Source organism: uncultured Prevotella sp., from assembly GCF_946407605.1.
Classification (GTDB): domain Bacteria; phylum Bacteroidota; class Bacteroidia; order Bacteroidales; family Bacteroidaceae; genus Prevotella.
Window position 1 is genome coordinate 57,672 of sequence record NZ_CAMJOS010000005.1, and the last position, 57,671, is coordinate 115,342.

General features: G+C 50.7%; 51 protein-coding genes (2 of these 51 cut by a window edge). 28 read left to right on the plus strand and 23 right to left on the minus strand.

What is annotated here, in order from left to right:
• The 3 genes in view from Q0R57_RS03840 to Q0R57_RS03850 are tightly spaced (at most 31 nt apart) and all read right to left on the minus strand, a layout consistent with a single transcriptional unit that may run on beyond the window.
• Positions 1–125, minus strand: partial view of a glycoside hydrolase N-terminal domain-containing protein gene (locus Q0R57_RS03840; protein WP_294744083.1) — the beginning only. 2,539 nt of this gene lie to the left of the window's left edge; 125 of the gene's 2,664 nt are visible here — the first part of the coding sequence; its start codon is at positions 123–125; the stop codon falls past the left edge of the window.
• Positions 122–1,627 carry a family 43 glycosylhydrolase gene (locus tag Q0R57_RS03845; protein ID WP_294744084.1) on the minus strand — a complete coding sequence of 502 codons (1,506 nt, stop codon included), beginning with the start codon at positions 1,625–1,627 and terminating at the stop codon, positions 122–124. The genes Q0R57_RS03840 and Q0R57_RS03845 overlap by 4 nt, the downstream gene beginning before the upstream one ends.
• Positions 1,628–1,658: 31 nt before the next feature.
• Positions 1,659–2,462 carry an alpha/beta hydrolase gene (locus Q0R57_RS03850; RefSeq protein WP_294744085.1) on the minus strand — a complete coding sequence of 268 codons (804 nt, stop codon included), beginning with the start codon at positions 2,460–2,462 and terminating at the stop codon, positions 1,659–1,661.
• Positions 2,463–2,680: 218 nt separating this feature from the next.
• On the opposite strand from Q0R57_RS03850, the gene Q0R57_RS03855 reads away from it, so the two are divergent.
• Both Q0R57_RS03855 and Q0R57_RS03860 read left to right on the plus strand, forming a co-directional pair.
• Positions 2,681–3,256: a PH domain-containing protein gene (locus tag Q0R57_RS03855; RefSeq protein WP_294744086.1), complete on the plus strand. Its 576-nt coding sequence runs from the start codon at positions 2,681–2,683 to the stop codon at positions 3,254–3,256.
• Positions 3,253–3,597 (plus strand): helix-turn-helix transcriptional regulator, encoded by a 345-nt coding sequence (locus tag Q0R57_RS03860; protein ID WP_294744087.1) that lies wholly within the window; start codon positions 3,253–3,255, stop codon positions 3,595–3,597. Before Q0R57_RS03855 ends, Q0R57_RS03860 begins: the two co-directional genes overlap by 4 nt.
• A gap of 358 nt (positions 3,598–3,955) precedes the next feature.
• On the opposite strand, the gene Q0R57_RS03865 is transcribed toward Q0R57_RS03860, so the two are convergent.
• Complete coding sequence (locus Q0R57_RS03865; RefSeq protein ID WP_294744088.1) at positions 3,956–5,146, minus strand: hypothetical protein; 1,191 nt, start codon at positions 5,144–5,146, stop codon at positions 3,956–3,958.
• Between the two features lie 106 nt (positions 5,147–5,252).
• On the opposite strand from Q0R57_RS03865, the gene Q0R57_RS03870 reads away from it, so the two are divergent.
• The 4 genes from Q0R57_RS03870 (at position 5,253) to Q0R57_RS03885 (ending at position 9,684) form a co-directional block, all read left to right on the plus strand.
• Complete coding sequence (locus Q0R57_RS03870; RefSeq protein WP_294744089.1) at positions 5,253–5,588, plus strand: hypothetical protein; 336 nt, start codon at positions 5,253–5,255, stop codon at positions 5,586–5,588.
• 48 nt (positions 5,589–5,636) lie between these two features.
• A complete protein-coding gene (locus Q0R57_RS03875) occupies positions 5,637–7,718 on the plus strand; it encodes a TonB-dependent receptor (protein WP_294744148.1) in 2,082 nt (693 codons plus the stop codon).
• Positions 7,719–7,739: 21 nt separating this feature from the next.
• Positions 7,740–8,273: a DUF4625 domain-containing protein gene (locus Q0R57_RS03880; RefSeq protein WP_294744090.1), complete on the plus strand. Its 534-nt coding sequence runs from the start codon at positions 7,740–7,742 to the stop codon at positions 8,271–8,273.
• A 97-nt stretch (positions 8,274–8,370) separates the two neighbouring features.
• Positions 8,371–9,684: a pyridoxal phosphate-dependent aminotransferase gene (locus Q0R57_RS03885; protein ID WP_294744091.1), complete on the plus strand. Its 1,314-nt coding sequence runs from the start codon at positions 8,371–8,373 to the stop codon at positions 9,682–9,684.
• A 5-nt stretch (positions 9,685–9,689) separates the two neighbouring features.
• Here the strand turns inward: Q0R57_RS03885 and Q0R57_RS03890 are convergent, their stop codons facing one another.
• From Q0R57_RS03890 to Q0R57_RS03905, 4 genes are all read right to left on the minus strand, one after another.
• Positions 9,690–9,992 carry an STAS domain-containing protein gene (locus tag Q0R57_RS03890; RefSeq protein ID WP_294744092.1) on the minus strand — a complete coding sequence of 101 codons (303 nt, stop codon included), beginning with the start codon at positions 9,990–9,992 and terminating at the stop codon, positions 9,690–9,692.
• A gap of 13 nt (positions 9,993–10,005) precedes the next feature.
• The gene (locus Q0R57_RS03895; protein ID WP_294744093.1) at positions 10,006–11,799 is read right to left on the minus strand and encodes an SLC13 family permease; all 1,794 of its coding nucleotides are present in this window, start codon (positions 11,797–11,799) and stop codon (positions 10,006–10,008) included.
• A gap of 12 nt (positions 11,800–11,811) precedes the next feature.
• Positions 11,812–12,231, minus strand: a complete 420-nt coding sequence (locus Q0R57_RS03900) for an ATP-binding protein (RefSeq protein ID WP_294744094.1) — start codon at positions 12,229–12,231, stop codon at positions 11,812–11,814.
• 76 nt (positions 12,232–12,307) lie between these two features.
• A complete protein-coding gene (locus Q0R57_RS03905) occupies positions 12,308–14,368 on the minus strand; it encodes an acetate--CoA ligase family protein (RefSeq protein WP_294744095.1) in 2,061 nt (686 codons plus the stop codon).
• 127 nt (positions 14,369–14,495) lie between these two features.
• Here Q0R57_RS03905 and Q0R57_RS03910 point away from each other — a divergent pair, with 127 nt between their 5' ends.
• From Q0R57_RS03910 to nadD, 6 genes are all read left to right on the plus strand, one after another.
• Positions 14,496–15,803, plus strand: coding sequence for a phenylacetate--CoA ligase (locus Q0R57_RS03910; RefSeq protein ID WP_294744096.1), 1,308 nt, complete (start codon positions 14,496–14,498; stop codon positions 15,801–15,803).
• 4 nt (positions 15,804–15,807) lie between these two features.
• Complete coding sequence (locus tag Q0R57_RS03915; protein WP_294744097.1) at positions 15,808–17,124, plus strand: phenylacetate--CoA ligase; 1,317 nt, start codon at positions 15,808–15,810, stop codon at positions 17,122–17,124.
• A gap of 62 nt (positions 17,125–17,186) precedes the next feature.
• On the plus strand, positions 17,187–17,615 hold the full coding sequence (locus Q0R57_RS03920; RefSeq protein ID WP_294744098.1) for an amino acid-binding protein: 429 nt from the start codon (positions 17,187–17,189) through the stop codon (positions 17,613–17,615).
• Positions 17,616–17,737: 122 nt separating this feature from the next.
• Entirely contained in the window at positions 17,738–20,209 is a 2,472-nt protein-coding gene (locus Q0R57_RS03925) for a glycosyl hydrolase 115 family protein (protein WP_294744099.1), read from the plus strand.
• Positions 20,210–20,215: 6 nt separating this feature from the next.
• Positions 20,216–20,803: a guanylate kinase gene (gene gmk, locus Q0R57_RS03930; RefSeq protein WP_294744100.1), complete on the plus strand. Its 588-nt coding sequence runs from the start codon at positions 20,216–20,218 to the stop codon at positions 20,801–20,803.
• A complete protein-coding gene (gene nadD / locus Q0R57_RS03935) occupies positions 20,800–21,339 on the plus strand; it encodes a nicotinate (nicotinamide) nucleotide adenylyltransferase (RefSeq protein ID WP_294744101.1) in 540 nt (179 codons plus the stop codon). Before gmk ends, nadD begins: the two co-directional genes overlap by 4 nt.
• Here the strand turns inward: nadD and Q0R57_RS03940 are convergent.
• From Q0R57_RS03940 to Q0R57_RS03950, 3 genes are read right to left on the minus strand one after another with little or no spacing between them, the layout of a single operon-like run.
• Positions 21,333–22,370 carry a hemolysin activation protein gene (locus Q0R57_RS03940; protein ID WP_294744102.1) on the minus strand — a complete coding sequence of 346 codons (1,038 nt, stop codon included), beginning with the start codon at positions 22,368–22,370 and terminating at the stop codon, positions 21,333–21,335. The two genes, nadD and Q0R57_RS03940, sit on opposite strands and share 7 nt — an antisense overlap.
• Positions 22,358–23,269, minus strand: coding sequence for a glycosyltransferase family 2 protein (locus Q0R57_RS03945; RefSeq protein WP_294744103.1), 912 nt, complete (start codon positions 23,267–23,269; stop codon positions 22,358–22,360). The genes Q0R57_RS03940 and Q0R57_RS03945 overlap by 13 nt, the downstream gene beginning before the upstream one ends.
• A gap of 9 nt (positions 23,270–23,278) precedes the next feature.
• On the minus strand, positions 23,279–24,721 hold the full coding sequence (locus Q0R57_RS03950) for a lipopolysaccharide biosynthesis protein (protein ID WP_294744104.1): 1,443 nt from the start codon (positions 24,719–24,721) through the stop codon (positions 23,279–23,281).
• Between the two features lie 66 nt (positions 24,722–24,787).
• Between Q0R57_RS03950 and Q0R57_RS03955 the strand changes: the two genes are divergently transcribed.
• Both Q0R57_RS03955 and Q0R57_RS03960 read left to right on the plus strand, forming a co-directional pair.
• Entirely contained in the window at positions 24,788–25,915 is a 1,128-nt protein-coding gene (locus Q0R57_RS03955; RefSeq protein ID WP_294744105.1) for an acyltransferase, read from the plus strand.
• Positions 25,916–25,950: 35 nt separating this feature from the next.
• Positions 25,951–26,733 (plus strand): LicD family protein, encoded by a 783-nt coding sequence (locus Q0R57_RS03960; protein ID WP_294744106.1) that lies wholly within the window; start codon positions 25,951–25,953, stop codon positions 26,731–26,733.
• A gap of 74 nt (positions 26,734–26,807) precedes the next feature.
• On the opposite strand, the gene Q0R57_RS03965 is transcribed toward Q0R57_RS03960, so the two are convergent.
• The 7 genes from Q0R57_RS03965 to metG all read right to left on the minus strand — a co-directional run bounded on the left by Q0R57_RS03965 (position 26,808) and on the right by metG (position 35,812).
• The gene (locus Q0R57_RS03965) at positions 26,808–27,179 is read right to left on the minus strand and encodes a hypothetical protein (RefSeq protein WP_294744107.1); all 372 of its coding nucleotides are present in this window, start codon (positions 27,177–27,179) and stop codon (positions 26,808–26,810) included.
• A gap of 101 nt (positions 27,180–27,280) precedes the next feature.
• Entirely contained in the window at positions 27,281–27,793 is a 513-nt protein-coding gene (locus Q0R57_RS03970; protein ID WP_294744108.1) for a glycerophosphodiester phosphodiesterase family protein, read from the minus strand.
• A gap of 18 nt (positions 27,794–27,811) precedes the next feature.
• Entirely contained in the window at positions 27,812–28,825 is a 1,014-nt protein-coding gene (locus Q0R57_RS03975) for an NAD/NADP octopine/nopaline dehydrogenase family protein (protein WP_294744109.1), read from the minus strand.
• Positions 28,822–30,651: an aminotransferase class I/II-fold pyridoxal phosphate-dependent enzyme gene (locus Q0R57_RS03980; protein WP_294744110.1), complete on the minus strand. Its 1,830-nt coding sequence runs from the start codon at positions 30,649–30,651 to the stop codon at positions 28,822–28,824. Before Q0R57_RS03980 ends, Q0R57_RS03975 begins: the two co-directional genes overlap by 4 nt.
• A 9-nt stretch (positions 30,652–30,660) precedes the next feature.
• The gene (locus tag Q0R57_RS03985) at positions 30,661–32,223 is read right to left on the minus strand and encodes a hypothetical protein (protein ID WP_294744111.1); all 1,563 of its coding nucleotides are present in this window, start codon (positions 32,221–32,223) and stop codon (positions 30,661–30,663) included.
• The gene (locus tag Q0R57_RS03990) at positions 32,220–33,725 is read right to left on the minus strand and encodes a DUF6057 family protein (protein ID WP_294744112.1); all 1,506 of its coding nucleotides are present in this window, start codon (positions 33,723–33,725) and stop codon (positions 32,220–32,222) included. Before Q0R57_RS03990 ends, Q0R57_RS03985 begins: the two co-directional genes overlap by 4 nt.
• 20 nt (positions 33,726–33,745) lie before the next feature.
• On the minus strand, positions 33,746–35,812 hold the full coding sequence (gene metG, locus Q0R57_RS03995) for a methionine--tRNA ligase (RefSeq protein WP_294744113.1): 2,067 nt from the start codon (positions 35,810–35,812) through the stop codon (positions 33,746–33,748).
• Between the two features lie 100 nt (positions 35,813–35,912).
• Here metG and Q0R57_RS04000 point away from each other — a divergent pair, with 100 nt between their 5' ends.
• The 7 genes from Q0R57_RS04000 to priA all read left to right on the plus strand — a co-directional run bounded on the left by Q0R57_RS04000 (position 35,913) and on the right by priA (position 44,938).
• Positions 35,913–36,851: a type IX secretion system membrane protein PorP/SprF gene (locus Q0R57_RS04000; protein ID WP_294744114.1), complete on the plus strand. Its 939-nt coding sequence runs from the start codon at positions 35,913–35,915 to the stop codon at positions 36,849–36,851.
• 134 nt (positions 36,852–36,985) lie between these two features.
• Positions 36,986–38,401, plus strand: coding sequence for an SUMF1/EgtB/PvdO family nonheme iron enzyme (locus tag Q0R57_RS04005; protein WP_294744149.1), 1,416 nt, complete (start codon positions 36,986–36,988; stop codon positions 38,399–38,401).
• A 45-nt stretch (positions 38,402–38,446) separates the two neighbouring features.
• Positions 38,447–39,304, plus strand: a complete 858-nt coding sequence (gene gldL, locus Q0R57_RS04010; RefSeq protein WP_294744115.1) for a gliding motility protein GldL — start codon at positions 38,447–38,449, stop codon at positions 39,302–39,304.
• Between the two features lie 48 nt (positions 39,305–39,352).
• Positions 39,353–40,912 carry a gliding motility protein GldM gene (gene gldM, locus Q0R57_RS04015; RefSeq protein WP_294744116.1) on the plus strand — a complete coding sequence of 520 codons (1,560 nt, stop codon included), beginning with the start codon at positions 39,353–39,355 and terminating at the stop codon, positions 40,910–40,912.
• Between the two features lie 16 nt (positions 40,913–40,928).
• Positions 40,929–42,011, plus strand: coding sequence for a gliding motility protein GldN (gene gldN, locus Q0R57_RS04020; protein ID WP_294744117.1), 1,083 nt, complete (start codon positions 40,929–40,931; stop codon positions 42,009–42,011).
• Positions 42,012–42,025: 14 nt separating this feature from the next.
• Positions 42,026–42,664 carry an outer membrane beta-barrel protein gene (locus Q0R57_RS04025; RefSeq protein WP_294744118.1) on the plus strand — a complete coding sequence of 213 codons (639 nt, stop codon included), beginning with the start codon at positions 42,026–42,028 and terminating at the stop codon, positions 42,662–42,664.
• 12 nt (positions 42,665–42,676) lie between these two features.
• A complete protein-coding gene (priA, locus tag Q0R57_RS04030; protein ID WP_294744119.1) occupies positions 42,677–44,938 on the plus strand; it encodes a primosomal protein N' in 2,262 nt (753 codons plus the stop codon).
• 9 nt (positions 44,939–44,947) lie between these two features.
• Here priA and Q0R57_RS04035 read toward each other — a convergent pair whose 3' ends face one another.
• Both Q0R57_RS04035 and Q0R57_RS04040 read right to left on the minus strand, forming a co-directional pair.
• Complete coding sequence (locus tag Q0R57_RS04035) at positions 44,948–46,510, minus strand: helicase HerA-like domain-containing protein (protein ID WP_294744120.1); 1,563 nt, start codon at positions 46,508–46,510, stop codon at positions 44,948–44,950.
• A gap of 17 nt (positions 46,511–46,527) precedes the next feature.
• Positions 46,528–47,526, minus strand: coding sequence for an ROK family protein (locus tag Q0R57_RS04040; protein WP_294744121.1), 999 nt, complete (start codon positions 47,524–47,526; stop codon positions 46,528–46,530).
• A 187-nt stretch (positions 47,527–47,713) separates the two neighbouring features.
• On the opposite strand from Q0R57_RS04040, the gene Q0R57_RS04045 reads away from it, so the two are divergent.
• Positions 47,714–48,700: a malate dehydrogenase gene (locus Q0R57_RS04045; protein ID WP_294744122.1), complete on the plus strand. Its 987-nt coding sequence runs from the start codon at positions 47,714–47,716 to the stop codon at positions 48,698–48,700.
• A 76-nt stretch (positions 48,701–48,776) separates the two neighbouring features.
• On the opposite strand, the gene Q0R57_RS04050 is transcribed toward Q0R57_RS04045, so the two are convergent.
• On the minus strand, positions 48,777–49,784 hold the full coding sequence (locus tag Q0R57_RS04050) for an FAD-dependent monooxygenase (protein ID WP_294744123.1): 1,008 nt from the start codon (positions 49,782–49,784) through the stop codon (positions 48,777–48,779).
• Positions 49,766–51,592: a glycoside hydrolase family 2 TIM barrel-domain containing protein gene (locus Q0R57_RS04055; protein WP_294744124.1), complete on the minus strand. Its 1,827-nt coding sequence runs from the start codon at positions 51,590–51,592 to the stop codon at positions 49,766–49,768. The genes Q0R57_RS04050 and Q0R57_RS04055 overlap by 19 nt, the downstream gene beginning before the upstream one ends.
• Positions 51,593–52,209: 617 nt before the next feature.
• On the opposite strand from Q0R57_RS04055, the gene Q0R57_RS04060 reads away from it, so the two are divergent.
• The 6 genes from Q0R57_RS04060 to Q0R57_RS04085 all read left to right on the plus strand — a co-directional run bounded on the left by Q0R57_RS04060 (position 52,210) and on the right by Q0R57_RS04085 (position 57,522).
• Entirely contained in the window at positions 52,210–52,719 is a 510-nt protein-coding gene (locus tag Q0R57_RS04060; RefSeq protein WP_294744125.1) for a sigma-70 family RNA polymerase sigma factor, read from the plus strand.
• The gene (locus Q0R57_RS04065; protein ID WP_294744126.1) at positions 52,716–53,399 is read left to right on the plus strand and encodes a hypothetical protein; all 684 of its coding nucleotides are present in this window, start codon (positions 52,716–52,718) and stop codon (positions 53,397–53,399) included. Before Q0R57_RS04060 ends, Q0R57_RS04065 begins: the two co-directional genes overlap by 4 nt.
• A gap of 50 nt (positions 53,400–53,449) precedes the next feature.
• The gene (locus Q0R57_RS04070; protein ID WP_294744127.1) at positions 53,450–54,601 is read left to right on the plus strand and encodes a hypothetical protein; all 1,152 of its coding nucleotides are present in this window, start codon (positions 53,450–53,452) and stop codon (positions 54,599–54,601) included.
• 154 nt (positions 54,602–54,755) lie between these two features.
• The gene (locus tag Q0R57_RS04075; RefSeq protein ID WP_294744128.1) at positions 54,756–55,280 is read left to right on the plus strand and encodes a gamma carbonic anhydrase family protein; all 525 of its coding nucleotides are present in this window, start codon (positions 54,756–54,758) and stop codon (positions 55,278–55,280) included.
• A gap of 9 nt (positions 55,281–55,289) precedes the next feature.
• The gene (locus tag Q0R57_RS04080) at positions 55,290–56,921 is read left to right on the plus strand and encodes a thiamine pyrophosphate-dependent enzyme (RefSeq protein WP_294744150.1); all 1,632 of its coding nucleotides are present in this window, start codon (positions 55,290–55,292) and stop codon (positions 56,919–56,921) included.
• A 28-nt stretch (positions 56,922–56,949) separates the two neighbouring features.
• On the plus strand, positions 56,950–57,522 hold the full coding sequence (locus Q0R57_RS04085; RefSeq protein WP_294744129.1) for an indolepyruvate oxidoreductase subunit beta: 573 nt from the start codon (positions 56,950–56,952) through the stop codon (positions 57,520–57,522).
• A 73-nt stretch (positions 57,523–57,595) separates the two neighbouring features.
• Here Q0R57_RS04085 and Q0R57_RS04090 read toward each other — a convergent pair whose 3' ends face one another.
• Positions 57,596–57,671 carry the final stretch of a TlpA disulfide reductase family protein gene (locus Q0R57_RS04090; protein WP_294744130.1) on the minus strand. The gene runs 1,811 nt beyond the window's last position, so only the last 76 of its 1,887 coding nucleotides appear in the window; its start codon lies off the right edge, out of view; it ends in the stop codon at positions 57,596–57,598.

The window sequence follows — 57,671 nt, forward strand, 5'->3', positions numbered from 1 at the left end:
GGGAGTGCCTCCAGCCAGATGGTGGCAGGTTTGTCGTACCACAGGCGTTCCGTATTGTCGCTGTCTTGCGCCTGCATGCCTATAGAAAGGAGTGCGGCGATAATGGTTAACGATAGTCTTTTCATTTGCCTGTCACTTTCTTTCCGTTTACAATCCTGATGCCCTTGCCCTGTTTCGTCTTACGGCCCAGCAGGTCGAAGATGCTGGATGTCTTAGGGGTGATGCTTTGAGTGTGGGTGGTGATGGCGCTGGGGTCTTCGTAGAACTGCCAGCAGTCGAAGTCGAAGAGTGAGGTGCCTGTGCCTGAGAAGGTGAAGAAGAGGTTCTGCACGCCGCTGATGGGCTGTGTAAGCTCGCAGGTCACGTCAGTCCATTCGCCATTGGTCGACTCGATGGCGATGCGGCCTTTGATGGCACCTGACTTGCTGGCTGTACGAATCATGAGGTTACCCTTGCCAGTGCTCTTCACACGAGCCCTGAACAGCTTGGCACCCGTCTCTCCAAAGTCCACGTTGCGCACCTTCAGGTAGTCGCCGGCGCTGATGTCGGTCACGTAGCAACCCGTATAGTCGCCCATGCATTTCACACCCTGGCTCTGGTTCAGCGTCTCAGCCTCCTGCTCTACGAAGGGGTTTAGCGTCTGCAGGGGCTCTACGCCCTTGGTGGTGAATTTAATATAAGGTATGCTATCGTTCTCGAAACGCGTAAACTCCTCCACGCAGGTGGCACGCTTATAGCCGCCGCCATTAGGCAGCTTGCCGTTGTGATAGAACATATAGTGGTGACCCTTGTATTCCACGCTACCGCCATGAATGGTGAAGCTGTTATCAGCCTGTCCCATCACCTTACCCTGATAGGTCCACGGTCCTGTAATCTTGTCGGCAGTAGAGTAGGCCCAATGCTCAGGCACACCACCAGCGGCATACTCCAGGTAGTACTTGCCGTTGCGCTTATAGAGCCATGTGGCCTCTTCTAAGTTGCTCTTGGGATTGTTGTTGTCGTCATAGCCCTTGAAGGGTCCGAAGGCGCTCTCATCCTTGATGTTGATCTCTTTCTCGCCACCAGAGATGGCTGTCATGCTCTTTGCCAATTTGGTGTACCACAGGCCGAAGTTACCGTTGCCATAGAAGAGGTAGGCCTGACCGTCATCGTCAATCATCACCGTGGGGTCGATCTTACCCCAGCCCTTCACCAGTGGCTTCTTGATTTTATCGACATAGGGTCCTGCAGGGCTGTCGGCCACAGCCACGCCAATGGCAGGATAGCCGCCGTTGGCATAGGTAGCGGTGACATACCAGTACCACTTGCCGTTGCGCTCAATACACTGGCTGGCCCAGCAGTCGTTGGTGGTCTTGGCCCACGTCTTGAAGGTCTCGCCAGTCAGGGGTGTGCCGCGATAGGTCCAGTTCACCATGTCCACGGTACTGTAGAGCAGCCAGTCCTTCATGGTGAAGTAACCATTCTCTGTCTCGTCCTCGTCGTGGTCCACAAACAGGTAGAGCGTGTCGCCATGCACATAGGGTGCTGGGTCTGGCGTATAACGATCACAAATTACAGGATTCTGAGCCTGCACGCCTGCTACTGTGAGCCAGGCCGTACAGACCAGTATTGCCTTAAAAATTTTCATAGTGTGTAGGTTCTTTTATTATGATAATCTCTTATTTTCTCAGTTCCAGCCAGTTGCTCAACTCTGTTAGCAGCTGATTGCGATACTTGAACCAGGGGCCGAAGCCGAAGCCATGGCCTCCGCTGGGGTAGATATACATGGTGCACTCAATGCCTGCCTCACGCATGGCGGTATAGTAGGCCACGCCGTTGGTGATGGGTGGCACCAGGTTGTCGTCGCTGGCTGTGAGGATGATGGCAGGAGGCGTCACGCCTTTCTTCACCACGTTCATCATCGAGTATTTCTTCACCAGTTCAGGGTCTTTCTGACCTTCCTCGCCCAGGAAGTTGACGCACGAATACTTGTGTGACACCTTCTCGTCCATCGAGATGACAGGATAGAACAGGATGGAGAAGTCAGGACGTACGGCATCGTCAGAATGGGTCGATACTACTGAGGCCAGATGACCACCTGCCGAGAATCCCATCACACCCACGCAATGGGGGTTGATGCCCCACACCTCTGCTGAGTCACGCACCATGCGGATGGTCTGCTGAACGTCGCTCATGGGCTTGGTACGATCGCCATTGGGCAGTCGGTAGTTAATCACGAAATAGGCGATGCCCTTCTCGTTGAGCCATTCTGATGCCATCGTACCCTCGTGGGTGTTCGACAAAACAGAATAACCACCTCCAGGCACTCCTACAATGGCCTTGCCACAGGGATTCTCTGGTAAGAAACATACCACGTTGGCTGAGCTGTCGGCGTGGAAATAGATTGTGAACTGTCTCGCAGTCTTGGCCTGCACGCCTAAGGCGCATAACAGAAGCAGGCAGAATAATACGCTTTTCTTCATCTTTAGGGTTTTATTGGTTGTTGTTTTTTTGTTTTGCAAAAGTACACTTTTCCCCTGACATCACCAAAGATTTCGAGTTTTATTTCTGTCAGCCTTCTTTTTCTCTTTTCTCTGTCGAAGCAAAATAATTTCCATTTTATCAGCAAAACTGATAAGAATAACGCGACATTATTCATAACTTTGCAGCAGAATTCAAAACAACAACAAAACAGATAAGTATGAAAACAATTTATGAATGTTCGCAAAGCAAAGGGATAAAGTGGCTGACGGCTATCTTCTTCCTGGTTATCATTATCGCCATCCTGGTGGAGGTTTATTTTGTCTCAAAGGGGATGAACTTGACAGTGGCTATGATTGTCATCGCATTGCTGCTTGTCGTTTCCATTTCGAGCGTCCTCATTTTCCCCATGTATATCATCTCTGACGATGAGGGCATCGGCATCCGCACGCTTGCCAGGACAATACATATACCGTACGAAAACATTGACCATATCGAGCGAATGGACGAAGAGCATAGGTTATTTAATGAAAAAGGTAAGGTCGGCAAGGCGTCAGGCTTTTCGTACCAATTGGGATTGTTTAGTGCTGGCAATACCATTCGCCTGCTGGGCGTTGGCGGCGTGTTTGGATATATTGGTTGGTTCCGCACCAAGGGTATCGGCACCTTCCGCTCTTATGTAACTGATGCCAAGAAGGTCTTCCTGATCTATCGTACCAAGGGCATGCCCATTGCCATCAGCGTCAGCGAACCAGACGAGTTTATGCCCTATTACCTGAAAGGAGGTGACAAATGAATCTTCTCTATGATTTCTCCTCTGCCCTCCTGCAGGCTCGACAGCGAAAGGGTGCGACGCAAGAACAGATTGCATTCTCGCTCGACATCTCACAGGCCACATACAATGCTTGGGAATGTGGACATCGCCTGTGTCCCTACAAGCATATCATTGCCCTCATCTCTTATTTCGATGATGACCAGTTCACTCGCCAGATGCTCCGCATCCTGCTGACCCTGCAACATAACATGGCTGGACTGAACAGGAAGTCGCCTGCCGAGCTGACCACCTACTATCAGAAACTCATCACCCTCCTCGCCGCTGAATGTGCCGAGTGGCTCAAGACATTAGATAAACGTTGACGCAGGATGCACTCCTAACGAATCACGGGGTCGGAGAAGACATCTTCTTCGACCCTAGTTTTTTACGCTCTAACTAGAAAAAAATATTTTCCCAACGAGGGAGAAAAAATTCTTCAGTTAAATGGCAAAAATGTAAGGCAAAAAAATAGAGAATCTACACGCGTAGGTTCTCTATTTCTTGATAATAAGATAATCGAGATTTTCGATATTACTGTTCTATACGACGGAAATCGTTACCACTTACGCCGCCATCAACAATCTTCAACTCCTCGTCGTTGAGCTGTTCTTTCTTAACTTTCTTAATGTCTGCCATAATTGTAAATTTTTAAAGGGTTAATATTAAGGAAAAAATCTCTCGTTATAATACTTTTATCAGTATGTCTTTTAAATGTCCTGGCAAGATGATGTGGTGGTTGCCAATGGGCTCTGTGAGAAAATACTCCGTCTGATGCGTATCGTTTAGCCTGATGACCATCTGGGTGCGACAGAGGTCTGCCTTCGCCTCGCATCTCAGTAGTTCACCCTCGGCAATGAAGTGGCGTGTCATGTCGCCAGAAACCTTGAATATCGTTACTGGCCCTGAAGCCATATAGCCCCTGATGCCTACGCCCATGCCCGACTCGTAGTGGGTGTCCAACTCATAGCGTTCCACCATGTTCAGCGCTATGGTACAATGGGCAAACACCATCTCGCCTGTTTCGTGGTCAATGTTCACGGGGTTGGCTTGGAATCCGCCCACACCTACCAGAGCCTTTGCTATCATCATCGACAGCAGGGCAGGCACATCACCCTCGCAGCCAGCCACGATGCCTTCGGCATTCAGTCGCGCCAATGCCCAGCATCCTGTGTTTTTTACGCTGGTCAGCAGGTCGAAGCAGCGTAGTGTCAGACCCTGTAGCTGGTGTCGTGTCACGATGATGCTTAGTGCTTCATAAATCTGCTGCGCCCCAGGCAATGCCTGTTTGATAGCCTCTGTCGGAGCTTTCTCGCTCACCTCGCGCTGAGGTGTGGCGCTGATGGTCATCAGCAGCTCGTCCATTGGAATCTTCACCAGCTCGATGCCTGTCTTCTGTCTGACGAGGTCAGCATCCGTATTGCTCGATATCAGCCAGTCTGACGGCTCGCCTATGATGCCCAGCCTGCAGACCTGCAGTTGCTGTTTGGCCGTCACTACTTGTTTGAGTAGCATGATGCGGCGACTGATGTAAGCAGCGTCGCCATGGATAATCTCCCCTTCCAATCCCTGCTGTCGCAGGAATGACAGGATCTCCATGGAGGCTGCCAGCGAATTGCTCTTGCCTGATGTCAGCAGGTAGATGGGTCTGCTCTTCTTGCGCTGCAGTTCAGGCAGCAGCTGTTTAAACAGCCCCTCCGTACCTCCTGTTCTCACATAGATCAGTTCCAGCGCATGGCTCCCATAGTCTGCAAAGTCGCTCCCTTTGAACATAAACGCCACGTTCAGGCCATTCAGAAACTCCTTGGTTGCAGCTTCCACCGCCTGCTCATCGTGCAGGCCAGAGGTCAGGGTGTATATCGCAATGTCAGCCACAAGCTTAAAGTTTTGTGCAAAGGTAATAAGAAGTGGTGAAAAAAACAAATAAAATTGATTTTATTTTGTGTTTCCCTCGATTTATACTATCTTTGCAGCCGTGAAGATGAAGAGATATATTTCAGCATGGGTGCTGTTGGCCGTGTTTGTGCCAATGGTGCTGCTGTCGTCGCTTCATACTCACGGCTTGGAATCAGTAGCACAAGATGACTGTAAGGAGTGCGTGGCTCACCATTGTCACGGCCACTTTGTAGAGCTGACCACGACGCTGCACGCCTGTGTGCTGTGTCAGTTTCAGACCTTCTCGTTTGTGGCTGCCGCCGTCTTTGCAGTCGTATTATTTCATCAGTTAACAAAAGAACTTATTGCCCAGCGTCAGCGTGATGTGCACCTTGATGTCTGTGGCATCCCCCTGCTCCGTGCCCCACCTTTCTTTTCTTGAGAAACGTATTTGTGTTTAATATAAGAAAAGGAAGAAAGTATGATAGATATGATGCTGGCAACGCTGCTATGGGCAACGGCGCCAGCCGACACGACCATCACGCTACGTGATGTCACCGTGACTGGACAACAGCGACGGGACTATCAGATGCGGACGTCGCAGTCGGAGATTCAGATAGGTCACGAGTACCTGCAAGAGCATTTCGCTGGCAGTCTGATGCAGACCTTAGAGGCCATACCAGGCGTGAAGGCGATGGCTATAGGCAGCGGACAGTCGAAACCCACCATCAGAGGGCTGGGCTTCAACAGACTGGCTGTGGCTGAAGACGGCGTGAAGCACGAGGGACAGCAGTGGGGCGACGATCACGGACTGGAGATAGACCAGTTCGCGATAGACCGTGCTGAGGTGATAAAAGGTCCTGCGGCTCTGCTCTATGGCAGCGATGCCATCGGTGGCGTGCTGAGCCTTTACACCAACCACGTGCCCACCACATCGTTTGGCGGCAGCGTGCAGTTGTTTGGTCGTACCAACAACGAGCAGGTGGGCGCCTCAGCGAAGGTTGAGGGCCGACAGGGCCGTTGGTTCTACAGGGCCAACGCCACCGTGATAGACTATGGCGACTATAAGGTGCCTACAGACAGCATACAGTATTACTCGTACTGGATACGTCTGAAGGACGGCAGGCTGCGCAATACGGCAGGCTGTGAGCGCGATGGCAGCGTGATGTTGGGCTATGCAGGCTATAACTTCCATACTGACGTGCGCATCAGCGATGCCTATGCCAAGAGCGGCTTCTTTGCCAACGCCCATGGACTGGAGGTGCGCCTGAGCGACATCGACTACGACCACTCGCGACGCGACATAGACTTGCCTTATCAGTGGGTGAACCATCTGAAGGTACTCAGTCACAGCACGTGGCGTACGGAGATGACGGCACTGGAACTGAACCTGGCCTACCAGAATAACCTGCGCGAGGAAAGGTCAGAGCCTGTGAGTCATGGTTATATGCCTACACCTGACGGCTCGCTGGAGCGTCGCTTCAACAAGAGCACCTATACGGCAGGGCTTCAGCTGCGACATACCCTAGGTCGCCATGAACTGCGAGGCGGCGTGAGCAGCGAGTATCAGCATAACCGCAGAGACGGCTGGGGCTTTATTATTCCTGACTTCGAGACGCTGAGCGCAGGACTGTTTGCGATGGATCGCTACACGCTGAGCGACCAGCTGATAGTGAATGCAGGCGTGCGCTATGACTATGGTGAGACGCATATTCACAGCTATCAGGATTGGTTCAAGACGCCTGTGGATGGTGTGATGGTCAATCAGCAACGTTCTGCAGACACACGACGTCACTTCAGCAGTATGACATGGTCGGCTGGGGTGAACTACGCCATAGGCCAGTGGGTGATGAAGGCGAACGTGGGCAAGAGCTTCCGCATGCCTATACCCAAGGAGCTGGGTGCCGATGGTGTGAACTACCACATCTTCCGCTACGAGCGTGGCAATGCGCAGCTGGACCCAGAGCAGTCGTACCAGATTGATGCCAGCATCAGTTGGGCCAACGAGGCGTGGGAGGTGCAGGTGGAGCCCTACCTGAACTACTTCCCCAACTATATCTATCTGAACCCCACGGCACAGTATGTGGAGGGCTTGCAGCTGTATCATTACACGCAAGCCGAGGTGCTGCGCTATGGATTGGAGGCACAGGTGAAATGGCAGATGGACGAACACTGGCAGGCCCATGTACAGGGAGAATACCTGTATGCTCGTCAGCAGTCTGGCGAGAAGAAGGGCTATACGCTGCCCTTCAGCACCCCATGGTCAACAGACCTGGGCGTGAAGTATTCTTCGTCTATCACCAATAGCCAGCCTTTGACTGTATCCCTGAACGCTCATATCGTGGGCGCTCAGCATGAGATTGTCCCCCCAGAAAAGCCCACTGACGGCTACTGGACGCTGAACATGGCTTGTGCTAAGGACTTTACTTGGGGTGGAAATACCCTTCACGTGGCGCTTCATGCAGATAACCTGCTGAATCGCCATTATTACGATCATACCAGCTACTACCGTCTGATTGATGTGCCAGAACCTGGGCGCAACTTCTCGCTGATGGTTGGTCTGGATTTTTAACATTACAAACAAAAAAAGAAAATGAAAAAGATGAAGTATTTGAGCCTGTTGATGGCTATAGTGAGTGTAATGACAATGAGTTTTGTTGCCTGTGGCGACGATGATGACGAGAAGGATATGACCTATCCAGTCATCTCGGCAGAGGGTATCACAGCCAATCCTGTGGATTGTCAGGTGTATCAGCGTGGCAGCGTCATTCCCTTCCATTATATCTTTACGGATAATGTGGAACTGGGTGCCTATAACATAGAGATACATACCAATGCCGACCACCACACCCACGGCACACAGTCGACTGACTGCGATGGTGACGCTGACCATGACCACGCTGCTGACCATGATCACGATGGCGACCATGAGCATGATCACGATGGCAATGCTTGGGTCTATAACCAGGACTTCACTATTCCTGCTGGACAGGTGAGGTTCGAGACTCGTCATGACATTGCCATACCTGACAGCATTGAGCCTGGCGACTATCACTTTATGATACGTCTGACTGATCGTGCAGGATGGCAGCAATTGCGTGCTGTGGGCATCAAGATTACGGAATAATCAAACTTTTAATAGGAAATGCAAAAGAAACATGGCTTTTTCTTTTGCATTTTCTTCTTTTTTCGTATCTTTGCAGAAGAAAAGAAATCACTAGGATATGAAACCAACACCGATTAAGAAAGAAATTGTGGACGGACTGATTGCCAAAATGGGTATTCAGGACTTCGCCAAAGCCACCATTCGCGAGGTGAAGCAGGTGGCTGCCACTGCTGAGAAAGAGAGCGGCGTGGAGTATATCAAGATGGAGATGGGTATACCAGGACTGCCTGCTGCACAGGTGGGCGTAGATGCGCAGATCAAGGCGCTGCAGGACGGCATTGCCCATAGCTATCCTGACATACAGGGTCTGCCTGAGCTGAAGCAGCAGGCCTCACGTTTCGTCAAGGCTTTCATCGACGTGGATATCGCCCCTGAGGGTTGCGTGCCTGTTTGTGGTTCGATGCAGGGCACGTTTGCCTCGTTCCTCACCTGTTCGCAGGCAACAAAGGGAAAAGACACGGTGTTGTTCATCGACCCAGGATTCCCTGTGCAGAAGATGCAGCTGCAGGTGCAGGGCGTGAAATACGAGACCTTTGACGTGTATGACTTCCGTGGTGACAAACTGAAGTCAAAGCTGGAGCGCTATCTGAAGGTGGGTAATATCTGCGCCATCGTCTATAGCAACCCCAACAACCCAGCATGGATATGTCTGACGGAAGACGAGCTGAAGACCATCGGCACGCTGGCTACGAAATATGATGTGGTGGTGATGGAAGACCTGGCATACTTCGCCATGGACTTCCGCAAGGACCTGAGCACACCCTTCGAGGCTCCCTATCAGCCCACGGTGGCTCGCTATACTGACAACTACATGCTGCTCATCAGTGGCTCGAAGGCTTTCAGCTATGCTGGCGAGCGTATCGGCGTGGTGTGCATTGGCGACAAGCTGTTCCATCGTCAGTTCCCTGACTTGGCAGCTCGCTATGAGGGTCTGCCCTTTGGCCTGGTATTCTCAACACGTATGCTCTACGCCCTGTCGAGTGGCACGAGTCATTCTGCCCAATATGCGCTGGCTGCCCTGTTCCGTGCTGCCTGCGACGGTGAGTATAACTTCCGCGACGACATCAAGGTTTATGGCGAAAGAGCCCATAAACTGAAGGAGATATTCTGCAAGCACAACTTCTACGTGGTCTATGACAAAGACCTGGATAAACCAATAGCCGACGGCTTTTATTTCACCATCGGCTATCCAGGTATGACTAGCGGTAAGCTGGCCCGCGAACTGATGTACTATGGTGTGTCGGCCATCTGCCTCATCACCACAGGAAGCCATCAGGAGGGACTGCGCGTCTGCACCTCGTTTATTGAGGACCACCAGTATGCGCAACTGGAAGAGCGCATGGCGGTGTTTGCAGAGAACAACCCCGTGTAAGCTGCTTATTTGAACTCAAAGAGATTGGTGAAGCCAGTCATGGCAAACACGCTGCGCAGCGAATCGCTGATGCCAGTGATGTAGACATGGCTGCCCTTGGGCTTTGCGTTCTTCAGCACGGCCAGGAACAGACGGAGACCACTTGAGGAGATGTACTCCAGATTGGTACAGTCGAGCACAATGTCATGGCCTGTACAGTCGTTCAGCGGCTGAAGAGCCTGTTCGGTCTCAGGAGCTGCAGCGGTGTCAAGACGGCCTTCGAATACGGCAACCAGGTTGCCATCTTTTTCAAGAATCGTTGTTTTCATTTGTCTGTTGTTTTTATATGTATAATGGATAAATTAAATTCACGATAACCAATGCTACTGCCAGCAGCACGATGTGCATCCAGATGCCCAGGCGCGCAAAGTCGGTAAACTTGAACGAGCCAGGACCATAGATGAGCATGTGACAGCTGGAGCCGATGGGTGAGGCAAAACTGATGGTAACACTCAACATCAGCGCCATGACGAAAGGCAGGGGGTTGCAGCCCATGAGCAGCGCCTGCTTGTACATGATGGGGAAGAACACGGCGCTGGAACCTACATCGCTGACAAACTCGCTGACAAACGAGGCCAACAGGCACATCACAGCCATGACCACATAGGGATTGCTGCCACAGAGGTCGAGCACGTCGTGGGCAATGATATCGGCAATACCCGTCTTGCTGATAGCGATGGAGAATACCACCGTTGAACCCAGCACAAGGAGCAGTTCCCACTCAATATATTTCACCACATTGTCCCAACGACAGCACTTAAGCACCATCATGGCACCTGCTGCCAGCATGGTGGTAGCCATCAGCGGCAGGAAATGGAATGATGACAGGAAGAACATCAGTATGAGGATGATGGCAGAGGTGATGGTCTTAGGACCTATCTGAGGCACGAAATGCGAGTCGAAGAACTTGAGGTTGCGACGATTGTCGTGCTCCAGCTTCTCATCATCCTTGGGTGGACACTCCAGCAATAGCGAGTCGCCAGCCTGCAAGCGGATTTCACGAGGCTGTCCCTCGACACGACGACCCTGACGGGCCACAGCCACCAGCACCACATCATTGCGCTGTTCAAAGTCACTCTCAGTCATAGAATGACCTATCAGCTCACTGCCAAAGGTGACATAGGCCGTACGCATCTTGCGCTTGGTGTCAATATCATTGATGCTCCACACGTGATGGTCGGCAGCAGCCAGACCATGGGTACGCTTCAGCTCCAGTATCTCGTTGATCTGACCAGCATAGATAAGACGGTCGCCACCCAGAATCCACTCATCCTTGGGTACTGGCATGATAATCTCACGATCGAAACGCACGATCTCGACCAACGAGCCACCTTTTACCTGCATCAGACCAGCCTCGCTGACTGACGAGCCTACGGCAGGATTATCAGTAGGAACCAGCAATTCGACGGTATAGTCGGAAGTGGTCTCGAACGACTGCTCTGCAGGGGCTCGCGAAGGGATGTACTTCTGCAGCATCACCACCATGAAGACACCAATGACGGTGAGAATGAAACCAGGCAGCAACGGCTCGAAGAGGTTCATAGACTGACCTGTCTCAGACATATAAAGACCAGCTACCACCAGGTTCGACGAGTTGCCCAGCAACGTACACATGCCACCAAGGGTGGCAGCATAGCTCAGGGGCAACAGCAGCTTAGAGGGTGCGATATTCAGCTTGCGCGACCATATCTTGACGGCATCGATAAACAATGCCACCACGTTGACGGAGTTGAGGAAAGCAGCCAGGATGCTGGTTGGCAGCATGAGGCGGAATACTGCATATCGATAGCTGCTTGGATCGCCCAACACATTTTTGGTGAGCCAGTAAAGCACACCAGACTGTATCAAGCCGCCAATGATGACGAAGAAGGCTGCATGGACAACAACGGGCTCAGAGCCGAAGCCTGCCATTCCCTCTTCCTCAGTCACAACACCTGTGACCAGCAGCACCGTCAGTGCCCCAAGGAATGCCACCTCAGCAGGGATACGCGTGCGAGCCATCACGAAGAAGATACTCAGCACGGTAACCATCGTTATCCAGGCATAGATATTGAATCCCAGCAGTTCGTATTCCATCTGTTCCTACTGTCAGAGTTTCTTACCAAGCGTCAGCACGTTGCGTCCGTCAACACGCTTGTAGTCAATACTATCCATGATTTGGCGAACAATATGGATGCCCAAGCCGCCAATGCCACGCTCCTCAGCAGACAGCGTGGTGTCGACCTCTGCCCTGGCGGTGGGGTCGAAGGGGGCGCCGCTGTCGCTAATCACAAACTGCAACACACCGTTGGACATCTGGGCATCGATGCATACAGTACCTTCCGTACCTGCAGGATAGGCGTAGTTCATCACATTGACCACAGCCTCTTCGATAGCCAGGTTGAGCTGCATAGTTAGCATCATATCGACTTCTGCCGCCTCGCAGATGCCGTCAATAAACTCGGCGAGGAGGGGAACTTGCTTCACATCGTTGGGCAATGTCAGCTGACGTTTAATCTCGGTTTCCATGTTCGCTTTTTAAAATTTGGGGGCAAAAATACAAAAAAAATCCCAAACTATACAACATTTGGGATTTTTTCTGACTTTATTTCTCAATTAATATACGTGCATCGACTGCAATGACATCATTATCATCGGCCAGCAGGGGGTTGATATCCATTTCCTTGATTTCTGTGGCAAAGCGCAGCAGGGTGCTCAGACGCACGATGATTTCGGCATATTTGCGCTCGTTGATGCCCTTCTTACCTCGCGTACCTTTTAATATATTATAGGCACGAAGCGAGTGAATCATGGAATAGGCCTCGCCATAGCCCAGTGGTGCCAAGCCTGACGACACGTCGCGCAACACCTCGACAAAGATGCCGCCTAGTCCGCAGAGCACCACATGACCAAAACGGGGTTCGTATTTCGCGCCAATGAAGAGCTCCGTACCCTTAATCATCTTCTGTACCATCACTGCTGATGCCTCTGGAATCTGCATCATACGGTCGAACTCGGCCTGCAGCACCTCCTTAGAACGGATGTTCAGCGCCACGCCGCCCACATCACTCTTGTGAACAGGACCTACAACCTTGGCCACCACAGGATAGCCCACCTTCTCTGCAAAGTCGGACAACTCGTCCTTGGAGGTGGAGACAAACTCTGGCACCAGTGGGATGCCAGCACAAGAGAGGATCTCGCGTACCAGGTCTGGTGACACGTAACCACTTTCCTTGATGCCGCTGATAATCTTATGCAGACGAGGGATGTCAGTGCCATAGAGCTCTACCTCGAAGGGTGCAGGATCTGGCGTCTTCATAATCTGCGTCAGCGCCGTGGCCAGCGTCACTTCATCGCTGAAGTTCACATGTCCACGCTTCAGGAACTCCTGCACCTCAGGGCCTGCCGTGCTCACGCTGGGTAAGATGGGGAAGATGGGTTTCTTGCACTCCTGAATCTTCTTGTGAAGCACGTCATAGACCTCGAAGATCTTTACCAGTCCAGGGGTTCCGAAAATCACCATGATGGCGTCGATATCATCGAAACGGTTCTCGCAATAGTCTATGGCGAGGCCTAAGTGCTCGGCAGTACCTGTTGCCAGGATGTCGATAGGGTTGGCCACGCTACTGCCTGGCAACAGCTTCTGCTTCAGCTCCTCGGCAGCAGGACCTGTGAGTGGAGGCACCTGCATGCCACCCTTGGACAGGGCATCGGTGAGCATGACGCCAGGACCACCAGCATGGGTCACAATGGCGAAGTTCTTGCCAGTGAAACGGGGTAGGGTGAAGATACACCCCACGGTGGTGAGCTCCTCACGACTGAAACAGCGTACGATGCCTGCCTTGCGGAACAGCGCCTCAACGGCAGAGTCGCTGCTGGCAATGGCACCTGTGTGACTGCTGGCAGCACGACTGCCACTTTCGGAAGAGCCTGCCTTGATGGCGGCTATCCTACAGCCCTTACGGATAAGCGAGGTGGCGTGATAGAGCAGCTTGTCGGGGTCGCCTATATTCTCGATATACAACAACTTCACCAACGAGTCATGCTCGGCATCGAAATGCTCGTCCATATATTCCAGCACCGTCTCAATGCCTATCTGCTTGCCATTGCCCACGCTCCACACACTATTGAAGGGCAAGCCCTTGGTCACAGCACTCTCAAGGATGAAGACTGCCGTAGCTCCAGAGCCACTGATGAAATCAACGCCCTTGGGATTGAGATGGGGGATGGGACGGGTGAAGACGCTGTGGTGCCAACGGGTGAGCAGACCTATACAGTTGGGACCTATCAGCGCACAGCCATAGCGCTCACAGGTGTCGAGGATGCGCTGCTCAAGGACAGCACCCTCTTGGGTCTCTTCGCTGAAACCTGCTGATATAATAATGAACGCGCGAACATTCTTTTCACTAGCCAGGAAATCGACATAGTCTGGACAGAAACGGGCTGCCACCACGAGGATGGCCAAATCCGTGGGTGGCAACTCCTTTACATCGTGGAAGGCCTTGATGCCCTGCACCTCGTCTTCCTTGGGATTCACAACACGTAGCGTTCCCTCGTAGCCACCATTCATCAGATTACGTACTACTGCCCCACCAGGCTTGTGCACATTGTTAGAGCCGCCAATGACGACAATACTTTCAGGTTGTAATAGTTGTTGGTTTATCATTCTCTTAGGTATTTTGATGCAAAAATAATACATTTTAGAGAAAAAGCAAAAAGTTTAGCAATGATTTTTTGGCTATACGCAAGATTTATTGTACTTTTGCACCTACACAAACCCTAAAACTTAGAACATGATTTGGAATCCCAACAAAGAGTGCATGAGTCGCGACGAGATGAGCGCACTACAAGGCAAACGTCTGCACAAGATTGTAGAGTATGTGTATCACAACGTTCCGTTCTATAGGAACAAACTACAGGAACTGGACATTCGTCCCGATGATATTCAGACCATCGAGGACATTAAGAAGCTGCCCTTTACCACGAAGCAAGACCTGCGTGATAACTACCCATTTGGGTTGCAGGCTGCACCACAGAGTGAGATCATACGTATACATGCCTCCAGTGGAACCACTGGAAAACCTACCATCGTAGGATATACACGCAAGGACATCGGCATCTGGAGTGAGACGATGGCCCGTTGTCTCACAGCCTTTGGCGTCACTCGCAACGATATCTTCTCTGTGGCCTATGGCTATGGACTGTTTACTGGTGGACTGGGTGCTCACTATGGTGTGGAGCACATGGGCGCCAGCGTCATCCCTGCTGGTACTGGCAACACGGAGAAACACCTGAAGCTGATTCGTGACCTGGGTATCACTGGTATTGCCTGCACGCCGTCGTATGCGCTCTATCTTGCTGAGACCATGACAAAGATTGGCATTAGGAAAGAGGACTTGCACCTGCGCATTGGTGCTTTTGGCGCAGAGCCTTGGACAGAACAGATGCGCCAGGAGATAGAAGAGCGACTGGGACTGAAAGGCTTTAACATCTATGGTCTGAGTGAGATCATGGGACCTAGCGTGAGCTATGAGTGTCAGCAGCAGAACGGCTCGCATATCAACGAGGATCATTTCTATCCTGAGATCATCAATCCTACCACACTGGAGCCGCTGCCTCTGGGACAGACTGGCGAGCTGGTTTTCACCACGCTGACCAAAGAGGGCATGCCGCTGCTGCGCTATCGCACCCGCGACCTGTGCTCACTAATACCAGGCACCTGCGACTGTGGCAGAACCAATGTGCGCATGGGACGTATCCAGGGTCGTAGCGACGATATGCTCATCATCCGAGGCATCAACGTATTCCCCTCACAGGTGGAGAGTGTCATCCTCTCGTTGCCTGAGTTTGCTCCTCATTATCTGCTGGTGGTAGACCGCGTGAATAACCTCGATACCCTGCAGGTACAGGCCGAGTTGCGTCAGGAGGTCTTTACCTCTACCTTCGATACACCTGCCGCTGTCGACGCCCTAGAGAAAAAACTTGCCTCTAAGCTGAAGAGCGTGCTCAGCATTGCCGCCAAGGTACAGTTGAAGGCTCCTGGTACTATTGAGCGTTCACAGGGCAAGAGTGCACATGTCATCGATAATCGAAAACTATAAATACATGGACAACCAATCACCCTATTTGCATCCTCAATACGAGACGATGTCTCGCGAGGAACTGAACAAACTGCAGTTGGAACGTCTGCAACAGACGGTGCGCCACTGCATGAACAATGCTATCTATCAAAAGAAATTCAAGGAAGCAGGCATTACACCTGACGACATCAAGACGTTGGATGACGTGAGGAAGCTGCCCTTCACTACGAAGAGCGACCTGCGTGACAACTATCCCTTTGGCATGGCCTGTGTGCCTCTGCGCGACTGTGTGCGTCTGCACTCGTCGAGTGGTACTACTGGTAATCCTACTGTCATCCTGCACACAAAGAAGGACCTTGACGAATGGGCTAACCAGGTGGCACGTAACTTGTGGATGGTAGGACTGCGTCCTGACGATGTGTTCCAGAACTCCAGCGGCTATGGTATGTTCACTGGTGGACTGGGCTTCCAGTATGGTGCTGAGAAGCTGGGTATGCTCACCGTGCCTGCCGCTGCTGGTAACTCGCTGCGACAGATTAAGTTCATCAAGGACTTTGGTACTACAGCTATCCACGCCGTTCCCTCATATGTTACCCGTCTCTACGAGGTGATGCAGGAACAAGGCGTTGACCCACGTCGCGATACCAAACTGAAGATGCTGGCCATTGGTGCTGAGCCTCATTCTGAGGAGCAGCGCAAGCGCATCGAGGAGATGCTGGGCGTGAAGGCCTACAACTCCTTTGGCATGAGTGAGATGTGCGGCCCTGGCGTAGGCTTCGAATGTAAGGAGCAGAATGGTCTGCATTTCTGGGAGGACTACTACATCGTAGAGATTGTTGACCCAGAGACGCTGGAACCCGTACCTGATGGTGAGATTGGCGAGCTGGTACTCACTACGCTGTGTCGCGAGGCTATGCCACTGTTGCGTTATCGCACCCGTGACCTCACCCGTGTGCTGGGTCGCAGCTGTCCTTGTGGACGCAACCATATCCGTCTGGACCGTATGCGTGGTCGCTCTGACGATATGATGGTGCTCAGAGGCGTAAATATCTTCCCCATCCAGATTGAGAAGATTCTGATGAACTTCAAGGAGCTGGGCAACAACTACCTCATCACCCTGACTACTGACGACGATAACGACAACATGACTGTTGAGGTAGAGCTGGCTGAGATGTTTACTGACGACTATGGTCGTCTGCAGCAGCTGAGCAAGGATATCACTCGTGCCTTGAAGGACGAGATTCTGATCACCCCACGTGTAAAGCTCGTGCCTCGTGGTACGCTGCCTGTCAGCGAAGGCAAGGCCGTGCGTGTGGTTGACAAGAGAAAGGTTTATCAATAACATCGTAATAACGTAATAACGAAATATCGTAATAACGACATAACGACAAAAATCGAAATATTATGACAATTCATCAATTATCAATCTTTATCGAGAACCGTTCAGGTACCCTGATTAAGGTTCTTGAAGTGCTGAAAGAGGCTAAGATTCAGATTGTGGCCTCAACCATTGCCGATACGGCAGAGTATGGTATCTACCGCCTTATCTGTTCGGAGCCCCTCCGTGCCTATGAGGAGTTGAAGAAGGCTGGTGTGGCAGTAGCCCTGAGTGATGTGCTTGCCCTTGAGCTCGACGACGAGCCGGGTCGCGCTGCCGATGCTGTGAAGATCTTCAGCGATGCAGGCATCAGCATTGCCTATATGTACACCTTCCTGCTGGGTGGTAAGGGTATTCTGGTGTTCCGTACTGACAATCGCGAGAAGGCTCGTGAGGCAATTATTCTCAATAATCTGAAGTTTATTGCCGAGCAAGATCTCAGTAAGTTGGTATAACAAAATAAGACATAGGGAAACGTCCCGTTTTCTTCCGAATATGTCTCAGGATGATGTTTGGAGGATATTGTTCCTTGCTGACTCATAAAAAATATGTATCTTTGCATCAAAATTCTAGAGTCATGAACAAACTTAAAACTATTCTGAGTGTACTGCTGATGACAATTGCCGCTATGGGGGCAAAAGCAGCAGAATCTTTTGTCGACTTCAAACAAGGCGACTGGGTACTTAACAACAACGGGAAGGTGAGCATCTATGTCAGTGCCAACGAACAGCGTGGCGTGATGTTGGCAGCCCAGAACCTGCAAAAGGACCTGAAGGCCGTTTGTGGTGCTGACGTGACATTTACTACTGAGGCCGAGGACGCTACCATCGTCATTGGCACAACGTCGACTACCAAAGCCTACAGCAAGGAGTTAAAGGGCAAGACTGAGATGTTTATCATCGAAGCAGCCAACGGAAAACTGAACATCGTGGGTAGCGACCGTCGTGGTGCTATCTATGGTATTTATGAATTGAGTCAACAAATAGGTGTGTCGCCTTGGTATTACTGGGCCGATGCACCTATCGACGTTCATGAGAGTCTTTATATCAAGAATGGTACCTATACCGATGGCGAGCCTGCTGTGAAGTGGCGCGGCTTGTTCCTCAACGATGAGGCTCCTTGCTTGACCTCTTGGGTTAAGAATACGTTTGGTACAGACTATGGCGATCATAACTTCTATGCCAAGGTCTTTGAGTTGATACTCCGTCTGAAGGGTAATTTCCTTTGGCCAGCCATGTGGGGATGGGCCTTCTATGCCGATGATCCTGAGAACTCGAAGGTGGCTGACGAGATGGGTATTATCATGAGCACCAGTCACCACGAGCCAATGGCACGCAACCACCAGGAGTATGCCCGAAAGCGCAATGAATGGGGTGCGTGGAACTATCAGACCAACAAGGAGAACCTGGACCGCTTCTTCCGTGAGGGTATCGAACGCATGAAGGGTACTGAGGATGTGGTCACTATCGCTATGCGTGGTGATGGCGACGAGGCCATGAGTGCTGATGCTGACACCAAACTGCTGGAAACTATCGTTGAGAACCAGCGTAAGATTATTGCTGAGGTGACAGGTCGTCCTGCCAAGGAGACACCACAGGTATGGGCCTTATATAAAGAGGTGTTGGATTACTACGATGCTGGCATGCGTGTGCCTGATGATGTGTGTATCCTGCTGTGCGACGACAACTGGGGCAACGTACGTCGTGTGCCCAACGAGAAGGAACGTCAGCACAAAGGTGGCTGGGGACTCTATTATCATGTGGACTACGTTGGTGCACCTCGTAATACGAAATGGCTCAACGTCACTCAGACGCAGCAGATGTTCGAACAGCTCTCACTGGCTTATGATTTCGGTATCCAGCAGTTGTGGGTGCTGAATGTGGGCGACCTGAAGCCTATGGAGTATCCCATCCAGCTGTTTATGGATATGGCGTGGAATCCCAAGACGCATACCCAGCAGAATGTCTTTGACCACACTCGCAGCTTCTTTGAAAGCGTGCTTGGCGCTTCATTCGCTGAGGAAGCCGCTTCAATTTATAATCAGAACTGTCAGTATATGGCTCGCGTGACGCCAGAGATGCTTGATGCCAGAACATATAATGTGGCTACTGGTGAGTGGAAGCAGGTGGCTGATGAGTATCAACGTTTGGAGACACGCGCCTTGCGTCTTTATCTCACATTGCCTGAGAGTCGTCGTGATGTGTATCAGCAGCTGATTCTCTTCCCTGTGCAGGCAGCGGCTAATCTCTATGACATGTACTATGCCCAGGCCATGAACCGCTATCTGGCAGAACGCAAGAACCCTGATGCCAACATCTGGGCCGAGAAGGTTAAGGCTTGCTTCAAACGCGACTCGTTGCTCTGTTTGGCATACAACAAAGAGATTGCTGGTGGCAAGTGGAACGGCATGATGACCCAGAAGCACATTGGCTACAGAAGCTGGAACGACAACTTCCGTCGTGATATGCTGCCCAGTACTGCGCTGGTCGATAACAACACACCTGGTGGCTACACCTTTGCCCATAGCAATGGCTTCGTGGCTATGGAGGCAGAACACTATTACGAGGCCAAGACTGCCGAAGGTACACAGTGGACTGTTTACCCTGACTTTGGTCGCACTCGTAGCGCTGTGGCCCTGACCCCTTATTCTCAGACTACTGGCGATGCCAGTCTGAGTTATCAGTTCACCTTGCCAGAAGATCATCCTCAGCAAGCCACCATCCACATCATCGTAAAATCGACCCTCGACTTCACAAATCGTGGTGGACACGAATATACTGTTACATTGGATGGCGGCGAGCCTGCTACTGTGAACTTCAACAAGAACCTGGTGGACCGTCAGCCCTATCAATACAGTGAGTTTTATCCTACTATCGCACGTCGTGTGGTAGAGAACAAGGTGACGCTGCCCATTGGCGCTGGAACCACTCACACGCTGACGCTGCATCCCAAACACGGAGGCATCGTGTTCGAGAAGATTGTGGTTGACTATGGTGGCTATCAGACATCCTATCTCTTTGGACAGGAGTCGGAAGTGAAAAAACAATAATCTACAATGGAACAAACAAACAATAAGAAAACAGGATTGGTAATCTTCTCGGCTCCCTCGGGGTCGGGCAAGAGCACCATCGTACAATGGCTCATGAAGGAGCATCCTGAGTTGAAACTTTACTTCTCTATTTCCTGCACCAGTCGTGCCCCTCGTGGTACAGAACAGAATGGGGTGGAGTATTTCTTCCTAACGCCAGAGGAATTCAAGTCGAAGATTCAGAACGATGAGTTTCTGGAGTATGAAGAGGTGTATCAAGACCGTTTCTACGGCACCCTAAAGGCACAGGTGGAACGACAGCTAGAGGCAGGACAGAATGTGGTGTTCGATGTCGACGTGAAAGGTGGCATTAACATCAAGAAGTTCTATGGCGAACGTGCCCTAAGCATCTTTATCCAACCCCCTTCTGTCGAAGAGCTACGTCGCCGTCTGGTGGGTCGAGGCACAGACACCCCTGAAGCCATCGAGAACCGCTTGGCGAAGGCAGAATACGAGATGACCTTTGCGCCTCAGTTCGACCATATCGTGGTAAACGATGACTTGGAGACGGCAAAGGCCGAGACCTTGAAACTCGTAGAAGCATTCTTAGGATGAAACGCATAGGAATCTTTGGTGGCTCTTTCAACCCTATCCATCTGGGACACATTGCCTTGGCACAGGCCGTGCTGAGGCAATGTGCGTTAGATGAGGTGTGGCTGATGGTGTCGCCACAGAATCCCTTGAAGCGAAATGATGCCGATTTGTTGGATGACCATCTGCGACTGGAGATGGCACAGAAGGCACTTGAGGGTGTTGAGGGTGTGAAGGCCTGTGACTATGAGTTCCGTTTGCCCAAGCCCTCTTATACTTGGAACACCTTGCAGCACTTAAGCAAGGATTATCCTGACTACCAGTTCTCATTGCTGATAGGAGGTGACAACTGGGCCCATTTTCAGCGCTGGCGCAACTGGCAGGAGATAATGGAACATCATGATATCATTGTTTATCCTCGAGACTCTTATCCAGGCACTATCGATGTGCCCCTGTTTGATGTGTCAAGTACAGAGATTCGTCAGCGTGTGCGTGCTGGCGAAAGTATTGAAGGAATGGTGCCAAAGGCCATTGTTCCTCTGGTAAAGAAATTCTACTGATAGTTATATCGCCCTGTCAGCTTGCTGATTCTGTGTTTTACCGCCTCCCGTATTTGTTTCATATTGCCATAACGCAGATTGCGTAGCAGTTCCTCGATAGAACGACCAATCTTCACCCAGGGGTGTCCCCACGCCATGATGCGATAGACACGACGCTTGTACTCCACATTCTCGATGACATATTTGGGATGGCGCAAAGGCCATTGCAACTCATGACTGGGCATGGTGAGCAATCGCTGCATCGCCTTGGGTAGCGTGTTCAGGGAACTCTGGAAATGAGCCGACTCCTCGCTGACGGCTGTGTTCTGAATAAGGTTCTTCGTGGGTACGATGGTCAGTCCGCTATTCAGCGTGCAGGCCGTCCAGATGAGTGTCTCGTAGATGGGGTCGCCAGAAGCCTTGTGCTTGTAGATCTTCTTTATCATCTCCTTGCCGCCCTCGCGTCTGTTGGTTACGTAAGCCTCCAGCTGGTGCCTGTTGAACGCATCATCAGCAATGGGATAGCCCACCTCACAACGCTCGAAGACCCTGCGCCACGAGGCCCATCCCCAGATGCTGAAGGCTGTGGTGAAGAGGTAGTCGTAAGGCGCATCTGTCTGTTCCTCATGATTAAAACCTGCAATCATCGTGATGCGTTCATCGTGCTCATAGCGGTCGAGCATCTCCTTACAGAAGGGGATAAACGACAGTGAAGGCGTAGAGTCGTCCTCCAGCACGATGACCTTCTCTGCCAGCGAGAAAGCCCACGTCTGAGCCTTATGGTTCGAGAGCCAGGCACCTGAGTTCTCGTTGTGGTAACTGCGCTGCACATCACACTCCCAGTCTATCTCGCTATCATCCACTATCTGTCGTGCCGCCTCTAGCTTCAGGGCTTCCTGCTCGCTGCGAGGGCCATCCTGATAGATAAACAGATGTGAGGGCCTGCACTGGCGGATGGCACCAAAGGTGCGCTTCAGCGTTTCTGTTCGTGAGAAAATGATGAGCAGCACAGCCACATCGTTCTGTGCAGGATATTTCTTTATTTCTTCCATTTCAGCAGGTTCTTGTAAGTGTGAATAAGCAGATAAGCCAAGCGTGTCGGCAGTCGCAACGCCAAGCGGTCCATGAAGGGAATGTCGTTGGTAAGTTGCTGGCGCAGAGGACGATAGTATTCGTTGAATACCTGGAATTGTCTGCGGTCGATGAACTTCTCATAGACCTTAATCTGATGATGTACGAAGGCCGAGTGGTAACGTTCCCACTCTGGCTGCAGCGTCTGACGCAGCTCTTCGTCGTAGATGCGTATCCAATCGAGGGTCTCGCGACGATTGTTGGGCACATCCTCCTCATGCATATAGGCCGCATGTTCAGTAAAAAACACCTTGGGTTGCTTCATCAGATATTTAATCTGCATGAGCGAGTCCTCACGCTCCACAATCTCACGAGGGGCATTCAGACAGCCCTCCAGCAACTCCTTGCGGAAGATGATGCCCCACAGCACGCAGAACTGACTGCGCAGGGCCAGCATGTCGCGAATCAGGCGCTCAGGCTCTATGAAACCACGCAGTCCTGAGTCGTGTCTGTGTCCGTACTGATCGTCGTAGGTGCCAATCACCTCGTCGGCCCCTGTCTCGTTGATATGTCTGTACATCGTGGCGAGGGCATTCTCCGTAATGAGGTCATCGGCATCGGCAAACATGATGAATCTGCCTTCAGCATGCTCCAGTCCATAGCGACGGGCTGCTGTCACGCCACCATTATCCTTATGGAAGACCTTCAGACGCGGCTCACGCTTAGCCCATTGATCGCAGATATCGCCAGAGCCATCTGTGCTGCCGTCCTCTACAGCCACCACCTCGAACGAGTCGAAGGCCTGCGCAAAGATGCTCTCGAAGCATTTGTCCAGGTATTCGGCCTTGTTATAGACTGGTATGATGACAGATATCTCCATAATCCTTTTTTACCTTTTTACTTTTTTACCTTTCACCATCTCTATGCATTCGTTGAGGATAGCCACATTGAGCAGACGCATGATGCCTAAGTAGAGGAGGCTGGCCATTGCGATGCGACACAACAGGAGCAGCCATAAGGTGGTGATGGGCAGGGTGACGAAGTAGGTTACAATCATCACCACGGCAGCTGTCAGAAGGAAAGGCATGCTGTCTTTCAGCACGTCGAGTGTGGACAGAGGCTGTATACGCTGCAGGGCTATGTGCCAGCAGCAAGTAAACAGCAAGTTGAGTGCCGAGAAGGCAGCCACCATCGCCGTAATGCCCAACGAGGCCAGGCTGAGTGTGAGTGTTATCTGCAACACTATCTGCACAGCCACCAGCCACAGGTAGATGTCAGAACGCTTCCTGCTGACAATCAGATTCTGGTAGAGGGTCTGCAGGGGTAGGAAAGCGCCGCCAATACAAAGTATCTGTAGTAGGATGACGCAAGGTTCCCACTTCATGCCAATGGTGACGATGATAAACTCATGGGCCACTAATGCCAGTCCGAACATCAGGGGAAAGCAGACTAACGACGTGAAGCGCAGCATCTTACGGAACACACGCTGCTGACGTCCTTCCTCGTCATCGGCATTGGTTAGCACGGGCTGTGCCACCTGCGCCATAGTGTTCGAGATAAACGAATGGCCCATCGTGTTCCACTTGTTGGCCTGGCTGAACTGTCCCACGGTATTGATGGGCAGCATATTGCCGAAGATGAATGTCTGCACCTGCTGACTGGTCACCGTCAGGATGTTGGTCAGCAGCAGTTTCGACGAGAATCCAAACATCTGCCTGATAGGAGCTAAGTCAACAGGCAACTTGGGCATCCAACGTGTGAAATAGTATTTTATGAGGGTACTCGTGCCAATGAAGATGAGCTGTTGCCACACCAAACTCCAGTAGCCATAGTGATGAAATGCAAGCCACATACCCACAGAGCCTGACAGTATCAGCGAGACGATAGCGGCGATGGCTAGCTCGCGGTTGCGAAGCTCTATCCACAGCTTGGCATTAGGAACGATTCCGAGTGCTGAGAGGGGGATGGACAGAAAAGCCAGTCGCGACACATCAGTCAGTATGGGCAGGTGGAAAATAATGGACAATAGCGGCGCACAGAGAAACAGGATGCCATACATCGAGATACCTGCAATGATGTTGAACCAGCACACCGCATTATAATCGCGGAAGGTGGGAGGCTTCAGGTTGGCCAGCGCCTGCGAGAATCCTGCGGCCTGAATACATCCTGCCAGCGTGGTGAAGACTGTTATCAGCGCCACAATGCCATAGTCAGCCTCTGACAACTTCCATGCCAGCACAATGCCGAATATCAGGTTCAGCACCTGGGTAGTGCCGTTGTTCACAGCTCCCCAAGCGATGCTTTTTGCAGTCTTTTCCTTTAAATTCTCCATTACAAAGTGCAAAAATACTACTTTTCGTTTGAAGTTCAAAATATTTTCATTAAATTTGCACCGATTATGGAGAACATAGAGAATAAAATAGCCAAAAAGCCCCGTTTGGAATGGCTCGACGCCCTTCGCGGATTCACCATGATCATGGTGGTGGCCAACCATGTGGCGCAGATAGGATTTGAAGAGGAGTGGAAACACTCGTCGTCGCTTCAGTTCCTGTTGCTGTTCCGCATGCCGCTGTTCTTCTTCATCAGCGGATTCTTGGCCTACAAGGCCTCGCAGGTATGGACGGCTCGCAATCTGGGCAGTCTGGTGTTGAAGAAGTGTCGCGTACAGCTCATACCCACCCTGGTGTTCTTCCTCCTGGCCACAGCGATCTTAAAGCCCAGCTTCTGGCCAGGTCTTCTCGAGTCGCTGCACTCGCCCACCAAGGGCGGCTACTGGTTCACGCTTGTTCTGCTCTACATGTTCCTCATCTACTATCCCTTTGCCTATTTCGAGAACAAGATCACCTCTCGACTCTCGCCGCTGGCCTCTAAGTGGACATCGGCTATCCTCATCGTGGTGTTGTTCCTCGTCTCGTTGGCGTTCTACGACAGCTGCTATCAGCCCTCGTACTTCTCGTGGGCCAAAGGCTATCGTGGCGCGATGACAGATATCCATCAGTTCCTGATAGACACTAGCTTTGGACAGCTGATGCTCTGGATGCCTTTCTTCCTCTTTGGTAACATAGCCCATCGCTATTGGAACGGCGCCCAGCGGCTAATGGACTCGAAGTGGTTCTTCCCCATCATCGTCGTGCTGGCCATCCTCTGTACGATGGATGCCTTGAAGTGGCACACCATGCGTATGGCGTGGGCCATCATCCCGTTGACGACGGCAATGTTCCTGCTGCTCCTTATCACCTTAATGTATTTCCGTCATTATCAGCACTATTTCACTAAGATGACAGTCATTGGAGCCTCGTTGCAGTACATAGGCCGTCGCACGCTCGACATCTACCTCATCCATTTCCTGTTTTTGCCTAGTCTGCCCATCATCGGCTCGTTCTTCAAGGACAATCATCATAACTTCATCGTCGATACCACGCTGTCTGTCGTTGTGGCTCTGTTGGTTATTGGTTTCAGCGTCATCACCTCCAATATCCTGCGTATCAGTCCGTTCCTTAAGAAATGGCTGTTTGGAAGGAGTTAAATGAGGAAAGTGGAAAGAGGATAGTGGAATGAGAAATGAAGAAGATTGACGATATTCAGGAACTGAGACAGATTCAGATGGGCATCCTCGATGAGGTGCATCGCTTCTGCGAGGCTCACGGCCTGAGGTATTTCCTCAGTAGCGGCACCCTGATTGGTGCTGTGCGCCACAAGGGCTATATCCCCTGGGATGATGATATCGACATCTACATGCCGCGTGAGGATTACGAGACCTTTCTTAATACCTATCATGACGAGAAGGGTATCTATCGCGCCATCAACCCTGCCTCTGAGTCACATTATTATTATACTTTTGCCAAGGTGGTAGACCAGCGTACCCATATGGTGGAGCGTGAGACTGAGGGCTACGAGATAGGGGTCTATATGGATATCTTCCCTGTCGACTATGTCACAGAGAACCTTCAGCAGCGTGAGCGCATCTTCCGCCAGAAGAAACTGCTCTACAAGATTCGTCGTTGTAAGATATCGAATACTAATCCTCTAAAGTCGCGTTTGGCCTATTGGGTTTACAAGTGCTGGCCTATGAGCGTCAAGCAGATAGAGCGCAAGATTTGGAAACTTATCGTGTTGGAGAGACCAACACGTATGGTGTGCAACATGACTGAGGCAGGCCCCAGTATCAAGGGCTGCTTCCCTGCTGAGGATATCGCCTCTAGCGTTGATATTGAGTTTGAGGGCAAGACCTATAAGACCATGATTGGCTATCGCGATTACCTTGAGCGCACCTATGGTGACTATATGACTCTTCCACCAGTAGAACAGCGTGTCACCCATAACTTCGAGGCCTACTGGAAATAATTACTCGGATATGGATTTTCATTGAAAGGACTAGAGATTTTTATCTCTCTAGTTAGGAAAAAATTTTTTTCTAACTAGTCCTCATTTTCTTCAGATTCGTCGCCTCTGACGTTGCTCGAAGGAATGATATTCTTTACGATGACATAGTCGGCACCTTTCTCAAAGGCTTCTTCCATGTAGGTGTCTCTGTTGTAAGTCCAAGTCTTGACATACATGCCTTTGCTGTGCACATATTCGCAGAGCTCTTTGGTGATGTGTGTAAAAGGAATCGACACATTGATGCTTAAGGCTTTGGACTTCAGCTCGAAGGCCTCATCGGCAGTTTTGATGTTTGTGACGCCTGAGACAGAGACGCACACACAGCTGCTGATGGCTTGCAAGGCCTCCAGACGTGGCTTCTTGGCGCAGAATATGGTGCGCGACAGCATGCCGTACTTCTGTACCAACTTGAACAGATCTTCCAGAGAACTATCCTGGAAACGGTCATTATCAGCAATATCCAGTTCCAGGATGACGTTCTTGCGCTTGCAGAGCTTGATAATATCCTCTAATGCCGCAATACGGACATAGGAGAAATCGGCGTTGTACCACGAGCCGAAATCCAGTTGCTGAGATAGGCAAAGTAGCAGCTGTCCACTCTTCCTGTGTCATTGCTACAGCGATCGATGGTGGCATCGTGCTGCAGGACAAATACGCCGTCTTTGGTACGGGCTATATCACACTCCACCATTTTGTATCCCACCTTGATGGCTGCCTCCAGAGCTTCATAGGTATTCTCTGGGAAGCCAGCCAGTCCACGATGACACATGACGAGCGACTGGGTAAAGAGGTCAGAGGGATAGATATTCTGCTGCTCTTGGAACACTTTGATGCTCTCCATCGGAATGGAGGTATGAACACTATCATTCTCGTCAAAATAGATGCTGTCAACGATGTCTGTATCAAATGTTGTTTCGCCATATTGGGTGGCTACATGCAGAATGTGCCCCATTTGTGCGTTGGCAATGGCGGAAAACAGGAATAATGCGCTAATTAAACAAAGAGCTTGTAATCTTTTCATGTCTCAATAGGATTAACGTTAGTAGTCAGAGTTAATGATTTTCATGCCCCAGTCGTAGATGCGGTCGATGGTGGGACAGGGGACCTCCTTTTCGTGGGCCAAACGATGAACGATGGCCAGACCGTAGGGAAAATCTTCTGTGAAATAGCGGCTGTGGAAGTCGGGCACGAAGCCCCCTTCTGTAGCTTTCATAGGTGCTGTAATACCCTTGAAGGCCTCGATGCTACGCAGTTTGCGAGCCAGCGAGGGAGCATCGGTACTTTCGTAATAGTCGAGAACGGTGGCTATGCTGCCTGGGGTGACAGGCAGTTGGCGCAGGAGTGCCTGTAGCTCCTGGTCCATCGCGATATAGAGCGCAGCAGCCTCCTCTGTCCATTCTTCATAAAAAAGAGGTACGCGCGAAATGGTTTCACCCTCGTGCCAATCTTTCCAAAGCGAGTAGAGACGCGAGGGGTGCAGCAGCGGGTTGCTATTGCTGAGGCTTACCTCATAGAAGCTGTGCAGCAGGTGGATGGGGGTGCGCAGCATCTGTTCCAAAGCCTGTCGCAGCGGCTCTGGGTCGCTGGTCTGTTCGATGGCCAGATGGAGGCTCTCTTTATAGCCCATTAATCGGGCCCGTCGACCATAATCCTCGATGCGTGAGATGAACGGCACACGCTGGAAACCAAACAGCGGGGTGGTGGAAGGCAGTATCTGCATGGCTTCGAAGAAGAAGCCCGTGCTGCTGACCACGCTACCTACTGCTGCCATAGGCATCAGGTAGTCCTTGATTTGCAGAAGCATATCGTGGATGGCGTAGCCTGGCAGACAGATATAAATAATCTGTGCATCGGAAACGGCCTGCTTGGCATCGCTGAAGACACCACTCAGATGTCCCCTATATGTGGTCTCGTCTGGCGCATCAATCTGGATGTCGTTACTCCATCTTTCAGGATGACGTGTCAGTACACAAACCTCATGCTGACCTTGTGCTGCCACAAAGCCTGCCACTACGTGTCCAAGGTTGCCACCGCCACAGATACAAATCTTCATTTGACAAATGTTTTTAGTGCTTCAGCCAATCTAGTGTTGTCCTCATGGTTCCTGACGGCGATACGCATGAACTGTTTTTCAGGGTCGAGACCTGGCTTAAGACTGCAGTCGCGAGTCAGGATGTTGTGCTGCTTCAGTGTGTAGATTACAATCTCGCTGGCCTTGTAAGGCGGCAACACCTCGCAGAGGAAATAGTTGGCCTGGGTTGGCATGATGCGCAGATAGGACACCTGGCGTAACTGCTGTTCAAAACTGTCGCGTTCAGCAATGAACTTGTCGCAGGCTCGCTGGTAGTCCTTCTCGTATTTATTGTATATCTGCATGAAGAACTCGGCAAACGAGTTCATGTTCCAGATACTCACCTTCTTCTTAGTATGTGCGATGAGATCCTTATCGGCAGCGCACAGGATGCCGAGTCGCAGACCAGGCACGCCGTAGCTCTTCGAGATGCTCTTCATCACCACCATGTGGGGATAGGCTTCGAGAATATCGTCGCTGAGCAAAGAATTGGTGGCATAGTCGACGCTGAAATCGACGAAGGATTCATCGACCACTAGACGAATTTGGCGTTCTTCGCACCACTTGGCCAGACGCAGCACGTCGGCTTTGGGTATGAAGTTACCTGAGGGGTTGTCAGGGTTGATGACCATCAATTGCTGGATGTCTTTGTCGCCAAAGAATGCCATCAGTTCATCAGCAGTATAGCGATAGTCCTCGTTGTTTGGAACAAAGGTCACCTGCAGGTCTTTGTCGTAGCGATTGGGATACTCCTCAAAGGTAGGACGGATAAAGCCAACTTTGAGGTTTGGGGTTTCTTCCATCAAGACCTTAATCAACTCGGCAGCACCATTGCCAGGCACGATATAAGGCTCGCTCACGCCAAAGCACTTGCTGGCGATGAGGGTATTGACCTTCATGCCAGAGGGATATTCCGTCAGCAAGGTGTCGAAGTTAGCACGGAGCTCGTCCTTCATGCGCTGACTGGGGAAGTAGGGGTTCACCAGATAGCAGAAATCGAGCATCTGAGGGAAACGCCAGAAGCCACCATAGCGTCCATAGTACTTGCGCAGCACATCCTTCTCGTCAGCAAACAATGCCTCGGCAATGTCGAGGTCCTGCTTGTCGTCAATCTCGTACCATTTCTCATTGCCGATAGGCAACGCCTTCATGTCGTGGTTGTTCAACAGCGAGATGATGCGCAGCACGTTCTCGTAGTACTCGTTGTTACCCACCGCCTTAGTGTAGGCTTCGAGGAAGGGCACGTATTTCTGTTGCGAGAACTGGCGTGACAGCTTGTAGATATTCACCGTCTTATAGTACGAGTTCACGTCATTATAGTCGAAAGCATCCTTCGAGATAAAGTTCACGATATTATTGTCATCGTCCAATCGCACCATCGTGCCATCCATCCACGTCTCGTACTTAGCCACTAAGGCGAGGTTGGGGCAGGGGTTCTGGATGAGCATGGGAATCATATTGTCACTCAGTATCAGATCGCTCTCGATGAGCAGCGTGTCGTCCTCCTGCAACTTGTCCTTCACCAGCGCCAGCGAGTAGATGTTGTTGGTCTTGTCGTAAACAGGATTCTCAGCAAACTCGATGTTAAGAAGACAATCCTCTTTCCACTCATTTTGAATATACTCGCGCAGCTCCTTGCCTTTATAGCCTACGACGATGATAACACGAGTGAGCGACAACTTGGAGAGCTGTCCCAGCAGACGGTCGATGAGCTTGACACCATTGACAGGCACCATGCATTTGGTGTTGTCCTTTGTATATTCGCCTAATCTGCGGCCCATACCAGCCGCGAGGATGATTGCTTGCATATTGTTGTGTTATTTTGATTTGTAAGTTATTGGTGTTCCTTCTTCTTTCATGATACTGGCCACCTGTTGGGGCGTCAGCGATACTCGGCCTTTCATGAACTCTGGCACGTTATAGCTCTTCAGAAACTGGCGATGGACGTCAGGGTTGCGCATCGGCAATTCAAATGGCTTTGAACCACGACCCTCTGCATCGATATGGGCAATGAAGGGACGGGTAAACACGCCATCGTAGCGGCGTGAGGAGAAGATGATCCAGCGACCATTGCTCGACCACGAGTGATAGCTCTCCGTATCAATGCTATTAATCTCATCAAGAGGTCTTACAGTCTCTTCATAATCATCTCCATTATCCTCTATTCTCTTTCCACCTTCCTTTTTCCACTTTCCACTATTTAGGTCCATGATCCACAAGTCAGCATCGTGATGCCAGATGTGGAAACAGCCCCATTCGCCCAATGTGAAGAGCAGCCAGCGACCATCGGGCGAGATGCGTGGGAAGGTGGCACTCATGCTTGGGTGGAGGGAGTCTGTGGCTGCGGCGTCGAAGACGAGCTCACGAGGACCAAAGGTCTTGGTCTGTGGGTCAAACGTCTTACGATAGATGTTGTATTTCACCTCCTGGGCACGCATCATAATCTCTCCCATATCCACGCTGTCGGCCTCGTATTCAAAGTGGGCACTACAGAAATAGAGCGTCTTGCCGTCAGGTGCCCAGCAAGGGAATATCTCCAACTCGTTGGGTTGTTGCTCAATGGTAGTCACCTCGTGACGGTCTATGTCGTAGAGTATTAGATCGCTCTCGGCATCAAGCACCTCAATCTTCTCCAGTGCTGATGTGTGGAAACATTGCAAGGTCTTGTTGGTGCTATAGGCGATGAGCTTCATCGTGGGATGCCAAGCGGGATAGACACCTGCCGAGATGAGCGAGTCGTTATTCATGTCAATCTTCTCCAGCTCACCATCATAGGCAATCAGCGTGCCGCCATGGGTCTGACGGGCATGAAACTGCATGCGGTCTGGGTTGTATTGCTGGAAGTTATGGCAGTTGACACACTGACCTCCACTCTCTGTTGAGCAAAGCATATTGTCAACAAATACCTCTTCGTCGAAGGTCTCCAGACTGCGTTGGTTCAGCGTCAGCTCCTCATAAGAAACATAAGAGGGTGAGATGAGACGGTAGCTGATCCAAGGGTCGATGGAATCGGGCGATACATAGATATTAAATGGTTTGAAGCGCGTCCATTGCTCTTTGTCTCTGGCAAAGACCTCCACACTGATGGCCTGTCCCTTGGCCTTCGCTGTCAGGGTTTTCCAGTCCTCGATGTCTGGTCGGGCTTTTGGTCCGTCGCAGACGATTTCTTCCTCACCAGCAGAGAAACGTACCACTACCTCGTCAGCAGGTCCTAACAGCTCGAAGTTCAAGGGTGCTACGTTGATGGGCACCGTCACCTCCTGATAGTCAGGATAGATGCGTGGCGAAATCTTGCTCTGTGTATACTGTTCTGGCACTTGCGGACCAGTGCAGGCTGCCAGCAGACAGGTGATGATGAGTATGTAGAGGTACTGCTTCATTGTTCTATCAGGTTCTTATGGTTGTTACGATAATAGCCCATGGTGAACTCTGCCAGACGGCGCTGTTCCTGAGTAGCCCCTTGGGTGCTCATGATTTGCTCAAACAAGAACATTTCCTGCTGCGACTGGTCGGCAGTCAGGAAGTCATCGTCGCGCAGCAAAGGTAAAATATGTCGGAACTCTGTGGCACGGACTACCAGATGCGGGTCTTGAATGAAAGTTTCCATGTGTTTTGCCCACGATTTGTGGAAGTCGGTCTTCTTCAATAGGTTCACAAAACGCTGGGCTGCCACAGGCTCGTTGTTCAAGATAGAACACATCGCCATAAGTTTCAGACGCTCTACCGTCCAACCATATTCCACGCCATCCTCCATGCACCAACGATAGCAGTAGTTGGGAATGCCATATTGCAGATAGAGCAACTTGCCTGCAGTGTGGACGGTATGTATGACGAAAGGCGCAGCAGGTCGCTTGGCACCCTCAGGATAGTCGCGGGTCTTGCTGAATGGCTGTCCCTGATTAAACAGCGCCAGATTACGCATCATGCAGATGAGTCGGGTGGGCTCGCCCTTGACGTTCTTTGCCGTTTCGAGTACCTCGGCCCATTGTCCTTTCTCAATGCTGCGTGTCATGCTAAGCTCACGGTGTAGGTTCTCGTCTCTATTCCAGAATAAGGAAAGCCCTATAACTGTCACTACGACGATGCCGATGTTGAGCCATCGTGCTGATTTGATAGTGGGCTTGAGGGCCATCACCACCATACTGGCAAAGAGCACGATATAGGGGAGGTTATAGACAAAGAAACGCTCCCCCTGATGGGCAAACACAGGTAGTGCAACCCAATAGATGTTGACGATGTTGGTTTCGTGGAAAACTATGAAATACCCAAAGATAGGCCAAAGGATAATCAGTATAAGAGCCAGGAAAAAGTCTCCTCCGAAACCCTTTTTATCGCGCCATGAGGTGATGCCCATTAGCGCAGTGGCTAATAGGGCATAGAATCCAAAGACCATATAGCCCAATCCTGCGGCAAAGATGATATAAAAAGAGGATAGGTGATAGCGACGTGGCATCACTCGATAGCCCCATACCAATGCCAACACCACGATGCTGCCAATGGTAGCACAGAAGGCGTGACCAGGCAGTTTGAGATAATAGATCCAATAGCCCAGGGTGACGATGGTGAGCAGCAACGAGGCTGTGGGAATCAGCGTCAGCCAAAGATTCTTCAGTCGGAAAGCTCGCTGGCATAGCCATATAAAAAAAGCCCAGAGAAGGCATAGGATGCCTGCTCCGAGCATAGGGTAATAAAAGAATTGAGTGAGATAACATCCTGCCCATGTCAGCAGTCCACCAGCTTTTACCATCTGCTGCTCAAAGAACAGCGTGGAGTGTAGAAACAGGTTCTGCTCCTGCAAGGCATAGAGCACATCTGATTCGAGCACCACCAGCAGTATGGCTGCTATCAGCGGAAACAGATAGGGAAGGAGTCTCTTCACCATTAACCGTTCACCATTTACAATTAACCAACCTGGCTTCCTGGCTTCACATCCTTTGTGGTTGTAACCACACTCAGACTCTCGTCAAAGTCAACAGCGCTAAGAATCATACCCTGACTCTCGATACCCATCATGTTACGTGTAGCAAAGTTGGCCACAAAGAGGATACGCTTACCAATTAATTCCTCAGGATTCTCGTAGAAGGCAGCAATACCCGAGCAGATGGTACGATCGGTACCAGAACCATCGTCGATGGTGAACTGCAGGAGTTTCTTGCTCTTCTTAACCTTCTGACAATCCTTAACCAGACCTACACGGATGTCGAGCTTCTCAAACTCCTCGAAGCTAACGGTATCCTTGACTGGAGCAGCCTTGTAGGCGGCAGCCTCGTTGGCTTTCTTGGTAGCCTCCAGCTTATCCAGCTGTTTCTGGATTACCTCGTCCTCAATCTTCTCGAACAGCAGAGCAGGCTCGCCCAGCTGATGACCAGCCTCCAGGAGATCGGTGCTTCCCAGCTGCTCCCACTCGAAGTTGCTGATGTTCAGCATCTCGCGAAGCTTCTTACTGCTGAATGGCAGGAATGGCTCAAAAGCGATAGCGAGGTTAGCTGTAAGCTGCAAGCAGATGTTCAGGATAGTCTCGCAACGCTTTGGATCAGTCTTCCAAACCTTCCAAGGCTCACACTCTGTGATATAGCGGTTACCAATACGAGCCAGGTTCATAGCCTCGAACTGAGCATCGCGGAACTTGAACTGCTCCAGCAGAGCCTCAACCTTAGCCTTTACATCCTTAAACTCCTCAAGGGCCTGCTTATCTACATCCTGCAACTCGCCACAAGCAGGAACCACACCGTTCCAGTACTTCTTGGTGAGCTGAAGGGCACGGTTTACGAAGTTACCGTAAACAGCTACGAGTTCGTTGTTATTGCGATCCTGGAAATCCTTCCAAGTGAAGTTATTATCCTTTGTCTCAGGTGCATTGGCTGTCAGTACATAGCGCAATACATCCTGCTTACCAGGCATATCAACCAGATACTCGTGGAGCCATACAGCCCAGTTACGAGAGGTTGAAATCTTATCGTTCTCAAGGTTCAGGAACTCGTTGGCGGGTACGTTATCAGGCATGATATACTTACCGTGAGCCTTCATCATTACAGGGAAGATGATACAGTGGAACACGATGTTGTCCTTACCGATGAAGTGAACCAGACGAGTATCCTCATCCTGCCACCACTTCTCCCAGTTGCCCCACTTCTCGGGTTCCTTCTCGCAAAGCTCTTTGGTGTTTGATACATAGCCGATAGGGGCGTCGAACCATACATACAGCACTTTGCCGTCAGCACCCTCTACAGGCACAGGGATACCCCAATCCAAGTCGCGCGTCATAGCACGAGGCTGCAGGTCCATATCGAGCCAAGACTTGCACTGGCCATAGACATTTGAGCGCCACTCCTTGTGACCCTCCAGAATCCACTGCTTCAACCAGTCCTGATACTCGTTCAGAGGCAGATACCAGTTCTTGGTCTCCTTCAACACAGGGGTAGAACCACTGATGGTTGACTTGGGGTTGATGAGCTCGGTGGGAGAGAGGTCGCGTCCGCACTTCTCACACTGGTCACCATAGGCGCCCTCGTTGTGGCAGTAGGGGCACTCGCCCACCACGTAACGGTCGGCCAGGAACTGCTTGGCTTCCTCGTCGTAGAGCTGAGCGGTGGTCTTCTCCACCAACTTGCCCTCGTCGTAGAGTTTCTTAAACCACTCGGCAGCAAACTTATGGTGAGTCTCACTGGTAGTACGGCTATAGATATCGAACGAGATACCAAACTCCTCGAACGAATCCTTAATCATCTTATGATAGCGGTCAACCACATCCTGAGGAGTGATACCCTCTTTACGGGCACGAACGGTAATGGGCACACCGTGCTCGTCTGAACCTCCGATAAACATGACGTCGCGCTTCTTCAGACGGAGGTACCGCACATAGATGTCTGCTGGTACGTAAACACCAGCCAGGTGACCAATATGCACACCACCATTGGCATAGGGTAGGGCTGAGGTCACGGTTATTCTTTTATAATTTTTCTGTTCCATATTATAATATAATGTGTATTTGAGGTGCAAAGGTACGAATAAGTGAGCGAAAATGCAAATAATAATATAATAAACAATCAGTTTATGCGTTATTTTTAATGTGTTAAGGCGAAATCTATGGATATTGGCCCTGTTACTGATGGCCTCGTTGGAAATGCAGGCACAGTACGATCCGTCGTTCAGTCACTACTGGGCGATGGAACCATCGTATAACCCTGCCGCTGCTGGTAAACAGAACAAACTGAACGTGGTGGGTGCCTATAACATGTCGTTGGTGGGCTTTGAACATAATCCGCGTACCATGTACATTTCTGCCGACCTGCCCTTCCAATTTATTGGAATGACCCATGGCGTGGGCGTGCAGATGGTGAATGATGATATCGGTGTGTTCTCGCACAAGAAATTCTCGGTGATGTATGCCCCAAAGTTGAAGCTATTGGGTGGTGTGCTGAGCATTGGTGTGCAGCCAGCCATGTTGAGTGAGAACCTGAAAGGCTCGGAACTGGATTTTGACGAAAAAGGCGACCTGGCCTTCCCCACGTCAGACGCCACAGGAACGGCCTTCGACCTGAACGCAGGTTTGTACTATCAGCAGAAGTCTTGGTATGCTGGTGCGTCAGTCCAACATATCCTCTCACCACGTATTGAAATAGGTGAAACGAACGAATTAGACGTGGATATGTCGTATTATTTTACGGCTGGATGCAATATTCGACTGAAAAATCCGTTCTTTACAATACAGCCCTCTATTATGGGACGCTCTGACGGCGTTGGCTATCGGGCCGACATTACCTCCCGTCTGACGTATGCCTTTGAGGAAAGACTGATGTATGTGGGTGCGGGTTATAGTCCCACCAACTCCGTCACTCTCTATGTGGGCGGCAAGTTTCACGGTGTGATGCTGGGCTACAGCTACGAGTACAACACCACGGTGAAGAGTCTGGGCAATGGCGGACACGAGTTGTTCGTGGGGTATCAGACCGATGTGAACTTCCAGAAGAAAGGACGCAATCGTCATCAGAGTGTGAGACTACTTTGATAAAAAGAATAATAATTAAAGAGGAAAAGAAGTAAAAAAACGAAGATATGAGACAGTTATTGAATATGAAGAAGCAGAAAGGTGACTGGGTGAGAAGGATGATGCCTTTTTACCTGCTTTCCTTTTTGCTCTTGATGGTCTCTTGCTTTGGTGGCAAGGAGACTACCGCTAACGGCGGTGAACTGACCGGTGCCAGCGGCAAAGGCTTTGCAGAGCCTGCACCCTATGGCATGGTACTCATCAAACGTGGTCATCTGCGCATGGGTCTTGAGACTCCCGACTCGCTTTGGGGTAGACAGACGCCTGTGAGGGACATCTCAGTTGAGGGCTTCTGGATGGACGATACGGAGATTACGAACTCCGAGTATCGTCAGTTCGTGAACTATGTGCGTGACTCCATCATCCGTGAGCGTCTGGCCGATCCCAACTATGGTGGCGACGAGAGCTACAAGATTGAGGAAGACAAGAACGGTGACCCCGTGAAGCCTCACCTGAACTGGAAGAAAAGTCTGCCGCGCAAGCCCAACGAGGATGAGTTGCGTGCCATTGAAAGTGTCTATACCATCAACCCCGTAACAGGTGAGAAGATGCTCGATGCCTCGCAGATGAACTACCGCTATGAGGTTTACGACTATACTGAGGCGGCCCTGCGTCGCAACCGTTTGAATCCGCGAGAGCGTAATTTGAACACCGATGTGGCTGTTGATGACAATGAGAAGGTGTATATCTCGAAAGATACTGCCTATATCGATGATGAGGGAAGAATCGTTCGTCAGACCATCGAACGAGAGCTCTCTGGTCCTTGGGACTTCCTGAACACCTATATTATTAATATTTATCCTGACACCACTTGCTGGGTGAACGACTTCCCCAATGCCGACAACGAGACATATATGCGTAACTACTTCTCGAATGCGGCATACAACGACTATCCCGTGGTGGGTGTCACTTGGGAACAGGCTAACGCCTTTTGTGCTTGGCGTACGGAGTTCCTGCTGAAAGGCCTCGGTCCAGCTGCCCGCTATGTGCAGCGCTATCGTCTGCCGACAGAGGCAGAGTGGGAGTTCGCGGCCCGTGGTAAGGACCAGAACGAGTTCCCTTGGACCAACGAAGATGTGGCCAGTGGCAAGGGATGCTTCTATGCCAACTTCAAGCCCGATAATGGTAACTACACCAAAGATGGTAACTTGATTACCTCGAAGGTGGGTATCTATAATGCCAATACTAACGGACTCTTCGATATGGCAGGTAATGTGGCTGAGTGGACCTCAACCATCTATACCGATGCAGGTGTTGATGCCATGAACGACATCAATCCGCAGCTGAAGTACAATGCTGCTATTGAGGATCCCTATCGTCTGAAGAAGAAGAGTGTGCGTGGTGGCTCGTGGAAAGACCCTGAGAGTTATATCCGTTCGGCATGGCGCAGTAGTGAGTATCAGAACCAGCCCCGCTCGTTCATTGGTTTCCGCTGTGTACGTTCGCTGGCCAATACCAGTAGCGAGAAAGCCAAACCCGTCAAAGCCTCGACTAAGAAATCAAGGAAATAATGGGTAATGCCGTAATATCGTAATAACGAAAAAACGTTTATCGCAATGACAAATTACAGTAAATTCAATATTATCTACCGCTTACAGAAGTGGCTGGATAGCGTCCCAGGACAGACGTTTATGAACTATGCCTACAGCTGGGGTGCGTCGATTGTGATTCTTGGTACGCTCTTTAAGCTGACCCACCTGCCAGGTGCTAACCTGATGTTGTTTATCGGTATGGGTACCGAGGTGTTCGTGTTCTTTATCGCAGCCTTCGACCGTCCGTTCGACAAGACGGCTGATGGTATGGATTTGCCCATGCATGTGGGTGAGGATGAACTCAATCCTGAGAATGCTACAGTTGGCGGAGAGGCTGGATTGTCAGGTGTTTCTGGTATCTCAGGAGTCTCTGGTGGTGGCTCAGGCACCATTATCATAGGTGGCGGTTCTGCTGGAGGTGCTGGGGGCGAAGGTGTCGCAGCCTACGCAGAAGGCGCTGGTGGCGAAGCCGTTGCTGGTGGTGGCGTAGTAGGCGGAGGTGTCATCGGTGGCGGTGTTTTCGGTGGTGTTGTCCAACAGTCTGAACTGCCCGAGATTGATGCAGAGGAGATGGAAGAGGCCACCACTGGTTATGTGGAGCAGTTGAAGAAACTCACCGAGACCTTGCAGAAGGTGGCAGAGCAGAGTGAACGTCTGACACGCGACAGCGAGGAGATGGAGAACCTGAACCGCACGCTCACCGGCATCAGCCGTGTTTACGAGATGCAGCTCAAGGGAGCCTCACAGCAGATTGGCACTATTGACCAGATTAATGAGCAGAGCCGTCGCATGGCCGACCAGATTGCAGAACTCAATAAGATCTATACCCGCATGATTGAGGCTATGACGGTGAACATGCCTAAAGGACCCATGACCCCATAAGGCTCTATAGGTCCCATAAGACTCATAAGACGCATAAGAATATAGAATATGGCAATAAAGAAAAGACCCGTATCTCCTCGCCAGAAGATGATCAACCTGATGTATGTCGTGTTGATGGCTATGCTGGCATTGAACGTCTCGAATGAGGTGCTCAACGGCTTCTCTATTGTGGAGGAAAGCCTGAAACGTACCACTGAGAACGCAGCGAAGGAGAACTTGGCCATATACGATGACTTCGACCAACAGATGAAGGCCAATCCGCAGAAGGTGAAGGAGTGGTACGAGAAGGCACAGCGTGTCAAGCAGTCCAGCGACTCCATCTATAACCTTGCTGCAGAACTGAAATTGGCCATTGCTCGCGAGGCCGACGGATCAGATGGTAACCCTTCTAATATTATTAATAAGGAGGATCTGGAAGCTGCCAATCAGGTGATGCTGGCTCCTGGACGTGGTCGTGGTGAGAGCCTGAAGCAGGCCATCGATACCTATCGCGAGAATATCCTGAAGATGGTGACTGACACGGCGCAGCAGCGTCGCATTGCCAGTGATCTGACCACAGAGGTGCCTTCTACTGGACTGGGCAAGAATTGGCAGGAGTATATGTTTGAGTCGATGCCGGCTGCTGCTGCCGTCACGCTGCTGTCGAAGCTGCAGAGTGATGTTCGTAATGCAGAGAAAGAGGTGTTGCACACGCTGGTGCAGAACATTGACGTGAAGGATATCCGTGTCAACTCGCTCAATGCTTTCGTGATTCCTAACTCACAGACCATCGTACGTGGTGATAAGTTCTCGGCTCATATCGTGATGGCGGCTGTAGATACCACACAGGTGCCGGAGATTTTCATCGGCAACCAGAAGGTGGACCTGCAGGACGGACTCTATGAGACCGTATGTGGACGTACTGGCGACTATACCTTGGCTGGCTATATCCAGACCATCAATGGTAATGGCGACCTCATCCGTCGCGACTTCTCGCAGAAATACACGGTGGTGGATCCCAGTGCAACGGTTTCTGCCGACCTGATGAATATGTTGTATGCAGGCTATACGAACCCCATTAGCATCTCGGTGCCTGGCGTACCCCTGAATAAGATCTCGGCCACGATGACCAACGGCACTTTGACGCCTACGGGACCTGGTAAGTATATTGCCCGTCCGTCGAAGATTGGTGAGAATGCAACTATCACGGTTATCTCTACCAATACGGGACGCCCGCAGCAGATGGGACAGTTCTCCTTCCGTGTGCGTCGCCTGCCAGACCCCACACCTTATATTAATATAAAGGATGAGGGTGGCAATCCGAACCGCTTCAAGGGTGGTGCTATGACCAAGTCCAGCCTGATGGATATCGACGGTATTGGTGCTGCCATCGACGATGGCATCCTTGACATCACGTTCAAGGTGGTATCGTTCGAGACGGTGTTCTACGACAACATGGGTAATGCCGTACCGATGGCTGGCGATGCCGATAGGTTCTCAGCCCGTCAGAAGGAAACCTTCCGTAAGTTGGCACGTGGTCGTCGTTTCTACATCTCTAATGTGAAGGCCATAGGTCCTGATGGTATTGAGCGTACCCTAAAGACATCAATGGAAATCAAAGTGAATTAATTGACAACAGATAATTATGAAGAGACTATTGTTCCTGATGATGATAACGCTGGCAGCAGGTACTGTAACTGCCCAGCCTAAGAAGAGCCGCGTACAGCAGGCTCAGCAAGCACCGTCGAAAACGACGCAGCAGAAAACAACGCAGAAGACTCAGGCTGGTCAGAAGAGTGCAGATGGCATGACACGCCGTATGCAACTCAGCTACCCTGTGGCTATCGACATGCCTGAGGATGTGGTGTGGCGTCGTGATATCTATCGTGAAATCGACTTGCACGAAGATGCTAATGCTGGTCTGTACTACCCCGTGCAGCCCCAAGGCAAGCAGATGAACCTGTTTACCTATATCTTCAAGTTGGCGCAGAACGGCTATATCAATATCTACGAGTATTCGGTGGCTAACGACGGCAATGATGACTTCTCTGATGCTGCAAAGGTCAATCTGAAGACCGTGCTTGATAACTTCCATATTTTCTATGAGGAGAAGAATGGAAAGATACAGATTGACAACAGTGATATTCCATCGTCGGAGGTGACAAAGTATTACCTCAAGGAGAGTGCTTATTATGACCAAGCCAACTCTTCGTTCCGCATCAAGCCGTTGGCTCTCTGTCCTATTATGATGCGTGAAGATGATTTTGGCGGTGAGGCTACGAAATATCCTCTGTTCTGGGTGAAGTATGCCGATCTGGAGCCCTATCTGAGCCGTCAGACGGTGATGACATCGGATGTGAACAATGCCGCTGTTATGTCGATGGATGACTTCTTTACACTTAATAAGTACAAGGGAAAGATTTACAAGACCACCAATATGCTGGGCAAGACCCTGGCACAAATTGCTGGTGGCGACTCAATCAAATATACGAAAGAGCAACAGCGTATTGAGGCAGAACTGGAGGCTTTCAAGAATAATATCTTTGGAGATAAAGCAAAACGTGATTCACTGGATAGCATTGCCAATACCGATCCTAAGTTGCTGAAGGAACAGGCTAAACAGCAGAAACGACAGAGTCGAACCAAGACGACGAAGGTCAAGAGTAGCGCTTCGTCAGGAGGCGGATCATCGGCACCACGAGTGTCGGTACGTCGTGAACGGCATTAGAATAATAAAAGCAAATGATAAGAAGGAGCACTTTTATAGTACTCAGTATTGCGATGATGGCGTGGCTTTGGGCTGTGCCATCATCGTCGCAAAGTATATCCTTTGGAGTGAGGGGTGGTCTGAATATCATGCAGATGGAATTCGATGATGATATTTTCGACAATTCCAACAGGGCAGGCTTCTTCGTTGGTCCCACGGTGGTGTTCTCACTACCTGCACCTGGATTCAGCATCGATGTGTCTGGACTCTACGACCAGCGCTATCTGAAGGTGGAAGACCAGAAACTGAAACAAGAGTCCGTCACCTTTCCGGCCCATATGAGGATGGGTGCCAGCATCCCGAGCTTTGGTAGTTTGTTTCTTTTCCTTGGTCCGCAACTCTCATTTAATATCGGAGCCGCTACCTTTCATTGGGAGGATGCTGAGCAAAATGCTAAGCACTTCATGTTACAGGACACAAAGGTCAGTGTGGATCTCGGCATAGGTGCTTCCATCGGCAATCAGCTTGAGGTAATGATAAACTATAACATCCCGATAGGCAAAACGGCAGATATGTCGTGGAATGCGTATGACTACCAGACGGCGAAATATGTGATGAACACCGCAAAGACTACGGCAAATGCCTGGATGTTGTCTGCTGCCTACCTCTTCTAATGATTCTGAACAATGAGTTACGCCGACATCATATTACCAGTACCGCTCGACGGCTGTTTCACTTATACCATCCCTGAGGAGATGCAGGGCAGGGTAGGTGAGGGTATGCGTGTGGTGGTGCCCTTCGGACGTAACAAACAGTATGTCGGCATCGTGGCGCGACTGCATGACGAGAAACCACAAGGCTATCAGGTGAAGCCTCTGGCAGAGGTGCTGGATGCACAACCCATACTGCTTCCAGGACAGCTGAAGTTCTGGCAGTGGATAGCCGACTATTACATGTCGCCCATTGGGGAGGTGTATAAGGCAGCCCTGCCTGCTGGGTTAAAGGCAGAGGAGGGTTATAAGCCACGTACAGAGACCTTCATCCGACTGACGCCCAACTATCGCAATGAGCCTACGCTCCATGTAGCTCTGAACATGCTGGCCCGTGCCCCCAAGCAACAGGAGGCGTTTATCGCCTATTTGTCGCTCTCACGCTGGGATACCATTGATGGCGACACATGTCGAGAACCAGTGCTAGAGATTACCCGTGAGGAGCTGTTAAATGTCTCGGAGAGTAGTCTCACCATCATCAACCAACTGGTGAAACGTGGGTTCCTCGAGACTTACGAGGTGGAGGTGGGACGCCTGAACCAGGGTGGAGAGGCGCACCCCGATCGCATCAAACCGCTGAGTAAGGCGCAGCAGGATGCCTATAACCAGATTCTTTTCTCTTTTTTGAAAAAGCAGGTGACACTGTTGCAGGGTGTCACATCCAGCGGAAAGACAGAAATATATATCCATCTTATCCAGAAGGAACTGGATGAACACCGTCAGGTACTCTTCCTGATGCCTGAGATTGCGCTGACGATACAGATGATGCAACGCCTACAGCGGGTCTTCGGCAAACGCTTAGGTATCTATCACTCGAAATACAGCGATGCCGAGCGTGTTGAGATATGGCAGAAGCAACTCTCCAAGAATCCATATGATGTCATTCTTGGTGCCCGTTCTGCTGTGTTCCTGCCATTTCAACGCTTAGGTCTCGTCATCGTGGATGAGGAACACGAGACATCGTACAAACAGCAGGATCCCATGCCTCGCTATCATGCCCGTTCAGCAGCTATTATGCTGGGGGCAAAGACGCTTCTCGGCACAGCGACACCTTCTCTCGAATCTTATTATAATGCCAAGACGGGCAAATACGGACTGGTGACGCTGACAGAACGTTATCAAGGTATCGAGTTGCCTGAGATACAGGTAGTGGATACTCGTGATTTGCAAAGCCGCAAAATGATGAGCGGCCCATTCTCACCAGTACTGTTGTCGCATGTCCGTAAGGCTTTGCAGCAGAGTGAGCAGGCCATCCTCTTCCAAAACCGACGAGGATGGGCTCCGATGATTGAGTGCAAACAATGTGGATGGGTTCCTCGATGTGAGCATTGTGATGTCAGCTTGACGTTCCATCGCTCAATGAACCAGCTCACCTGTCATTATTGTGGCATGACCTATCAGGTGCCTACCGTGTGTCCGGCCTGTGGCAGCAAGGAATTACAGGGGCGTGGCTATGGCACGGAGAAGATAGAAGACCATATCCGTGAAATATTCCCAGAGGCTCGTGTGGCTCGTATGGACCTTGACACCACCCGAACCCGTAATGCTTATGAACGACTTATCACCGACTTCTCGGCAGTCCGCACCAATCTGTTGATTGGTACCCAGATGATTAGCAAAGGCCTGGACTTCGACAAAGTCAGCGTTGTCGGCATATTAGATGCTGATAGGATGCTCAACCAGCCCGACTTCCGAGCCTATGAACATGCGTTTATGATGATGGCGCAGGTGAGTGGCAGAGCAGGTCGTAAGGGGCACCGTGGACAGGTGTTCCTACAGACGAAGAGTCCCGACCTACCGCTGATATCGCAAGTAGTACATAATGACTATGAGGGCTTTGCACGTACCCAGCTCGAAGAACGGCAGATATTCCATTATCCACCATATTATCGTCTGATATATGTATATCTGAAGCATACGAAGGACGAGGTGGTCAATACCGCTGGCATCGAACTTGGAACCCGTCTGCGTCAATGGTTTGGTGGACGTGTGCTGGGACCAGACAAACCCTCTGTGTCGCGAGTGAAGACGCTAAGCATCCGTAAGTTGGTACTGAAGCTGGAGATGGGAATCGACATGCCCAAGGTCCGCCAATATTTAGCGCTTGCCCAGCAACAGATGCTGCAAGACAAGCGCTATGCTTCGTTGCAGGTCTATTACGATGTAGACCCGCTGTAGAATCACATCTTATTTTATGAGGTTACCCAGAATGTCGCGTGTCAGTTCCTTTGTGATGGTGCGTGTGGCAGCGCTGGTGGCATTCTTGACCACACGTTCCTTGGCCGACTTCCTGCTTTTGGTCTTCTTGCCCGACACCTTATCGCTGGCCCATGTGCCCAGCAGGGCAGCAAAGGTAGAGGTGATGGCGGTGAGAACAGCCTTCCACACTTTACTCATAATGCCAGGCTTTTTCTTTTCTTCTTTTTCTGGTTCTTCCTCACTTTCTGAAACTTCCGGTACGTTTTCAGCCGTTTCCTTCATTAGTATCTCGTAGGCACTCTCGCGGTCTACCATTTGGTCGTACTTGCCATAGATACGGCTCTGCTTGATGATGTCCAGGCGCTGCCCTTCGGTAATGGCACCAATCTGCGACAGCGGGAACAGTATCTTGGCACGCTCCACCATGTTGGGTGCACCTTTCTCATCGAGGAAGCTCACCAACGCCTCACCAGTCTCCAGATTCATGATGGCCTCATCGGTTTTGAAGGCAGGGTTGGGACGGAACGTATCGGCGGCGGTCTTTACGGCTTTCTGGTCTTTTGGAGTATAGGCTCGCAGAGCATGCTGCACACGGTTGCCGAGTTGTCCGAGGATACTATCGGGGATGTCGGTAGGGCTCTGGGTGATGAAATAGATGCCTACGCCTTTCGAACGAATCAGGCGGATGACCTGTTCTATCTTGTCGAGCAGGGCCTTCGAGGTGTCGTTAAACAGCATGTGAGCCTCGTCGAAGAAGAATACCAGCTTCGGCAGTGGCAAGTCGCCTACCTCGGGTAGGGTGGAATAGAGCTCAGAGAGTAGCCACAGCAGGAATGTTGAGTAGAGCTTGGGCTGCATCATCAACTTGTCGGCAGCCAGCACATTCATGATGCCCTTGCCGCCTTCTGTCTGCATCAGGTCGAAGATGTCGAACGACGGCTCACCAAAGAACTTATCGGCACCTTGCGCCTCCAACTGCAGCAGGGCACGCTGGATGGCGCCTACCGATGCCGACGACACATTACCATATTGCGAGGTATACTCCTTGGCGTGCTGCGACACATAGTCGAGCATCGACCGCAGGTCCTTCAGGTCAAGAATCAGCAGACCGCGTTCATCGGCCACACGGAACACAATGTTCAGCACGCCGTCCTGTGTCTCGTTCAGTCCCAGCAGGCGCGACAGCAATTGCGGTCCCATCTGACTGACGGTGGCACGCATGGGGTGTCCCTGCTCGCCATAGACGTCGAAGAATCTTACAGGGCAAGGCTGGAACTCGGGATTCTCAATGCCAAACTCCGGCAGTCGCTTCTCGATGAAGCCGCTCATCTTTCCAGCTTGCGAGATGCCGGAGAGGTCGCCCTTCATGTCGGCCATGAAGCAGGGCACACCTGCCTGACAGAACGACTCGGCAATCACCTGCAGCGTAACGGTCTTACCAGTACCTGTGGCTCCCGCAATCAGTCCGTGGCGGTTGGCCATCTTTCCTACGATGCTCAAGGCACCATTCTCGCAATGGGCCACATACAGCCCTCGTTCTTTGTCAAACATAGCTCTTGTCTGTATTTTTATTTAAAAAGAGAATACTCCTTCACATCCCAAGCCAGGGCACTGGCACCTAAAACGTCGCGCTCACCTTCTTTCAGGATAGAGACAAGAATTCTCGTGCTGTGCTTAATATTGTGGAAGACATGTTCCTCAAACGACTTCTTCATGGGCTTCAGCAACCATTTGCCAGCCAGCGTCAGGTCGCCGGTAAGGATAAAGGCTTCGGGGTTCAGCACAGAGGCATAGTTGGCCAATCCCAGTCCCAACAGGTCGCCAGTACGGCGCAAGGCCTCGATGGCTAGCTCGTCGCCATTGTCACAATATTGTGAAATCATACCGATAGTCAGATGATTCAGGTCTGTTGGCATGGTGGTGGTCATGCCTTCTGACAAAAGCTCTTGGATGGTGGTGATCAGGCCCTTGTCAGAGCAATAGGTTTCTAAGCAACCCTTATTGCCACAGCCGCATTGACGGCCATTGACTCTGATGCAGGTGTGACCCAGCTCGCCGGCAAAACCCTGTGCGCCGAGGTGGGGCTGACCATTGGAATAGAAGCAGCTGCCCAGTCCGCCGTGACTCATCGATACTACCACAAAGTCTTTCATGCCGTGGGCACTGCCGTAGGCTTTCTCTCCGAGTGCGGTGATGTGTGCATCGTTAGCCAGTGCCACTGCCATTCCCACTCTGTCGCGCAGCATCGCAGCCAGAGGGATGACTCCCTTCCACGGTAAGTTGGCGGCATTCTCTATGCAGCCTGTCACCGAGCTGGCGCTGGGTGCGCTGATGCCGATAGAACGGATAGAATCATATCCGCCGTTCTCTTCCGAGAGGGTGAGCAGCTTGTCAGCCAGTGTGGATACATATTCATTGACATCGGAATAGAGCGATGTATCGAAATAATCCTGCGCCACAATCTCTCCCCTAATGTCCACGATACCATAAGTGGTCTTGTCCAGTCGGATGTCAATACCAATGACGCGGGTTTTTATTTTGTCAATAGTTTCATCGTTTGTTTCCATGTTTATCATCTTTTTAGGTCTTTAATTTGTTCTTTCGAGATTACAAAGGTAGTAAATTTATTTGAAATTACAATCGAAATAGACATTTTTTTGCAAATTAACATTATTAAATACGCAAGTTTGATGTCAACTACTGCTTTTTTTGTAACTTTGCGCTCACAAAATTAAATCTAAAAAATTTAGTATTATGGCTTTTTTAACTGACGAGAAATTGGTAATTGTTGGTGCCGGCGGTATGATCGGTTCTAACATGGTTCAGAGTGTGTTGATGCTGGGTCTGACTCCCAACATCTGTTTGTATGATATCTATGAGCCCGGTGTTCATGGTGTGTATGACGAGATGTGCCACTGCGCCTTCCCAGGTGCAAACATCTCTTACACCGTTGATCCCAAGGAGGCTTTCACTGGTGCTAAGTACATCATCTCTTCTGGTGGCGCTCCCCGTAAGGAGGGAATGACCCGTGAGGATCTGCTGAAGGGCAACTGCCAGATTGCAGCTGACTTCGGTGAGAACATCAAGAAGTACTGCCCCGACGTGAAGCACGTGGTTGTGATCTTCAACCCCGCTGACGTAACGGCTCTGACAGCTCTGATTCACTCAGGTTTGAAGCCCAACCAGCTGACCTCTCTGGCAGCGCTCGACTCTACCCGTCTGCAGCAGCAGCTCGCTCAAGAGTTTGGCGTTCGTCAGGACAAGGTTACTAATGCTTACACCTATGGTGGTCACGGCGAGCAGATGGCCGTATTTGCCAGCAAGGCTCTCATCGACGGCAAGCCCCTTTCTGAGCTTCCTCTCTCTGCCGAGCGTTGGGCTGAGATTAAGCACATGACCACTCAGGGTGGTAGCAACATCATCAAACTCCGTGGCCGCAGCTCATTCCAGAGCCCCGCTTATCAGGCTGTTAAGATGATCGAGGGTGCTATGGGTGGCGAGCCCTTCAAGTGGCCTGCAGGTTGCTATGTCAACGCTTATGGCTTCAAGAATGTGATGATGGCTATGCCTACCGTTATCGACAAGGATGGTGTTCACTTCACTCAGCCCGAGGGTACTGCTGAGGAGATGGCTGCTCTCCAGGCTTCTTACGAGCACCTGCAGAAGATGCGCGACGAGATCATCTCGCTGGGTATCATTCCTGCTGTTGAGGAGTGGGGCAAGGACAATGCCAACCTTTAATAATAAATAAGGTATGAACACAATAAAAGGTCGCGATTCTCGCGGCCTTTTATTATTGTCTTTTCGTTCTCAATGCTTATCTTGCAGCGCGGTTGAAAGCCCAGGTGATGAGCTCCGGCACGTACTTACACAGAAACTTCAGCACCGTCAGTCCTAAGTCGTTATAGAAGATACGTGCAACGCGCTCTTCCATTTTCTTGTTGTCAAACACCTTCTTGTTGACAAACGCGAAGCTGGTGCCTGAGCTGATGGCGGTAGCTGCATGACTGGCTGTGAGGAAGGCGTAGTACAGTCCCTCGAAAGTCAGACGGTTGGGGAAACCGCCTGCATCGCCAATCAGGATGATATTTCTGCGCAGTGGATAGTCGATGCTTTGGGGAATATAGGCACCGAGGGCTTTCAGATCGGGACAGCCCATTTGGTTCAGCACTTTGCGGAATGTCTGTGGCGTGGTTCTCATGTCGCCGAAGCCCTGCACGTCGTAGCTCTCGTTGGGGAAGCTGTAGTAATAACCCTGCTGATAGAAACGCGACAGGTTGCCCACAATGGCGTTATCTTTCGACTTCGGTCCGTACTGCTCCATACACAGAATGCCATGATCCGACTTGGGGTTCAGGTATCTCCTCACGCGGCTGTTGGCACCATCGGCACCCACCAGATACTTACAGGCTATCTGCCTACCCGACTTCAGAGTGACGATGACCTGTCCGTCTTTCTCCTCTATGGCTGTCAGCGCCTCGTTGATAAACTGTCCACCGTTCTTCTGATATTCTTCTAACAACTGCGCATCAAACTGCCTGCGCTTCACGATGCGAATCTCGCTGGCCATCTGGAAGTCGAGCACCTGCTCGCCCTCGATGCAGAGTTTCAGACGGTGTACGCTGTTATAGTCGTATCTGAACTGAGGCAGCAGTTGCGATAGCAACTTATACGAACGGGGTGTTAGTCCACCGCCACAGATTTTGTCGCGTGGAAAGGTGGCTCGGTCAACGAGCACACAGTCAATATTCCTTTTTCTGAGAAGCAGGCCACACGTTGATCCCGCGGGGCCTGCTCCTATAATCACTACTGTTGTTTGTTCCATTGTTCTTTTTTCTCGTACCATTCCTTCACCACGTAGAAGGCCTTTTTCTTCTCGCCCTTGTCAGAGTAGAGACCCTTGCGGTTGTAGTAGTCCTGAATGCCGTCGAGCACACGACGGGGCGAACGGAAGTCCTTCAGAATCCAGGGCGTAGTGCCTGCCAGGCCCTCAATCTTGTCAAGCATGGCGATGTTCTCGATGTACAGGTTCTCCTGAAACTCTTCTGTCCAGCGCTGGTTCTTGGCGCCGTGATAGCCGGCCTTGGCACCGCCGCCAAACTCACTGATGATAACAGGTTTGTCGTAAGGTATCTCCCATTTCATCTTAGGAGCATCGTTCACGTCGCGATACCAGCCAATGTACTGGTTGAAGCTCACCACATCGACGTATTTGTTCATGTTGTCCTGCAGACGGTTCACATAGTTTGAAGCGCCTGTGACCTCCATAGCCATTGAGATGAGGCGGGTGTCGTCCAAGGTGCGTGCATACTGCGACAGACGGCTCAGGAACGAGTCGCGCTCTGCAGAGTGGGGTGTCTCGTTGGCAATAGACCAGATAATGACATTAGCGCGGTTCTGGTCGCGACGAATCATGTCTGTCAGCTGGCGCTTGGCGTTGTTGAAGGTGTTGTCGTTGGTCCACGAGATGGTCCAATACACAGGAATCTCGCTCCATACCAGGATGCCGCGGCGCTCTGCCTCGCGTACCATATATTCATTATGGGGATAGTGGGCCAGACGCACATAGTTGCAGCCCAGCTCCTGTGCCATCGACAGCAGCGTCTTGGCATCGTCGAGTGAGTTGCATCGTCCGCCACCGTTAGGTTTCTCCTCATGGATGCTGATGCCATGCAGGAAGATAGGCTTGCCGTTCAGCAGTATCTGCTTGCCGCGAGTCTCGATGATTCGGAAGCCCACCTCGTCTTTCAGCGTCTCACCGTTCAGTGTCAACTCCATGCCGTAGAGCTTTGGGTTCTCAGGGCACCACAGCGTCAGTGCTTTCTTCTGAACGCTGAATGTAGCGCTGAAGCGACCCTCGGCATCGGTGATGGCAGTCTGGGTCAGTTTCAGTTCAGGAATGCTTACTACAACCTGCACGCCAGCCTCCGCCTTGTTCAGGTTGCCCTCCAGCGTGATGGTCTGCTTCTTATCCTTGGGCTGAGCCTTGCACAGCTCCCATTTATAGTTCTCGATATAGGTGGCAGCTACATCGACCAGCATCACGTCGCGAGTGATGCCGCCATAGTTCCACCAGTCGAAGATCTGTGTGGGCACATTGTCGCGATGACGCTTGTTGTCTACCTTCACAATCACCACGTTCTCGCCCTCCTTCAGCTCGTCGGTCACATCCATATTAAAAGGTGTAAAGCCGCCGATGTGATGAGCCACGTGCTTGGTGTTTACATAGACATGTGAGTCGTAGTTCACGGCACCGAAGTAGAGCAGCGTGCGACGACCCTCCTGCTTATGGTAGTTGAACGACTTCTTAAACCATACCGTTCCCTCGTAGAAGAACAGACGCTCGTCCTGCGTGTTCCAGTCGCCAGGAATCCGCATCGTCGCAGCCTTGTCGAAGTCATACTCAATCAGATCCTCAGGACGTTGAGGCTTCGCATTCTGGAAGAATCCCCAGCGGCTGACGTTCATACGGTAGTCATAATAACCTTCCTCCTGCACGTCGATAATGTAGTTCCAATCGCCGTTCAGCAGCGTTGTCTGTCGTGCGTAAGCATTGCCCAGCAAGGGCACTTCGCCGGCCTGGGCGGTTGCTAACGCCACCAGCGCCAATAAAGTAGTCAGAATCTTCTTCATAAGTCTAAAAGGTTTGTGTTGCAAAGGTAATCATTATTTCTTGAATAATCAAATCTTCGCCCCACTTTTTTCCGTTTTAGCCAACGCCCCCACTCAGGCTATGCTAACTCGTCATCTTTGTCGGGTGGGGTGTTTGAGAACCGATTTTCCAGCATTTATCGGCGTTTCAGAAGATTTTGGGTGGGGTGTTGGCAAAAACAGAAAAATGCCGTCATAATCTGCAATCTTGCATTCGTTCCGATATCATCTTCCAGTCGTGGAGATGCCTTCCACGCCTCGTTCCGATAGGACTTTACCCCCCCAAAGGAATGCCTCCTTTCAGTCGAAGGAGGCATTCCTTTCACCCATGGAAGGCATTCCTTTGAAGCAAAGAAGGCAGCTCGAGGCCCTCTTCCCGTAATCTTCATGCCCTCTTTCCGTAATCTTCATGCCTCGGAGCTACCCTCCCCTTTTTTTTTCATTGCTCCGTCCTATCTCATAAAAACTATTTTTATTTCTCACTTAATGATGAAAATCCTTTGATGTTTAGATTCTTTTTCTTATCTTTGCAAGATGAGACCATTAAGAATTGTATATTTCAACTTAACATTTGGATTGGTCGTGCGTAATATAGATGTATGACACGTTCAGAATTTGAACATATTGCCCAACAGTTGCGTGCACAGATGCTGAAAGTTGCACAGGACTTCTTCGACTCAAAGGATGATGCCGAGGATGTGACTCAGGATGCAATGATACAGCTCTGGCGCTACTGTGAACAGATTGACGGCAGCAGAAACGTTCAGGGACTGGCAGTACGTGTGGCGAAAAACTGCTGCGTGAGTCACTACCGCAGACAACGACAAGAGACCAATTACAAATCCCAGACCTCAAAACTCAAGACTCAAATCTCTGAGGACTCGCCACAGGATTTGCTGGAAGCCGAAGACGCACAGCGGATGATGACGGAGGTGATGGCACGACTGAAGCCGCGAGAACGTGAGCTCTTTGAGATGAGACGGCTCGACGGACTCTCTACAAAGCAGATATCAGAGCAGACGGGCATCTCTCCGAGATCCGTAACGGCAATGGTGTCGGAAGCAAGAACGAAAGTGTTTTTAGAACTGAAAAAGAGAATGAAACAATGATAGAAAAAGAGATACAGAAACTGATTGACCGCTACCTTGAAGGCATTACAACGCCTGAAGAGGAACGCCAGCTGGCTCATGAACTGCTGCGAGTGGATACCCCAGAAAAATGGCAGGCCATCCGACTGATGTTGGGTGAACTGGCGATGGGTGAGGTAGAATATGATGATATCATGGAAAGTCGCCAGAAGAAGACTCCTGTCATTACGATGTGTCGCCGCTGGATTGCCGTTGCTGCCAGTCTCTTATTGATAATAGGTATAGGGGCAACGTTGTGGCAAAATAGCAATGACAACGAGACTGCTCCAGAAACTCTTGTGGTAAAGGTCGACACCATCAAGACAAATCTTCAACAAAAAGTCGAAGATGTGAAGAAACAGCCTTTGGAGATGAAAAAGAATGCTGAGACGGTAGACTCCGCAAAGATTATCAAGGAGCAGTATCGGATGCCTCGGCCGCCCAAGCACTACATGGCGAAAGCAGAGATGCCAGAGCCTGAATATATTGATAAAGAAGAACAGGAAGAAAGTGCTGAGGAAGAAGAGATGAGACGTATGGAAATGGAGATGATGGCTCAAATGCAAGGTAGTCTACAGGCCGACTTCATGGAAATGACAAACGAGATTAGGCAAAGGGGAGAGCGAGTTAGTCAACGCGTGGAGATGGCCCTAAATGACTAATAATAAGAATATTAGACTTACACAGATTATTCATCAAATACTGACGGAATATGAAAAGAATTGTATTCGCACTTGGCCTTGCCATCGTATCGCTTGGCATGATGGCGCAGGTAACCCTTGAAAAGAGACTGCAGAGCAATCAGAAAATTGACAGTCTCATAAGTGAAGTTTATCGCTCAGAAGGCACCCCGAATGTTACCTATATGTATGACGGAAAGCTCCACAAAACAGTTTACATGAGTTGTGTTGTGATGGAAGATCGGGAAAACAAGGCGTATGAAGCCATTCGCAATACTTGCAAAGCGCTCACCGATGATGCTAAGGAGTGCTATGTGTGGGAGTATCATCGCAATGGGGTTGATAGTGTGCGCTATGCCATTGCTATAGGTGAATATCAGAATGGTGATGCCATGCGCAGCTACAAAAACCAAAGGGAAGTGTATTATTATAATGCACCTGAACTCGTCTCGTTTCGCTATGATCCATTTCCCAATAATAATGATAGCCAGTCGAAAATAAAAGGTTATGCCCATTTCAGATATGAATACACTCCCGACAGCGTGTTCAAGCCAAGTAAGGAGATAGTGCCTATCAACAAGGAGGCATACGCCAAGCTGCTGCAGCCCATACTGAAACAGGAAGGCATCACGAGCCGTCAGTTCTACGTTTATCACGACAGCACCTATACCATCGTGAGGAAAGACAAACACGAGGATGACTTTGTGTTGAGAGAAAAGACTGACAATCCCAAACAACAGAAAAGCGAGACGAAGGGAACCGTTTATACCATGCACTCAAAAGTTTTGGCTAATGAGGTGTTAGACCAAATCAGAAAGGTTACATTGAACTATCTGGAAGAGAATACGGGCTTCTGGTTTACATACCATCCCTATATTGGATATGGTAATAGGCTTTTGACTGACTTCTTCGAGAGTGAGTACCTGACAAGAGTGCCAGACTTCTATCGCATCTATCTTCAGCACATGGATGAGGAATACAATATCATTATCGTTGAAGGTTTTGGCGACATGATGATTCCTGCAGAATGGGCCATTGTAAAAAGCTGGAAGAACGGAAAGGTGACCTACGACAAGAAAGCCGCAAAGGCTCTGACGCCCAAACAGGCAAGGGACAAGAGTTCAGGCTATTCCTCCGTCACCACCCGAAGTTTCGAGCCATTTGAGAGCGTAAAGGAAATGTAAACGAGGAACAAGGGAAGATGGAAGGGCAAGAGAAATGACAATGGCAGGAACCGAGCGGAAACCACCAAATATAATCTGCATATTTTTCCTTTTTGGAAATATACCACTAAAATATTTGCATTTTCTGTAGTTATTTCGTAATTTTGCATCCATTATGGCATTAATCAAATCGTATAAGGGTCTTTCGCCACGATGGGGAAAGGACTGCTATTTTAGCGAAAACGCCACTATCGTGGGTGATGTGGTGATGGGCGACCAGTGCTCGGTATGGTTCAATGCTGTGGTGAGGGGCGATGTGGCTCCAATCACCATCGGTGACAGAACCAACGTGCAGGACGGCTCGTGTGTTCATGTGACTCATGATACTGGTCCAACACATATTGGCAGCGATGTGACCATAGGTCATAACGTCACAGTACATGCCTGTACCATCCACGACGGAGCCCTTATCGGCATGGGTTCTACGCTGCTCGACGGCTGCGAGATTGGCGAGGGAGCCATTGTGGCTGCAGGAGCATTGGTGCTGCAGAACACTAAGATTCCACCTCATGAGATTTGGGGCGGCGTGCCTGCCAAATATCTGAAGCCCACCCGTCCTGGTCAGACCGATAATGCGGCTCATTATGTGGAGTACGCCAAGGAGTATCTGAAGGACATGAAAGAAGATAATCATCAATAACAGACTAAAATAATGAAAAAGCAACTATTACTGGGCGACGAAGCCATCGCATTAGGAGCACTCCACGCTGGACTCTCTGGCGTGTATGCCTATCCTGGTACTCCGTCGACCGAAATCACAGAGTTTATCCAGGGTAATGCCCTGGCGAAGGAACGCGGCGTGCACAGCCGTTGGAGCACCAATGAGAAGACGGCTATGGAAGCCGCTCTGGGTATGTCGTTCATGGGTAAACGCGCCCTGGTTTGTATGAAGCATGTGGGACTGAATGTCTGTGCCGACCCGTTTGTCAACAGTGGTATGACTGGCGTCAACGGCGGCCTCATTGTTTTGGTGGCTGACGACCCCTCGATGCACTCGTCGCAGGATGAGCAGGACTCTCGCTTCTATGGTAAGTTTGCCATGATTCCTACGTTCGAACCCTCGAACCAGCAGGAGGCCTACGATATGATGTCTGTCGCCTTTGAATATTCTGAGCAGCAGAAGCTGCCTGTGCTGATGCGTGTCACCACCCGTATGGCCCATAGCCGTGCTGTCGTCGAGTGTGTTGACGAGCCACGTCAACAAAACGACCTGAACTACAACGCCGTAGCTGCTAACTGGGTGCTGCTGCCTGCTAATGCCCGAAAGCGCAACGATGTGGTAACGGCCCAGCAGAAGCAGTTGGAGGAGGACGCCGCTAACTCCACCTATAATATATATGTAGAGGGTCAGGACAAGAAGTTGGGTATTATTGCCAGCGGCATCGGCTTCAACTATGTGAACGAGTGCTTCCCTGGCGGAGCTCCTTTCCCCATACTGAAGATTTCGCAGTATCCGCTGCCCAAGAAGTTGGTGCGCCGACTGATGGACGAGTGCCAGCAGGTGCTCATTGTTGAGGAGGGTCAGCCCTTCATCGAGGATATCGTTCGTGGCGTCAGCGAAAGTCAGAATATCAAGGGTAAGCTCGATGGCACCCTTCCTCGCACTGGCGAATTAAATCCTGATTGTGTAGGGCAAGCTATCAACGCGGTAGCAAATTCTTCACTCTTCACTCTTCACTCTTCATTCGAGCGAAGCGAAATCGTCGTGCCTCGTCCCCCCGCATTGTGTCAGGGTTGTGGCCACCGCGATGTCTATGCAGCCTTGAACGAGGTGCTGAAGGAATACGATAATCCTCGTGTCTTTGGCGATATCGGTTGCTATACCTTAGGCTTCCTGCCTCCTTTCCGCGCCATTCACTCTTGCGTTGATATGGGTGCTTCTATCACGATGGCTAAAGGTGCTGCCGATGCAGGTCAGTGGCCTGCTGTGGCTATCATTGGCGACTCCACCTTCACCCATAGTGGTATGACGGGTCTGCTCGATGCTATCAATGAAAATGCCAATATCACCGTGATTATCAGCGATAACCTCACTACTGGTATGACGGGCGGACAGGATTCTGCTGGCACCAATAAGTTCGAGGCTATCTGTCGCGGCTTGGGTCTGAGCGACGAACACCTGAAGGTTGTCGTTCCCCTGCCGAAGAATATGCCTGAGATTACGCAGATTATTCGTGATGAGATAAACTACAAAGGCACCAGCGTTATCATCCCACGTCGTGAGTGTATGCAGACGCTGCAGCGCCATCTCAAGCAGAAGAAAGCCGCTGAGAAAAAGTAAAAAGGTAAAAAAGTAAAAAGGTAAAATCATGAAGACAGATATTATCCTTTGCGGAGTAGGAGGACAAGGTATCCTCTCTATCGCTACCATCATAGGCGAAGCCGCTATGAACGAGAACCTTTATATCAAGCAGGCCGAGGTGCACGGCATGAGCCAGCGTGGTGGCGATGTGCAGTCGAACCTGCGCATCTCGAGCAACCCCATCGCCAGCGACCTGATTCCTAAGGGTGGTGCCGATGTGATTATCTCGATGGAACCCATGGAGGCCTTGCGTTATCTGCCCTTCCTCTCGAAGGAGGGTTGGATTATCACCAGTAGCGCTCCCTTTAAGAATATCCCCAACTATCCTGATATGGACGTTATCAATGCCGACTTGGCAAAGCTGCCCCACGTCATCACCCTCGACATTGAGCAGATGGCGAAGGACAACGGCGTGCCCCGTTCTGCCAATGTCATCTTGCTGGGTGCTGCGCAGAAGGCCCTCGGCATAGAATACTCCAAGCTGGAGGATGCCATCCGTCGTGTGTTTGGCCGCAAGGGCGAGGCTATCGTCGAGGCAAACATTAAGGCGCTGGCTCTGGGACGTGAAGCCCAGAAGTAATTAAAACAGGAAGTATATGCTTAAGTATCGAGGTGGTGGTCTATAATGGCCATCACCTCGATATGTTTTTCTATTATCTCATCGCCTTCTCTATCAGTTGCTCAATGTTCTTCACTACTTCGTCGTCGTAGCCAGATTGTTCCCATACA

Coding starts and splice junctions, on each gene's coding strand:
- Q0R57_RS03845 (WP_294744084.1), bottom strand. CDS start 1,627: ATGAAAATTTTTAAGGCAATACTGGTCTGTACGGCCTGGCTCACAGTA.
- Q0R57_RS03850 (WP_294744085.1), bottom strand. CDS start 2,462: ATGAAGAAAAGCGTATTATTCTGCCTGCTTCTGTTATGCGCCTTAGGC.
- Q0R57_RS03855 (WP_294744086.1), top strand. CDS start 2,681: ATGAAAACAATTTATGAATGTTCGCAAAGCAAAGGGATAAAGTGGCTG.
- Q0R57_RS03860 (WP_294744087.1), top strand. CDS start 3,253: ATGAATCTTCTCTATGATTTCTCCTCTGCCCTCCTGCAGGCTCGACAG.
- Q0R57_RS03870 (WP_294744089.1), top strand. CDS start 5,253: ATGAAGAGATATATTTCAGCATGGGTGCTGTTGGCCGTGTTTGTGCCA.
- Q0R57_RS03875 (WP_294744148.1), top strand. CDS start 5,637: ATGATGCTGGCAACGCTGCTATGGGCAACGGCGCCAGCCGACACGACC.
- Q0R57_RS03880 (WP_294744090.1), top strand. CDS start 7,740: ATGAAAAAGATGAAGTATTTGAGCCTGTTGATGGCTATAGTGAGTGTA.
- Q0R57_RS03885 (WP_294744091.1), top strand. CDS start 8,371: ATGAAACCAACACCGATTAAGAAAGAAATTGTGGACGGACTGATTGCC.
- Q0R57_RS03890 (WP_294744092.1), bottom strand. CDS start 9,992: ATGAAAACAACGATTCTTGAAAAAGATGGCAACCTGGTTGCCGTATTC.
- Q0R57_RS03895 (WP_294744093.1), bottom strand. CDS start 11,799: ATGGAATACGAACTGCTGGGATTCAATATCTATGCCTGGATAACGATG.
- Q0R57_RS03900 (WP_294744094.1), bottom strand. CDS start 12,231: ATGGAAACCGAGATTAAACGTCAGCTGACATTGCCCAACGATGTGAAG.
- Q0R57_RS03905 (WP_294744095.1), bottom strand. CDS start 14,368: ATGATAAACCAACAACTATTACAACCTGAAAGTATTGTCGTCATTGGC.
- Q0R57_RS03910 (WP_294744096.1), top strand. CDS start 14,496: ATGATTTGGAATCCCAACAAAGAGTGCATGAGTCGCGACGAGATGAGC.
- Q0R57_RS03915 (WP_294744097.1), top strand. CDS start 15,808: ATGGACAACCAATCACCCTATTTGCATCCTCAATACGAGACGATGTCT.
- Q0R57_RS03920 (WP_294744098.1), top strand. CDS start 17,187: ATGACAATTCATCAATTATCAATCTTTATCGAGAACCGTTCAGGTACC.
- Q0R57_RS03925 (WP_294744099.1), top strand. CDS start 17,738: ATGAACAAACTTAAAACTATTCTGAGTGTACTGCTGATGACAATTGCC.
- gmk (WP_294744100.1), top strand. CDS start 20,216: ATGGAACAAACAAACAATAAGAAAACAGGATTGGTAATCTTCTCGGCT.
- nadD (WP_294744101.1), top strand. CDS start 20,800: ATGAAACGCATAGGAATCTTTGGTGGCTCTTTCAACCCTATCCATCTG.
- Q0R57_RS03940 (WP_294744102.1), bottom strand. CDS start 22,370: ATGGAAGAAATAAAGAAATATCCTGCACAGAACGATGTGGCTGTGCTG.
- Q0R57_RS03945 (WP_294744103.1), bottom strand. CDS start 23,269: ATGGAGATATCTGTCATCATACCAGTCTATAACAAGGCCGAATACCTG.
- Q0R57_RS03950 (WP_294744104.1), bottom strand. CDS start 24,721: ATGGAGAATTTAAAGGAAAAGACTGCAAAAAGCATCGCTTGGGGAGCT.
- Q0R57_RS03955 (WP_294744105.1), top strand. CDS start 24,788: ATGGAGAACATAGAGAATAAAATAGCCAAAAAGCCCCGTTTGGAATGG.
- Q0R57_RS03960 (WP_294744106.1), top strand. CDS start 25,951: ATGAAGAAGATTGACGATATTCAGGAACTGAGACAGATTCAGATGGGC.
- Q0R57_RS03970 (WP_294744108.1), bottom strand. CDS start 27,793: ATGAAAAGATTACAAGCTCTTTGTTTAATTAGCGCATTATTCCTGTTT.
- Q0R57_RS03975 (WP_294744109.1), bottom strand. CDS start 28,825: ATGAAGATTTGTATCTGTGGCGGTGGCAACCTTGGACACGTAGTGGCA.
- Q0R57_RS03980 (WP_294744110.1), bottom strand. CDS start 30,651: ATGCAAGCAATCATCCTCGCGGCTGGTATGGGCCGCAGATTAGGCGAA.
- Q0R57_RS03985 (WP_294744111.1), bottom strand. CDS start 32,223: ATGAAGCAGTACCTCTACATACTCATCATCACCTGTCTGCTGGCAGCC.
- Q0R57_RS03990 (WP_294744112.1), bottom strand. CDS start 33,725: ATGGTGAAGAGACTCCTTCCCTATCTGTTTCCGCTGATAGCAGCCATA.
- metG (WP_294744113.1), bottom strand. CDS start 35,812: ATGGAACAGAAAAATTATAAAAGAATAACCGTGACCTCAGCCCTACCC.
- Q0R57_RS04005 (WP_294744149.1), top strand. CDS start 36,986: ATGGTCTCTTGCTTTGGTGGCAAGGAGACTACCGCTAACGGCGGTGAA.
- gldL (WP_294744115.1), top strand. CDS start 38,447: ATGACAAATTACAGTAAATTCAATATTATCTACCGCTTACAGAAGTGG.
- gldM (WP_294744116.1), top strand. CDS start 39,353: ATGGCAATAAAGAAAAGACCCGTATCTCCTCGCCAGAAGATGATCAAC.
- gldN (WP_294744117.1), top strand. CDS start 40,929: ATGAAGAGACTATTGTTCCTGATGATGATAACGCTGGCAGCAGGTACT.
- Q0R57_RS04025 (WP_294744118.1), top strand. CDS start 42,026: ATGATAAGAAGGAGCACTTTTATAGTACTCAGTATTGCGATGATGGCG.
- priA (WP_294744119.1), top strand. CDS start 42,677: ATGAGTTACGCCGACATCATATTACCAGTACCGCTCGACGGCTGTTTC.
- Q0R57_RS04035 (WP_294744120.1), bottom strand. CDS start 46,510: ATGTTTGACAAAGAACGAGGGCTGTATGTGGCCCATTGCGAGAATGGT.
- Q0R57_RS04040 (WP_294744121.1), bottom strand. CDS start 47,526: ATGGAAACAAACGATGAAACTATTGACAAAATAAAAACCCGCGTCATT.
- Q0R57_RS04045 (WP_294744122.1), top strand. CDS start 47,714: ATGGCTTTTTTAACTGACGAGAAATTGGTAATTGTTGGTGCCGGCGGT.
- Q0R57_RS04050 (WP_294744123.1), bottom strand. CDS start 49,784: ATGGAACAAACAACAGTAGTGATTATAGGAGCAGGCCCCGCGGGATCA.
- Q0R57_RS04055 (WP_294744124.1), bottom strand. CDS start 51,592: ATGAAGAAGATTCTGACTACTTTATTGGCGCTGGTGGCGTTAGCAACC.
- Q0R57_RS04060 (WP_294744125.1), top strand. CDS start 52,210: ATGACACGTTCAGAATTTGAACATATTGCCCAACAGTTGCGTGCACAG.
- Q0R57_RS04065 (WP_294744126.1), top strand. CDS start 52,716: ATGATAGAAAAAGAGATACAGAAACTGATTGACCGCTACCTTGAAGGC.
- Q0R57_RS04070 (WP_294744127.1), top strand. CDS start 53,450: ATGAAAAGAATTGTATTCGCACTTGGCCTTGCCATCGTATCGCTTGGC.
- Q0R57_RS04075 (WP_294744128.1), top strand. CDS start 54,756: ATGGCATTAATCAAATCGTATAAGGGTCTTTCGCCACGATGGGGAAAG.
- Q0R57_RS04085 (WP_294744129.1), top strand. CDS start 56,950: ATGAAGACAGATATTATCCTTTGCGGAGTAGGAGGACAAGGTATCCTC.